Origin of the sequence: Stutzerimonas azotifigens, assembly GCF_013522725.1 — a bacterium.
Classification (GTDB): Bacteria; Pseudomonadota; Gammaproteobacteria; order Pseudomonadales; family Pseudomonadaceae; genus Stutzerimonas; species Stutzerimonas azotifigens_A.
Genome location: NZ_JAAMRF010000006.1, coordinates 169,013 through 226,019 on the forward strand (window position 1 = coordinate 169,013; position 57,007 = coordinate 226,019).

55 protein-coding genes and 2 tRNA genes (1 of these 57 only partly in view) are annotated in these 57,007 nt (G+C 61.4%); 19 read left to right on the forward strand and 38 right to left on the reverse strand.

The window, feature by feature from the left end; translation table 11 throughout:
- From pxpB to G7026_RS13210, 4 genes are all read left to right on the forward strand, one after another.
- Positions 1-167: the final stretch of a 5-oxoprolinase subunit PxpB gene (gene pxpB, locus G7026_RS13195; protein ID WP_181071377.1), read on the forward strand. 538 nt of this gene lie to the left of the window's left edge; the window shows 167 of its 705 coding nt (coding positions 539-705); its start codon lies beyond the left edge, outside the window; its stop codon occupies positions 165-167.
- Positions 164-1,096 carry a 5-oxoprolinase subunit C family protein gene (locus G7026_RS13200; protein WP_181071378.1) on the forward strand — a complete coding sequence of 311 codons (933 nt, stop codon included), beginning with the start codon at positions 164-166 and terminating at the stop codon, positions 1,094-1,096. The genes pxpB and G7026_RS13200 overlap by 4 nt, the downstream gene beginning before the upstream one ends.
- A gap of 2 nt (positions 1,097-1,098) precedes the next feature.
- Positions 1,099-1,896, forward strand: a complete 798-nt coding sequence (locus G7026_RS13205) for a putative hydro-lyase (RefSeq protein WP_181071379.1) — start codon at positions 1,099-1,101, stop codon at positions 1,894-1,896.
- A 106-nt stretch (positions 1,897-2,002) separates the two neighbouring features.
- A complete protein-coding gene (locus G7026_RS13210) occupies positions 2,003-3,226 on the forward strand; it encodes an NRAMP family divalent metal transporter (protein ID WP_181071380.1) in 1,224 nt (407 codons plus the stop codon).
- Between the two features lie 38 nt (positions 3,227-3,264).
- On the opposite strand, the gene G7026_RS13215 is transcribed toward G7026_RS13210, so the two are convergent.
- Positions 3,265-3,807 carry a YaeQ family protein gene (locus tag G7026_RS13215; RefSeq protein WP_181071381.1) on the reverse strand — a complete coding sequence of 181 codons (543 nt, stop codon included), beginning with the start codon at positions 3,805-3,807 and terminating at the stop codon, positions 3,265-3,267.
- Positions 3,808-3,967: 160 nt separating this feature from the next.
- On the opposite strand from G7026_RS13215, the gene G7026_RS13220 reads away from it, so the two are divergent.
- Entirely contained in the window at positions 3,968-4,186 is a 219-nt protein-coding gene (locus G7026_RS13220) for a bacterioferritin-associated ferredoxin (protein ID WP_181071382.1), read from the forward strand.
- A gap of 199 nt (positions 4,187-4,385) precedes the next feature.
- Positions 4,386-4,856 (forward strand): bacterioferritin, encoded by a 471-nt coding sequence (gene bfr, locus G7026_RS13225; protein WP_181071383.1) that lies wholly within the window; start codon positions 4,386-4,388, stop codon positions 4,854-4,856.
- A gap of 66 nt (positions 4,857-4,922) precedes the next feature.
- Here the strand turns inward: bfr and grxD are convergent, their stop codons facing one another.
- A complete protein-coding gene (grxD, locus tag G7026_RS13230) occupies positions 4,923-5,249 on the reverse strand; it encodes a Grx4 family monothiol glutaredoxin (protein ID WP_181071384.1) in 327 nt (108 codons plus the stop codon).
- Positions 5,250-5,567: 318 nt separating this feature from the next.
- On the opposite strand from grxD, the gene argF reads away from it, so the two are divergent.
- Positions 5,568-6,488, forward strand: a complete 921-nt coding sequence (gene argF / locus G7026_RS13235) for an ornithine carbamoyltransferase (protein ID WP_181071385.1) — start codon at positions 5,568-5,570, stop codon at positions 6,486-6,488.
- On the forward strand, positions 6,485-7,591 hold the full coding sequence (locus tag G7026_RS13240; RefSeq protein WP_181071386.1) for an ABC transporter ATP-binding protein: 1,107 nt from the start codon (positions 6,485-6,487) through the stop codon (positions 7,589-7,591). Before argF ends, G7026_RS13240 begins: the two co-directional genes overlap by 4 nt.
- A 3-nt stretch (positions 7,592-7,594) precedes the next feature.
- Here the strand turns inward: G7026_RS13240 and tadA are convergent, their stop codons facing one another.
- The 4 genes from tadA to G7026_RS13260 form a co-directional block, all read right to left on the reverse strand.
- Complete coding sequence (gene tadA / locus G7026_RS13245) at positions 7,595-8,080, reverse strand: tRNA adenosine(34) deaminase TadA (protein WP_181071387.1); 486 nt, start codon at positions 8,078-8,080, stop codon at positions 7,595-7,597.
- Between the two features lie 36 nt (positions 8,081-8,116).
- Positions 8,117-9,484 carry a multicopper oxidase family protein gene (locus G7026_RS22835; RefSeq protein WP_181071388.1) on the reverse strand — a complete coding sequence of 456 codons (1,368 nt, stop codon included), beginning with the start codon at positions 9,482-9,484 and terminating at the stop codon, positions 8,117-8,119.
- A 193-nt stretch (positions 9,485-9,677) separates the two neighbouring features.
- A complete protein-coding gene (gene betT, locus G7026_RS13255; RefSeq protein WP_181071389.1) occupies positions 9,678-11,645 on the reverse strand; it encodes a choline BCCT transporter BetT in 1,968 nt (655 codons plus the stop codon).
- Between the two features lie 877 nt (positions 11,646-12,522).
- Positions 12,523-12,933: a GlcG/HbpS family heme-binding protein gene (locus tag G7026_RS13260; protein ID WP_181071390.1), complete on the reverse strand. Its 411-nt coding sequence runs from the start codon at positions 12,931-12,933 to the stop codon at positions 12,523-12,525.
- A 155-nt stretch (positions 12,934-13,088) separates the two neighbouring features.
- On the opposite strand from G7026_RS13260, the gene G7026_RS13265 reads away from it, so the two are divergent.
- A complete protein-coding gene (locus G7026_RS13265) occupies positions 13,089-13,775 on the forward strand; it encodes a GntR family transcriptional regulator (protein WP_181071391.1) in 687 nt (228 codons plus the stop codon).
- Here G7026_RS13265 and G7026_RS13270 read toward each other — a convergent pair.
- The 6 genes from G7026_RS13270 to guaB all read right to left on the reverse strand — a co-directional run bounded on the left by G7026_RS13270 (position 13,768) and on the right by guaB (position 21,197).
- The gene (locus tag G7026_RS13270; protein WP_181071392.1) at positions 13,768-14,220 is read right to left on the reverse strand and encodes a type II 3-dehydroquinate dehydratase; all 453 of its coding nucleotides are present in this window, start codon (positions 14,218-14,220) and stop codon (positions 13,768-13,770) included. The genes G7026_RS13265 and G7026_RS13270 overlap by 8 nt on opposite strands.
- Positions 14,221-14,223: 3 nt before the next feature.
- Positions 14,224-15,522, reverse strand: a complete 1,299-nt coding sequence (locus tag G7026_RS13275) for a TRAP transporter large permease (protein ID WP_181071393.1) — start codon at positions 15,520-15,522, stop codon at positions 14,224-14,226.
- Between the two features lie 20 nt (positions 15,523-15,542).
- The gene (locus G7026_RS13280; protein WP_219858422.1) at positions 15,543-16,088 is read right to left on the reverse strand and encodes a TRAP transporter small permease; all 546 of its coding nucleotides are present in this window, start codon (positions 16,086-16,088) and stop codon (positions 15,543-15,545) included.
- A 38-nt stretch (positions 16,089-16,126) separates the two neighbouring features.
- Complete coding sequence (locus G7026_RS13285; RefSeq protein WP_219858423.1) at positions 16,127-17,140, reverse strand: sialic acid TRAP transporter substrate-binding protein SiaP; 1,014 nt, start codon at positions 17,138-17,140, stop codon at positions 16,127-16,129.
- Positions 17,141-18,029: 889 nt separating this feature from the next.
- Positions 18,030-19,610 (reverse strand): glutamine-hydrolyzing GMP synthase, encoded by a 1,581-nt coding sequence (gene guaA / locus G7026_RS13290; protein WP_181071394.1) that lies wholly within the window; start codon positions 19,608-19,610, stop codon positions 18,030-18,032.
- Between the two features lie 117 nt (positions 19,611-19,727).
- The gene (gene guaB, locus G7026_RS13295; protein WP_181071395.1) at positions 19,728-21,197 is read right to left on the reverse strand and encodes an IMP dehydrogenase; all 1,470 of its coding nucleotides are present in this window, start codon (positions 21,195-21,197) and stop codon (positions 19,728-19,730) included.
- A gap of 286 nt (positions 21,198-21,483) precedes the next feature.
- On the opposite strand from guaB, the gene xseA reads away from it, so the two are divergent.
- The 7 genes from xseA to G7026_RS13330 all read left to right on the forward strand — a co-directional run bounded on the left by xseA (position 21,484) and on the right by G7026_RS13330 (position 31,105).
- Positions 21,484-22,860 (forward strand): exodeoxyribonuclease VII large subunit, encoded by a 1,377-nt coding sequence (xseA, locus tag G7026_RS13300; protein ID WP_181071521.1) that lies wholly within the window; start codon positions 21,484-21,486, stop codon positions 22,858-22,860.
- Positions 22,861-22,960: 100 nt separating this feature from the next.
- The gene (locus G7026_RS13305; RefSeq protein WP_181071396.1) at positions 22,961-23,788 is read left to right on the forward strand and encodes a M23 family metallopeptidase; all 828 of its coding nucleotides are present in this window, start codon (positions 22,961-22,963) and stop codon (positions 23,786-23,788) included.
- A gap of 206 nt (positions 23,789-23,994) precedes the next feature.
- A complete protein-coding gene (locus G7026_RS13310; RefSeq protein ID WP_181071397.1) occupies positions 23,995-25,311 on the forward strand; it encodes a mechanosensitive ion channel family protein in 1,317 nt (438 codons plus the stop codon).
- A 412-nt stretch (positions 25,312-25,723) separates the two neighbouring features.
- A complete protein-coding gene (leuA, locus tag G7026_RS13315; protein WP_181071398.1) occupies positions 25,724-27,394 on the forward strand; it encodes a 2-isopropylmalate synthase in 1,671 nt (556 codons plus the stop codon).
- Between the two features lie 309 nt (positions 27,395-27,703).
- A complete protein-coding gene (locus G7026_RS13320) occupies positions 27,704-28,747 on the forward strand; it encodes a methyl-accepting chemotaxis protein (protein WP_181071399.1) in 1,044 nt (347 codons plus the stop codon).
- A gap of 199 nt (positions 28,748-28,946) precedes the next feature.
- Positions 28,947-29,750: a methyltransferase domain-containing protein gene (locus G7026_RS13325; protein ID WP_181071400.1), complete on the forward strand. Its 804-nt coding sequence runs from the start codon at positions 28,947-28,949 to the stop codon at positions 29,748-29,750.
- Positions 29,751-29,752: 2 nt separating this feature from the next.
- A complete protein-coding gene (locus tag G7026_RS13330) occupies positions 29,753-31,105 on the forward strand; it encodes an APC family permease (RefSeq protein WP_181071401.1) in 1,353 nt (450 codons plus the stop codon).
- A gap of 3 nt (positions 31,106-31,108) precedes the next feature.
- Here the strand turns inward: G7026_RS13330 and G7026_RS13335 are convergent, their stop codons facing one another.
- The 21 genes from G7026_RS13335 to trmJ form a co-directional block, all read right to left on the reverse strand.
- A complete protein-coding gene (locus tag G7026_RS13335) occupies positions 31,109-31,894 on the reverse strand; it encodes an amidohydrolase (RefSeq protein WP_181071402.1) in 786 nt (261 codons plus the stop codon).
- The gene (locus G7026_RS13340) at positions 31,891-33,039 is read right to left on the reverse strand and encodes a pyridoxal phosphate-dependent aminotransferase (RefSeq protein ID WP_181071403.1); all 1,149 of its coding nucleotides are present in this window, start codon (positions 33,037-33,039) and stop codon (positions 31,891-31,893) included. Before G7026_RS13340 ends, G7026_RS13335 begins: the two co-directional genes overlap by 4 nt.
- Before the next feature lie 97 nt (positions 33,040-33,136).
- The gene (gene der / locus G7026_RS13345) at positions 33,137-34,618 is read right to left on the reverse strand and encodes a ribosome biogenesis GTPase Der (RefSeq protein WP_181071404.1); all 1,482 of its coding nucleotides are present in this window, start codon (positions 34,616-34,618) and stop codon (positions 33,137-33,139) included.
- 93 nt (positions 34,619-34,711) lie between these two features.
- On the reverse strand, positions 34,712-35,857 hold the full coding sequence (bamB, locus tag G7026_RS13350) for an outer membrane protein assembly factor BamB (protein ID WP_181071405.1): 1,146 nt from the start codon (positions 35,855-35,857) through the stop codon (positions 34,712-34,714).
- Between the two features lie 4 nt (positions 35,858-35,861).
- Entirely contained in the window at positions 35,862-36,503 is a 642-nt protein-coding gene (locus G7026_RS13355) for a YfgM family protein (RefSeq protein WP_181071406.1), read from the reverse strand.
- Positions 36,500-37,819 (reverse strand): histidine--tRNA ligase, encoded by a 1,320-nt coding sequence (gene hisS, locus G7026_RS13360; RefSeq protein ID WP_181071407.1) that lies wholly within the window; start codon positions 37,817-37,819, stop codon positions 36,500-36,502. Before hisS ends, G7026_RS13355 begins: the two co-directional genes overlap by 4 nt.
- A 14-nt stretch (positions 37,820-37,833) precedes the next feature.
- A complete protein-coding gene (gene ispG, locus G7026_RS13365) occupies positions 37,834-38,946 on the reverse strand; it encodes a flavodoxin-dependent (E)-4-hydroxy-3-methylbut-2-enyl-diphosphate synthase (protein ID WP_181071522.1) in 1,113 nt (370 codons plus the stop codon).
- A gap of 2 nt (positions 38,947-38,948) precedes the next feature.
- Positions 38,949-39,995, reverse strand: coding sequence for a RodZ domain-containing protein (locus tag G7026_RS13370; protein ID WP_181071408.1), 1,047 nt, complete (start codon positions 39,993-39,995; stop codon positions 38,949-38,951).
- Positions 39,992-40,750, reverse strand: coding sequence for a type IV pilus biogenesis/stability protein PilW (pilW, locus tag G7026_RS13375; RefSeq protein ID WP_181071409.1), 759 nt, complete (start codon positions 40,748-40,750; stop codon positions 39,992-39,994). Before pilW ends, G7026_RS13370 begins: the two co-directional genes overlap by 4 nt.
- Before the next feature lie 11 nt (positions 40,751-40,761).
- Positions 40,762-41,910, reverse strand: coding sequence for a 23S rRNA (adenine(2503)-C(2))-methyltransferase RlmN (rlmN, locus tag G7026_RS13380; RefSeq protein WP_181071410.1), 1,149 nt, complete (start codon positions 41,908-41,910; stop codon positions 40,762-40,764).
- Between the two features lie 21 nt (positions 41,911-41,931).
- Complete coding sequence (ndk, locus tag G7026_RS13385; protein WP_181071411.1) at positions 41,932-42,363, reverse strand: nucleoside-diphosphate kinase; 432 nt, start codon at positions 42,361-42,363, stop codon at positions 41,932-41,934.
- A 234-nt stretch (positions 42,364-42,597) separates the two neighbouring features.
- On the reverse strand, positions 42,598-42,798 hold the full coding sequence (gene iscX, locus G7026_RS13390; protein WP_181071412.1) for a Fe-S cluster assembly protein IscX: 201 nt from the start codon (positions 42,796-42,798) through the stop codon (positions 42,598-42,600).
- Between the two features lie 11 nt (positions 42,799-42,809).
- Positions 42,810-43,148 carry an ISC system 2Fe-2S type ferredoxin gene (gene fdx / locus G7026_RS13395; protein WP_181071413.1) on the reverse strand — a complete coding sequence of 113 codons (339 nt, stop codon included), beginning with the start codon at positions 43,146-43,148 and terminating at the stop codon, positions 42,810-42,812.
- A 6-nt stretch (positions 43,149-43,154) separates the two neighbouring features.
- Positions 43,155-45,017, reverse strand: a complete 1,863-nt coding sequence (hscA, locus tag G7026_RS13400) for a Fe-S protein assembly chaperone HscA (RefSeq protein ID WP_181071414.1) — start codon at positions 45,015-45,017, stop codon at positions 43,155-43,157.
- Positions 45,018-45,057: 40 nt separating this feature from the next.
- Positions 45,058-45,579: a co-chaperone HscB gene (hscB, locus tag G7026_RS13405; protein ID WP_181071415.1), complete on the reverse strand. Its 522-nt coding sequence runs from the start codon at positions 45,577-45,579 to the stop codon at positions 45,058-45,060.
- A gap of 7 nt (positions 45,580-45,586) precedes the next feature.
- On the reverse strand, positions 45,587-45,910 hold the full coding sequence (gene iscA / locus G7026_RS13410; RefSeq protein WP_181071416.1) for an iron-sulfur cluster assembly protein IscA: 324 nt from the start codon (positions 45,908-45,910) through the stop codon (positions 45,587-45,589).
- A gap of 11 nt (positions 45,911-45,921) precedes the next feature.
- Entirely contained in the window at positions 45,922-46,308 is a 387-nt protein-coding gene (gene iscU / locus G7026_RS13415) for a Fe-S cluster assembly scaffold IscU (RefSeq protein WP_008568055.1), read from the reverse strand.
- Between the two features lie 45 nt (positions 46,309-46,353).
- Positions 46,354-47,568: an IscS subfamily cysteine desulfurase gene (locus G7026_RS13420; RefSeq protein ID WP_181071417.1), complete on the reverse strand. Its 1,215-nt coding sequence runs from the start codon at positions 47,566-47,568 to the stop codon at positions 46,354-46,356.
- Positions 47,569-47,598: 30 nt separating this feature from the next.
- A complete protein-coding gene (iscR, locus tag G7026_RS13425) occupies positions 47,599-48,090 on the reverse strand; it encodes a Fe-S cluster assembly transcriptional regulator IscR (protein ID WP_181071523.1) in 492 nt (163 codons plus the stop codon).
- Positions 48,091-48,224: 134 nt separating this feature from the next.
- Complete coding sequence (gene cysE, locus G7026_RS13430; protein WP_181071418.1) at positions 48,225-49,001, reverse strand: serine O-acetyltransferase; 777 nt, start codon at positions 48,999-49,001, stop codon at positions 48,225-48,227.
- Positions 49,001-49,774: a tRNA (cytosine(32)/uridine(32)-2'-O)-methyltransferase TrmJ gene (trmJ, locus tag G7026_RS13435; RefSeq protein WP_181071419.1), complete on the reverse strand. Its 774-nt coding sequence runs from the start codon at positions 49,772-49,774 to the stop codon at positions 49,001-49,003. Before trmJ ends, cysE begins: the two co-directional genes overlap by 1 nt.
- 153 nt (positions 49,775-49,927) lie before the next feature.
- On the opposite strand from trmJ, the gene suhB reads away from it, so the two are divergent.
- The gene (gene suhB, locus G7026_RS13440) at positions 49,928-50,743 is read left to right on the forward strand and encodes a type III secretion system regulator SuhB (RefSeq protein WP_181071420.1); all 816 of its coding nucleotides are present in this window, start codon (positions 49,928-49,930) and stop codon (positions 50,741-50,743) included.
- Between the two features lie 122 nt (positions 50,744-50,865).
- On the opposite strand, the gene G7026_RS13445 is transcribed toward suhB, so the two are convergent.
- The 3 genes from G7026_RS13445 to G7026_RS13455 form a co-directional block, all read right to left on the reverse strand.
- Positions 50,866-51,615: an FKBP-type peptidyl-prolyl cis-trans isomerase gene (locus tag G7026_RS13445; RefSeq protein ID WP_258190268.1), complete on the reverse strand. Its 750-nt coding sequence runs from the start codon at positions 51,613-51,615 to the stop codon at positions 50,866-50,868.
- A gap of 266 nt (positions 51,616-51,881) precedes the next feature.
- Positions 51,882-51,958 (reverse strand) — tRNA-Asp (locus tag G7026_RS13450).
- A 14-nt stretch (positions 51,959-51,972) separates the two neighbouring features.
- A tRNA-Val gene (locus G7026_RS13455) sits at positions 51,973-52,048 on the reverse strand.
- Between the two features lie 215 nt (positions 52,049-52,263).
- Between G7026_RS13455 and rdgC the strand changes: the two genes are divergently transcribed.
- Both rdgC and G7026_RS13465 read left to right on the forward strand, forming a co-directional pair.
- Positions 52,264-53,184 (forward strand): recombination-associated protein RdgC, encoded by a 921-nt coding sequence (rdgC, locus tag G7026_RS13460; RefSeq protein ID WP_181071421.1) that lies wholly within the window; start codon positions 52,264-52,266, stop codon positions 53,182-53,184.
- 64 nt (positions 53,185-53,248) lie between these two features.
- Positions 53,249-54,187: a bile acid:sodium symporter family protein gene (locus tag G7026_RS13465; protein WP_181071422.1), complete on the forward strand. Its 939-nt coding sequence runs from the start codon at positions 53,249-53,251 to the stop codon at positions 54,185-54,187.
- 12 nt (positions 54,188-54,199) lie between these two features.
- Here the strand turns inward: G7026_RS13465 and malK are convergent, their stop codons facing one another.
- Together malK and G7026_RS13475 are read right to left on the reverse strand one after the other, a co-directional pair.
- Positions 54,200-55,315, reverse strand: coding sequence for a maltose/maltodextrin ABC transporter ATP-binding protein MalK (gene malK, locus G7026_RS13470; protein ID WP_181071423.1), 1,116 nt, complete (start codon positions 55,313-55,315; stop codon positions 54,200-54,202).
- A 58-nt stretch (positions 55,316-55,373) separates the two neighbouring features.
- A complete protein-coding gene (locus tag G7026_RS13475; RefSeq protein WP_181071424.1) occupies positions 55,374-56,993 on the reverse strand; it encodes an alpha-glucosidase in 1,620 nt (539 codons plus the stop codon).
- Positions 56,994-57,007 lie beyond the last annotated feature (14 nt).

Consider the following 57,007-nt stretch of genomic DNA (forward strand, 5'->3'; position numbering starts at 1 on the left):
CGGGCGGCTGGAACCTCATCGGCCGCAGCCCCACCCGGTTGTTCGATCGTGAGCTCGACGGCTACAGCCTCTGGCAACCGGGCGACCGGGTGCGCTTCATCCCCATCGACCGCGCCGAGTTCATCCGCCTGGGCGGCGACGACACGCCCTTCGAGGTCACCCCATGAGCCTGCTTATCGAACGTGCCGGCGCCATGGCCAGCCTGCAGGACGGCGGCCGCAGCGGCGTGCGCCACCTGGGAGTGACCCAGGGCGGCGCGGCCGACTGGGTTTCCCAGGCATGGGCCAACTGGCTGCTTGGCAACTCGCTGCAGGCCGCGACGATCGAAATCACCCTGGGCAACTTCAGCGTTCGTGCCGAAACCGATAGCTGTCTGGCGGTCTGCGGCGCCGACCTCAAGGCGACCCTGGACGATCAGCCGATCGTCCCGGGGCGCAGCTTCGCCATCCGCAAGGGCCAGCTGCTGAGCTTCGCCCAGCCTCGCGAAGGCGTTCGCGCCTATCTCGCCGCGCCCGGCGGCTTTCTGGCCACACCCGTGCTGGGCAGCTGCGCCACCGTTCGCCGTGAGCAGCTCGGCGGCCTGCACGGCGACGGCCGCCCCCTCGATACCGGTGATCGTCTGCGCTGGAGCGGCGCGCCCGCGGCGCCGCGCGAACTGCCGCCAGGGCAGCCCCGCTCGCTGTCTCCGAGTGGCCCGCTGGCAGTGGTGCTGGGCGCACAGATCGGCGACTTCAGCGGGCAGAGCCTGTTCGACGCCTTCAACAGCGACTGGACCGTGGACCAGCGCGCCGACCGCATGGGCGTTCGCCTGCTCGGCCCGGTGCTGCGCAGCGCGCGGGAGTCGATGATTTCCGAAGGCGTTCCGCTGGGTGCCATCCAGGTGCCGCCCGACGGTCAGCCCATCGTGCTGCTCAACGACCGCCAGACCATCGGCGGCTACCCGCGCCTCGGCGCCCTCACACCTTTAGCCGTCGCCCAGCTGGCCCAGTGCATGCCCGGCACCGTGCTGCGGCTGAAGCCGGTCGCCCTGGAAAGCGCACAACGCGAGCAGCGTCGGCTGCTGGCCACCTGGCAACGGACCACAGCGGAGCGATGAGCATGGACCTGACACCCTACCGAGACCTGTCCCCTGCCGCGCTGCGCGAGCGGATTCGCCATGGCGAACTCGACGGCCCGACCGCCGGCCTGGCCAACGGTTACGCCCAGGCCAACCTGATGATCGTGCGGCGCGAACTGGCCTACGACTTCCTGCTGTTCTGCCAGCGCAACCCCAAACCCTGCCCCCTGCTGGACGTAACCGACCCGGGCAACTTCGAACCACGGCGCGCCGCGCCAGGCGCCGATATCCGCACGGACTTTCCGCGCTATCGCATCTACCGCAACGGCGAACTCGAACAGGAAGTGCAGGACATCACGCCGTTCTGGGAAGACGACATGGTGGCCTTTCTCATCGGCTGCAGCTTCAGCTTCGAAGGCGCGCTGCTGGCCAACGGCGTGCCGGTCAGGCATATCGAGGATGGCCACAACGTCCCGATGTACCGCACCAACATCGCCTGTCAGCCCGCCGGCAGTCTGAGCGGGCCGATGGTGGTGAGCATGAGGCCGATGCCTGCCGACAAGGTGGTACGAGCCGTGCAAGTGACCTCACGCTTCCCCTCGGTGCATGGCGCGCCAGTGCATATCGGCGACCCTGGGCAGTTGGGCATCGTCGATCTGGCAAAACCCGATTTCGGCGAACCGTCCCACCTACGCGAGGGCGAAGTCCCGGTGTTCTGGGCCTGCGGCGTGACCCCTCAGGCCGTCGCGATGCAGGCCAGACCCGAGCTGGTCATCACCCATGCGCCGGGGCACATGTTCATCACCGATCTACGAGACGAACAGCTGGGCGTGATCTGACCCGGCACGGTTTTACGCGTTATCCAACAAGAACGTTTTGCCGGGCATCCACTGTCCGGCTGCATTTCCCTACCTGCCCCAACGCCAAGAAAAAAGAAGGTATCCAATGCAACCCACACACACCGCAAGCGCCTCACCGGCGTCGCAGCGCAATGTCCTGCGCGGCGCCATATTCATCATGGCGACGTCCTCGATCGGACCCGCCTTTCTGACCCAGACGTCATTGTTCACCGAGAAGTATCTGGCCAGCTTCGCCTTCGCCATCGTCATCTCGCTGCTCATCGACATCGGCGCCCAGCTCAACATCTGGCGCGTCATCACCGTGGCCAACCTGCGCGGCCAGGATGTCGCCAATCGGGTGCTACCGGGGGTCGGTCACTTGATCTCGGCGTTCATCGTGCTCGGCGGCATCGCCTTCAACATCGGCAACATCGGGGGGGCGGGCCTGGCGATGAACGTGATCTTCGGCGTGCCGCCGGTGATCGGCTCGCTGATCGCTGCCGTGCTGATCATCGGCATCTTCCTGCTGCGCAATGCCAAGGGCGTGATGGACTCGGTGATGCAACTGCTCGGCCTGATCATGCTGTGCATGATCGGCTACGCCATGCTGCAGTCGAGCCCGCCGGTGATGGAAGCGCTGAGCCGAAGCTTCAACCCCGACGATCCGCTGATTCTCCTGCTGCCCATCGTGACCCTGGTCGGCGGTACCGTAGGCGGCTACATCTCCTTTTCCGGCGGACACCGCCTGGTAGAAGCAGGCATCACTGGCGTCGAGAACGTTGGCGCGGTGACCCGCGCGGCGGTCACGGGCATCGCCACCACGGGCGTGGTGCGCATCTGTCTGTTCCTCGCCGCGCTCGGCGTGGTCAGCCAGGGCCTGGCGCTCGATGCGGGCAATCCAGCGGCCTCGGTGTTCTCCCACTCGATGGGAACGATCGGCTACAAGATGTTTGGCATCGTGCTGCTGGCGGCGTCGGTGTCGTCGGTGATCGGCGCCGCCTATACCAGCGTGACCTTCATGTACTCGCTGCACGAGAGCATCCAGCGCAACAACCAGCGCATGGTGATCGCCTTCATTGCCTGCTCGACGCTGATCTACAGCCTGGTCGGCCAACCGGTGAAGGTGCTGGTCGTTGCCGGCACCCTGAACGCACTGGTGCTGCCATTGGCGCTGGCATGCATCCTCTGGGCGTCCAAAAAGCCGAGCATCGTCGGTAACGAGTACCGCCATCCGACCTGGATGCTGGTGTTCGGGCTGCTGGCCATGGTGGCCACGGCGGTGGGCGTGGTGATGTCGTTCAACGCCTTCGTGCAGTTCTGGCAGTCCTGACGGAGAGCGCCGCGCCCTCCTGAACCTTCGGCGGGCGCTTAGCCGCGTTCGCCGATCAACCATTCCAACGGCACTTCGTGCTGGCCGCGCTCATCGGTGATGAAGAGTGCGCCGTCACTGATCATCACGCTCCAGCTGACCGACCGTGGCAGATCCTGGGCCACGGTTTCCAGCGCTTCCTGCTGCACCGCCACCACATTGATCTTCTTCAGGCTGCGCACGCTGTCGAGCACCTTGGTCTGCCAGACCCGCAGATTGCCATAGGCCACCAGACTGAAGCGTTCGGCGCGCCGCGAGCACCAGGTGATCCGCTCGGCATCCGGCTGCCCGACCTCGATCCAGTGCAGCACGCGGTCATCGAGGCTCTTCTCCCACAGCGCCGGCTCGTCGACATCCGACAGACCCCGGCCGAAAGCCAACTGCTCGTCATACCAGAGGACATAAGCGATCAACCGCGCCACCAAGCGCTCCTCAGTCTCCGAGGGATGCCGGGCAACGGTGAAACGCAGGTCCTGGTAGACGTTGCGGTCCATGTCGGCGAGGTTGATTTCGACTTTGTAAGGCGTGGCTTGCAGGGCCATGGCGGGCATCCCGGCGAACGAAAGGCGCAGAGTCTACAGAAATATCGCTGTGCCGGAGCGACCTTAAGGGAAGCTCAGGAACACGACGAATAGACTTTTGACAATCATTCTCATTCTGATTAGTATCCCTCGCATCCAGCAAACGTAGCGAGAGCCCTGAATGTACGTCTGTCTTTGCCAAGGTGTCACCGACCGCCAGATCAGGGAAGCGATCTATGAAGGATGTTGCAGCTATAAAGAGGTTCGCGCAGCGACTGGCGTAGCCTCTCAATGTGGAAAGTGCGCATGCGTCGCCAAGGAAGTCGTTCGCTCTACCTTGAACGCGACCCAGGCCGCAAACGCAGCCCTCGGCTATACCGCGACATTCGTTCCCGCCTAGATAACGATTTTTCAAGGAACCGGACCCTGGCGTCCGGTTTTTTTATGCCGTCAATTCAAGGGCTTAGCTTGCAAGTGCAGAGGCGAAACGTTCGTATTCGGTTTTAACTGCTTTAAATTCAATGACTTAGGTTTGACAGACGTTAGCGGTATGGCCAGACTTCGCGCATGAACCCACCCATATACACAGGGGCCCGAACATGAAAGGCGACAAGTTGGTTATCCAGCATCTCAACAAGATCCTCGGCAACGAGCTGGTCGCGATCAACCAGTACTTCCTGCATGCGCGCATGTATGAAGACTGGGGACTCACCAAACTCGGCAAGCACGAATACGACGAATCCATCGACGAGATGAAGCATGCCGACAAGCTGATCAAGCGCATCCTCTTCTTGGAAGGACTGCCCAACCTGCAGGAACTCGGCAAGCTGCTGATCGGCGAGAATACCCGCGAAATGCTCGAGTGCGACCTGCAGCTGGAACAGAAAGGCATCCCCGACCTGAAAGTGGCCATCGCCTACTGCGAAAGCGTTGGCGATTACGGCAGCCGCGAACTGCTCGAGGACATCCTCGAGTCCGAGGAAGAGCACATCGACTGGCTGGAAACCCAGCTGGGACTGATCGACAAAGTGGGCCTGGAGAACTACCTGCAGTCGCAGATGGATGCCTGACATCCGCATCCGGGACACGCAAATGAAAAAGCCCCGCTTCTGCGGGGCTTTTTTATGGATCCTCGATCAGGCGTCGGCTTTGTTGATGGCGGCCTTGATCAAGGGTTGCAGCTCACCCTTTTCGAACATCTCGGTCAGGATGTCGCTGCCGCCGACCAGCTCACCGTCGACCCACAGTTGCGGGAAGGTCGGCCAGTTGGCGTACTTGGGCAGGTTCGCGCGGATTTCAGGGTTCTGCAGAATGTCGACATAGGCGAACTTCTCTCCGCAGCCCATCACCACCTGGGAAGCACGTGCGGAGAAACCGCACTGCGGGGCGTTCGGAGAACCTTTCATGTACAGCAGCACCGGGTTGTTGGCGATCTGCTCTTTGATGGTTTCGATGATATCCATGGGGCACCTCGGCTAGATACGGTTGCCGGCCATTGTACCGAAAGCGCCCGCAAAAGCCGAGTCAGAGGGTCGGCCATTACCGCGACGCATGGACGCCCAGCCGCCTGTTTCCAAACCGCTCACGCCCCGTTAGAGCGCCCGAACGCCCGTCACTCGTGGGTCTCCGGGCCAATTTGCGCCGCTTGCGTGTTTACCGATAACATCTCGGGCTTTCCCCGCTTAGTCGCTGACCCGCGCGGCCCTTCTGTCGCCGGTCTCGCCCGTTTTCCCGGAAAAAAATCCACGGGCCCGCGACCGATGGCAACAAAGGTAGTTGATATGAGCGCAAGGCACTTTCTTTCACTGATGGACTGCACGCCGCAGGAGTTGTCCAGCCTGGTTCGTCGCGGCATCGAGCTGAAGGAGCTGCGTGAGCGCGGCGTGTTGTTCGAACCCTTGAAAAATCGCGTGCTGGGGATGATCTTCGAGAAAGCCTCGACCCGCACCCGCCTGTCGTTCGAGGCCGGCATGATCCAGCTCGGCGGCCAGGCCATCTTCCTCTCGCCGCGCGACACCCAGCTTGGCCGAGGCGAGCCGATCAGCGATTCGGCGATCGTCATGTCGCGCATGCTCGACGCGGTGATGATCCGTACCTTTGCCCACAGCAACCTGACCGAGTTCGCCGCCCACTCCCGCATTTCGGTGATCAACGGGTTGTCCGACGATCTGCATCCCTGCCAGCTGATGGCCGATATGCAGACCTTCCATGAGCACCGCGGCAGCATCGCCGGCAAGACGGTGACCTGGATCGGCGACGGCAACAACATGTGCAACTCCTATATAGAAGCGGCCATGCAGTTCGACTTCCAGCTGCGCATCGCCTGCCCGGAAGGATACGAGCCCGACGCAGCTCTGCTCGCCGCGGCCGGCGAGCGTGTAACGCTGCTGCGCGACCCGCGCGAAGCGGTTGCCGGCGCTCACTTGGTGAGCACCGATGTCTGGGCATCGATGGGCCAGGAGGAAGAAGCCCAGGCGCGCCTGACATTGTTCCGTCCGTACCAGGTCACCCCGGCGCTGCTCGACCTTGCGGCCGAGGACGTGCTGTTCATGCATTGCCTGCCCGCCCACCGCGGCGAAGAGGTCAGCCACGATCTGCTGGAAGACCCTCGTTCGGTCGCCTGGGACCAGGCTGAGAACCGTTTGCACGTTCAGAAGGCGCTGCTCGAATTTCTGGTCGAACCGGCCTATCACCACGCATGAATGCGCAGCCGCTCCTCACCCTCCGCCAACTCGCCTGCGGTTACGGCGGCCAGCGGGTCGTGGAGCATCTGAATCTCCATCTGGAGCGTGGCGACATCGGTTGCCTGCTGGGCCCTTCGGGATGCGGCAAGACCACGACCCTGCGGGCCATCGCAGGGTTCGAGCCGGTCCATGAAGGTGAAATACAGCTCGCCGACCGGATCATCTCGCGCAGCGGCTTCACCCTGGCACCGGAGCGGCGGCGCATTGGCATGGTTTTCCAGGACTATGCCCTGTTTCCCCATCTCACCGTCGCCGACAACGTCGCGTTCGGCATTCGCAAGCACGCACACGTGCAACGTATCGTGGCCGAGCTGCTGGAACTGGTGCACCTTGCTCCATTGAGCAAGCGTTATCCCCACGAACTCTCCGGCGGGCAACAGCAGCGCGTGGCACTCGCCCGGGCGCTGGCCCCAGAACCGGACTTGCTGCTGCTCGACGAGCCCTTCTCCAACCTTGATGGAGAACTACGCCGGCGCCTCAGCCACGAAGTCCGGGATATCCTCAAGTTCCGAGGCACCAGCGCCATTCTCGTGACCCACGACCAGGAAGAGGCTTTTTCCGTGAGCGACCAGGTCGGGGTATTCCGCGACGGGCGACTCGAGCAGTGGGATACGCCCTACAACCTCTACCACGAACCGCTGACCCCTTTCGTCGCGAGCTTTGTCGGCCAGGGTTATTTCATTCGCGGCCAGTTGATAGCTCCGCAGAAGGTGCAGACCGAGCTCGGCGTAATTCAGGGCAATCGCGCCTTCAACTGGCCGACCGGCAGCTCGGTGGACGTCCTGCTGCGCCCTGACGACATCGTCTACGCGCCGGAAAGTGCTCTGAAGGCGACTATCGTCGGTAAAACCTTCCTGGGCGCCTCCACCCTATACCGTCTCCAGCTGCCCACCGGTAATCAGCTGGAGGGCATCTTCCCCAGTCATGCCGACTACCGAACCGGGGAGCAGGTGGGTATTCGCGTAGCCGCTGATCACCTAGTGGTATTTCCGGCGCTGGGCAGCGTGGCCGCCCATGAAACTTTGCCGGAAGCAGGCGTACGCCGCTTCAGCAGCATCTGACCGCTAACCCTTCTCCAGCCGCCGCTGGCGGAAGAACTCGCTAAGCAAGGCACCACAGGCCTCCCCCAACACCCCGCCTTCAACCATTACCTGGTGATTGAGATGGGTCTGCTCGAAGAAGCGGCCTCGGCTGATCGCCGCGCCGGCCTTCGGCTCGGCCGCGCCGAACACCACCCGCCCGATACGCGCATGCACGATCAGCCCGGCGCACATGCTGCAGGGTTCCAGGGTCACGTACAGCGTGCTACCGGGAAGCCGATAGTTTTGCGCCGATTCGGCGGCGGCACGAATCGCGACCATCTCGGCGTGAGCGCTGGGGTCGTGCCGCAGAATCGGACAGTTGAAACCTCGCCCGATGATGACGCCATCGCGGACGACCACCGCTCCCACCGGCACCTCGCCGAACGACGCCCCCTCGGCGGCAAGCGCCATGGCTTCACGCATGAAGTCTTCGTCGCGGCTTCGGTCGATGATCTGGAGTTTCTTCATGATGCGTTTCAGTCAAATAGTGAAGAGCGGCGGCGTTCAGGCCACTTCGATGGCGGCCATCAGGCCGGTTTCCATATGGTCGATGACGTGACAATGCAGCATCCAGACACCGGGGTTGTCCGCCACCAGCGCCACCCTGGCCGTCTCGTTCTTGCCGAGCAGGAAGGTGTCGGTGAAATAGGGCTCGATCCGGCGCCTATTGGAACCGATCACCTTGAAGCTCATGCCGTGCAGATGGATGGGATGCTGGTACTGGCTCAGGTTGCGAAATTCGAGAATGTAATGCCCGTTCTTTTTCAGGCTCGCGATAGGCCGGTCGGCGCAGGTCTTGTCGTTGATGTCCCAGGCCTCGCCGTTGATCTGCCAGAACTGATACGCCCCGCCTTGATCGACATTCGTCGACAGCGCACCTGACCATTCGAAATTGAAGCGCAGCGTTTCGGCACGCTGCAGGTCGGGCTCGGAAATCGGATTGGCCGGCAGCGCTGCGGGCCAGTCATCCCGAGCCTCGTCGTTGGCGATCGAGCGGAGCGAGGCCAGGCGCATAGGGCCGTTGCGCAGCGATAGCTGCTGCCCGGCCGGCGGCACCCTGAGCGCCAGATCCAGGCGCATGCCTGGGCCAAGCCAGTACTCCTTACCCAACGGACGAGGTGCAATCGGATTGCCATCCAGCGCATAGATCCGCGCGTCGCCGCCTGGCAGGTTGAGCCGGTAGGTCATGGTGTTGTCGACGTTGATCAACCGCAGACGAACCACCTGCCCTGCCGGCAGCTCGATATCCGGCAGATGGCGGCCGTTGATGCTCGACAGCAGGCCCAGGGTGCCCACGCGAGCGGCTTCGCGCGCAATGCTGAAGTCGGTGAAAGCGCCCTGCTTGTCCACGTGCCAGTTCTTCAGGCACAGCGTGCGTTCGTGGCGAAAGCCGCTGCCGTCGCGCTCCTCGACGATCAGCGGGCCGACAAGCCCTCGGCCGAGCTGCTCGGCGCTAGTGGTATGGGGGTGATACCAGAAGCTGCCGGCGTCATGGACCTGGAAGCGATAATCGAAATGCTCACCGGGCAGCACAGGCAACTGCGAGACGTAAGGCACCCCGTCCATCTCCAGCGGCAAACGGATGCCGTGCCAATGGATGGTGGTCGGCTCAGGCAGCCGGTTGATGAACCGCACCCGCAGCCAGTCGCCCTGGCGCACTCTCAATTCGAGACCCGGGGCCTGGCCTCCATAGGCCCAGGCGGGGGTGACGTGACCAGGCACCAATTCCACGTCCAGCGGCGCGGCGATCAGCTCGTAATCGTGGGTAACGCTCGAGTCGGTACGACCCAGCCAGTAGCGCGCGCCGCCGGCAAGACCGACCACACCGAGCCCTGCCAGGCCGGCGAGTAACTGTCTACGGGAGAAATTCATGGGTCAGCTCCTGGGATGGCTTCACTGTCCCATCAGGCGTGTGCGCCGCTCTCTCTGCCGGAGAACTGGCCGCAGCGTTTTCGAAGCCGAGGATTTTCCCATGTCGAGCCTTACTTGTGGAGCGCTGCGGCAAATCGACCTGCCGCAGGCGCCATTACGCCGCTGCGGCAGATTTCATGTTGGGCCCTGAAGCTCAGCGCACCATGTGCAGGTAATGGCGATGACGCTCGTACTGGTCGAGTATGTCGCCGATTACGCCGTCACGGCTCCAGCCCATGATGTCGTAGTCCTGCCCGCCCTCGCGCAGGTACACCTCGGCCCTGAAGTACTTGCGCTCGTCCTGGTCGGCTTCTTCGGTATCGCGCATCACGAAACTTGGCTGCACGAAGGCACGCGGGCGCACCTCGTAGAGGAAATCCAGATGATCGCCGTGGGCGACCTCCAGAGTCGCGCGCCCGTCCTCGCCATCGCTCAAGCTCACCTCGAAGCCCTGCTTGCGCAGCTCTTCGGCGACCGCCTCGAAGGCAGGCTTTACGACCTCGCCAATGAAGCGGGTGACGTGAGCGCGACGCGGCATCATCACCATGCTGCGCAGACGCCGCTGCCAGCCCTCGGCGCTACGCCCTTCTGGCCGCGACAAGGCGATGGACTGGTAGCGAATCCCGCGCTTGGTGGCGTCGAGCTTGAGCGCCTTGAACAGCCCCCAGATCGAGATCAGCAGGATCACCGAGAATGGCAACGCGCTGGCAATGGTCGCGGTCTGCAGAGCGGTCAGCCCATCGGCGAGCAGCAGCGCGATGGCCACTACGCCCATCAACGACGACCAGAAAATCCGCTGCCATACCGGCGTGTGGCTCTGCCCGCCCGAAGCCAGCAGATCGACCACCAGCGCGCCGGAGTCGGCGGACGTCACGAAGAACACCACCACCATGGCGATGGCGACCATCGAGATCAAACCGCTCAGGGGGAACTGCTCGAGAAATGCGAACAACGCCAGCGAGCTGTCCTGATCGACGGTTTCGGCGAGGCTTTGCAGCCCTTCGACCAGAATCAGGTGCAACGCCGTATCGCCGAAAACGGTCATCCACAGCAGTGTGAACCCGGCGGGCACGAGCAGCACGCCGCTGATGAATTCGCGAATGGTGCGACCGCGGGAGATTCGCGCGATGAACATGCCCACGAATGGCGACCAGGCGATCCACCAACCCCAGTAGAACAACGTCCAGCCACCGATCCAGTCGGTCGGCTCGTAGGCATAGAGGTTGAACGTCTTGTTGACAATCTCCGACAGGTAGGCACCGGTGTTCTGCACGTAAGCCTGCAACAGGAACACGGTCGGGCCCAGCACCAGCACGAACACCAGCAGGATCAACGCGAGGATCAGGTTGCCTTCCGACAGTAGGCGGATGCCCTTGTCCAGCCCGCTCGCCACCGAGATGGTCGCCAACAGGCAGGTCACGACGATCAATCCGACCTGCACCGTAACGCTCACCGGCAAGCCGAACAGGTGGTTCAGTCCGCTGTTGATCTGCGAGACCCCGAGGCCCAGCGACGTCGCGACGCCCAGCACGGTACCGATGATCGCGAAGATATCCACTGCGTGGCCGATGGGGCCGTGGATACGATCGCCGATCAGCGGGTAGAGCGCAGAGCGCAGCGTCAGCGGCAACCCGTGGCGATAACTGAAGAACGCCAGCACCAGCGCCACGATGGCGTAGATCGACCAGGCATGCAGGCCCCAATGGAAGAAGGTGATCTTCATCGCCTCCCTGGCCGCCGCCACGGTTTCCGGAGCACCCACCGGAGGCGAGACGAAATGCATGACCGGCTCGGCCACGCCGAAGAACATCAGCCCGATCCCCATTCCCGCCGAAAACAGCATGGCGAACCAGGTGTAGTTGCGGTAATCCGGCTCGCTGTGATCCGGCCCGAGCTTGATGTCGCCGTAGCGGCTGACGGCGAGAAACACCACCGACACCAGAATGATCGCCACGGTGAGGATGTAGAACCAGCTGACGTTGGCGATGATCCAGGCCTGGATCACACCGAAAACGCCCTGGGCCATTTCCGGCGCGATCACGGCGAACAGCACCAGCGCGAGAATCAGCGCCCCCGAGGTGTAGAAGACTGGTGGATTGATGGTACGAGGCGATGGCGCCATACGAGAAGGCTCCTCTGCAGAAGTTCGAGCGGGGTATGAAAACCCTCGGGAATCTCTAGTCCGACCGCCTTCCGGGCTGAGGATTCAGCCACAAGCGCGATCGGCCAGAGCCGGCAATCCACGGATGCTGGGCATCGGGACCAGAGACGTCGGGCATGCTCAGGCGCACGAACGACGGGGCTGACGAGTCAGCCGAAGGCACCGCCGCAGCGATGCCGAAGAGGACAACGGCCCTCAAGCAGGCAGGTCGTACCTAGGTACGACGCAGTGAAAGGATCGGGATCACTCCCGCTCGACCATCAATAGGTCACGTAAGCCCGCCTGGTTAAAGGGTTGGCTGTGATCGACATGGCCTTACCGTCAGAACGCACACCTTTCGCTGGCGCGAGAGATGGAGCGATTTGCGGGGGCAGCGACGCTGGCGACCCGCCATCGATCGCGTCTAATCATACCGTCCGAGGTGCCTCTTCGCTTACCTATCTGACGACGAGAGAACTAGACATGCAGGTGGTGGTAGTGCCAAAACCGTGTTCGTAAGCCACCGTTTGAAGATGGGTTGCCGCTGAACTACTTGGTGTGGTCTGACGGTAACTCCAGCACGACGCGATGAGCGCTTTGTTTTGTTTAAGTTTGGCATTTTGCTTGTCAGAGTTCGCCTGCGCGTTCTGATAAGCCTAGTCCAGAGCTACACGCGGACGGAATCTCCTCGGTGAGGCCTTGATGTTCGACAGTTTGCCGATGTTCGCCCCTCCTTTCCCCCCGCCCTCCATCTATATATATGGCGAACCGAAGTAACAGTACCGAAACGCATACCGCCTCCCGATTACCAGACCACAACCTCGACCAATTCTTTTCTTTCCAAACATGGCACTAATCATTAGCGCAGAAAAACGCTAACAACACGCTCGACAAGCGAAGTTTCGATCTCTTCGATCGCACCGCTCACGCCAACCGCACCTAAGACTGTCCCATCTCGGCCAAACAGTGTAACCCCCCCACCAAGCGGCACTACGTGAGGCAAACAATTTAGCGGAACCCCTTCCCGAACCCGAATGGCGAACTGAGACGTATCTCGTCGATACAACGCAGCACAACGCGCCTTAGCCAACGCCGCGTCGAGCGCAGCAGGAAAGGCTCCGTCCATCCGCACATGTAAAACCGTTAATCCGGAGGCATCCACAACGGCGCAGGCCACCTCAAGTATTTGCTCAGACGCAGCTATTATAATTTTTTGAGCAAGCTTCTCGGCAAGCTCAAGAGTCATGCAATCATATTCAAGCCTTTTCACGCACCCTCCGTACATAGCGATTAGACAATATTCAGCACCCAAGCCGTCGGAACTCCCCCCTGACGGTTATCTTTCTTTAAATAAAGCCCGTGTGTTATCATTTTTGGGCTATACGACCATCTAAACCAAGTATATGCGTGAGACAGCAGAACCCTATGAAGCGAAAATCAATTTTCGAAAGTCACGAAAACGAAACAGCCGGCGAAATTGCTTTTAGAAAAATACGCTCTGATATTATTCGCGGAAAACTTAGGCCGGGGCAAAAGCTGCGTCTCGACCAGCTAAAATCTCAGTATGGCGTCGCAATTTCCACGTTACGTGAGATATTGAGTCGCCTTACCGCCGAGGAGTTTGTTGTCGCCGAAGGACAACGAGGCTTTGAAGTTTCCAGTGTATCTGCGTCCGGCTTAAAAGATATCGCAGCATTGCGACTGCTACTTGAAACCCAAGCACTGCGGCAATCCATCGCTAGCGGCGATCTCCAATGGGAAGCCCGTGTGGTTTCATCTCATTACATACTTCAGTCTATTGAGTCAAAATTGGTAGAAGGAGACCTTACCCAGGTCGAGCAGTGGGTACAGCAGGACTGGGAGTTTCACCATGCAACCATCTCAGCTTGTGAGTCACCTGCAATGATGGCTGCGCACTCGACCACTTTTGACCGCTATATCCGCTACCACATGTTAGCTCTATCGTTTCGCGGTGAAGCTGCCGCAAAAGAGCACTCCCAACTGAAGGAATTGGTGCTTTCTCGTAAGACAGAAGCAGCAGTAACCTTGCTAACCAGTCACGTGCAGAGCGGCTTGAATCATGTTCTATCCACAGGCAGGATTCCTAACTGATTTTATTTTGTTCTTTTTCGACAAGCCTACAAAGCGCCTGTACGGCAATGGGATAGCCCATAGCGCCCAGCCCGGCAATTACCGACGTGACGACTCCGGACATGAGCGACTTATGGTAAATCGGCTCTCGCCTATGGATATTGGAAATATGGAGCTCGATGCTAGGTCTAGGGAACATTTTAAGTGAATCCATCAATGCCATTGACGTAAACGTATATGCGGCGGGATTTATTATGATGCCGGCTGCAACGTCGGTTGCCTCGTGCACCCACTCTATCAGCTGGGTCTCCGAGTTGGTTTGACGGAAAACGATAGGAAACTTACCCGCAGCTTCGTTACACATGCTTTCTATGTCAGCTAAAGTCGTAGTGCCGTAAATCTCAGGCTCACGCTTTCCCAAACGATTGAGGTTTGGACCGTTTAAAATGTAAATGGCGTTTGACATGAATCAACCTTTATATCCGAATGTTCTTGGAAGCCAAAGTACAATCTCAGGCACCAGCGTAAACAACAGCAGCGCTGCGAGCATCACAATCAAAAGTGGAAATATCTCAGAAACAATCTCTTTCAATGGCCGCTTTGAAATATTGGACATCACGAAAAGCAATAGCCCATAGGGTGGCGTGATCAAGCCAATCATAATATTGACGACACAAATTACGCCAAAGTGAACCAAGTCAATACCGAGACTTTGCGCCGCCGGAATAAGCACGGGAACAATCACCAAAAGTATGGTCGTCCCTTCGAGCAAACAGCCTAAAACCAGAAGCAAGGCGGTGACAGTCAGCAAAAAACCAGTTGGAGAAAGATCGAAGCCCGCCAGCCACAAGCTAAGTGCTGAGGGCAGGTCTTCAACGGTTACAACATAGTTAAAGACAAGCGCTCCCGCGATCAGCATACCTATCGAAGCGGTCGTTCGTGCGCTGGACAGCAGCGAATCATAAAAGGCGCGAAAGGTGACACTACGGTATAACAGCACCGAAATCAGCAAAGCATATAGCGCAGCCACCGCGGCGGCCTCAGTAGGTGTCGTTGCTCCACCATAGATCCCCCCTAGAAGCACAACAGGCATTAGCAATGCAGGTGCCGCTTGAAAAGCAATCTTCGGGATTTTCTTGAGGGGCACAGGCTCTTCCAGAGGGAAATTTCGCCTCCGGGCTGCGGTTAAAATATAGATAGCTTGGAACAGGCCCATTATCAGACCTGGGATAACACCAGCCAGAAACAGATACCCGATCGACGTATCCGAGACCAATGCGTAAACAAGCATTGGTATCGAAGGAGGAATAATTGGACCAATGACCGCCGAAGCGGCACTTAAAGCTGCTGCGAAAGATGCCGGATATTTATTGTTCTCGGTCATCATGCGCTGCATCATTTTTCCCGTGCCAGCGGCATCGGCTAACGCTGAGCCGGACATCCCTGCGAAAACTATGCTCTGTGCGACATTCACCAACGCCAAGCCACCTGGAAACCGACCGACTATTGCGTTGCAAAAACCCAGCAACCGAAGAGTCATGCTTCCCGAATTCATGAGCTCTGCCGCCAGTATAAAAAGAGGAACCGCTAGCAATATGTAACTTGAAAACATTCCGTTAAGTAATTGCTCAGCCGCTGTCCCCATATCCAATCCAGACACCATTAGATATAGTATCGACGACGCAATCATTGCATGCCCTATAGGAAGCCCTAGCAGACTTAGGAATACAATGGACAATATACACAGCGTGAAAGGCTCGACGCTCATTACTACGCTCCTAGTTATTCTTATTCGATATCGCTTGGTACGCCTACTTCGCGCACGCTCCGCCCACGAACCGCTGCGAAAAATATCCACACATAGCGGCCGACTACGGAAACCGCAAAAATGATGTAGATGAAATACAAGAAATCATAGCGTATATTTAGGTAGGAGCTTTTTTGTACTTTCATGAACATGACGTAGTCCCATGACGCCGGCAGAGATATTCCATATATCAAAATCAAGGCTAAAGCGGACACCGCCGTCATCACAAGTCGGGCTCGCCTGCCCACCATTCCGTAAACTATGTCGAAACGAATTTCTTCTTCTTCCCGCAGCACGAAGGATGCCCCCCACAGGACAACCCATAGCCACATGACTATCGTAAGCTCGGAAGCAGTCCCTATCGGGAAGTTTAGCAAGTAACGGAACACAACTTGAACGATGAAAGAGATAAACATCACGGCAAGCATAAACGCTGAAATGTTTTCTGCGCGTCGACATAACCAACTGCCGGCCTTTCTTATTTTAAACATTGGCAACTCCTTTTTAAGGCGTGGCACCGCCTGCATCTACCACACCTTAAACGCCCACTTGAAAGCCAGAAGAGTTACATCGCGCTTACTTGCTCCAGCATCCCCTTTGGCCAATTCTTGGAGAGATCCGAGTTTTGGTACATTTTCTGCGCGTAGGCTCGAAATGCCTCGACATTAGGTTCGTAAACTTTAACGCCCTTCTCCTTGAAAAAACTCACCAGCTCCTTTTCATTTGCCAAGTGCTGCTCTTGGCTCCAGTCGATAGCTTCATTGGCGGCGCGCTGGAACCTTTCTTGCTGCTCGCTTGACATTTCATCCCAGACACTTTTACCAACAACAAGAAGATCGTAACCTACCAAATGGGACGTCAAAACGATCTGATCGAGAACCTCATAAAACTTCATGTTCTTCACGTTAGGCAACGGGTTATCTTGGCCGTCAATGGCTCCGGTTTGCAGGCCGGTATAAACTTCCGCGTAAGCCATGGGGGTCGGGTTCGCGCCCAATGCTCTACCCAAGAACTGCCAAGCGTCACCAGCAGCCATGCGTAGCTTAATATTTTTCATATCTTCGGGGGTTTCAATCTTACCCGAACTCCGCAAACCAACTTGACGCGTGCCGAAGTAAGTAGGCCCCAGAATATGGATGCCTAACTTATCTTCAGCCAGACTTTTCATCTGCCGACCTGCATCGCTGTCGAAGAAGGAACGCATATGGGCTGCGTCGCGGAACAAATAGGCGGAGCTTAGAATGGAAAACTCTGGAATCTGCGTTGCTATATCTTGAGGCGCAATATTGCCCATCTCAAGATTCCCGCGCTGAATTGCCATTATCTCTGTAGTTTGCTTAAAGAGATTGCCGCCATAGTAAAGTTTCACATTGAAATCTTCACTAACAGACTCAGCAAATTTCCGCATCATATCGGCGCGAATATCCTGCTCAGAGAATACAGCTGAAAACTTTAGAGCTTTCTTTTCGTCCTGAGCGAAAGCTGAACCGAATGTGAACAAAGCGATGCTCGCTGTGATCAAGGCCAGCGTTTTGCTTTTGGCGAAGCACATCTTCGGGCGGGAAATGGATTCAGACATGGTATAGCTCCTCTTATTTTTATATCGGATGAAGCGGTGAATGTCCTACATTCCTTAGAATATATGCCTTTTCGCTGCTGCGCAAATCGATCCTGGCCGGTCATTTTGATGGGCTAATCAATAGCCAAGGGCCGTACGACGCCAAATAAAGACTCTTGCCAAGGCGCGGATGTCTAAGTGGTCGCCTAGCATGAGGCGCTGCTTTTGGTGGTGCAGAGAGCCACGCCAGATATCAAGGCCGCGCTAGTAGGGCTGGCCAGGTAGCACGGTTCAACGATTTTTCGGCCGCAAGGGCAGGCAGGACGTGACCGTGACCCTGTCCGTGGTGGCAATGGACGGGTAAAGGAGGACTCTGTACGTAACGTATCGCGTGATGGGCGACCATCCGCTTGGCATTCCAGCAGCTTTTCGCGAGTCATGGCCAGCGAAATACCTGCTGGCCCATACCGCCCGATGGTCAGCGTTTCCCAACATCCATTGAGACGGTAATCGTAGCGAAGGGTGACGGTACCGCCTGGCGATACCGTCACGCGGTCGGAAGCCGTGCAGGCTTGGCCTTGGGCCTGAGATGCGTAGTGCGGTGTCGGTCAGCATCGAGGCCCTTCTTCTGTCATGACGGCTTTTACCGTCAAGGCCAGAAAGCCTGTCGATGCCGGGAAAGCCGCATAAAAATACGCTTTCCCGAGGAGACATTTACCGTCGAAGACCGGCTCGGTCTCGATCGTAAACGGGAGGGTCAATCTGCTCTCCGGTTCGTACCGCCACTTCTACCGCCACCCTGTTCTGCTGGCTGGCGATGGTCACCGATAGCTGCCGTTACGTATCCATTGCGAATCAATACGTTAAAGCTATTTATCGATAACTGGCGGTAGCCCCGAAGGACCTGATTTCACTCCCACTCGATGGTGGCCGGCGGCTTGCTCGACACATCGTAGGTGACGCGCGAGATGCCTTCGATCTCATTGATGATACGGTTGGAGACCTTCTCCAGCAGCTCGTACGGCAGGTGCGCCCAACGTGCAGTCATGAAGTCGATGGTTTCCACGGCGCGCAGGGCGACGACCCAGGCGTAGCGGCGGCCATCGCCCACTACACCGACGGATTTCACCGGCTGGAAAACGACGAACGCCTGGCTGACCTTGTGGTACCAGTCGGCCTTGCGCAGCTCGCTGATGAAGATGTCATCGGCGCGACGCAACAGATCCGCGTACTCCTTCTTCACCTCGCCGAGGATACGAACTCCCAGGCCCGGCCCCGGGAAGGGATGGCGGTAGACCATATCGTAGGGCAGGCCCAGCTCGAGGCCGATCTTGCGTACCTCGTCCTTGAACAGCTCGCGCAACGGTTCGACCAGCTTGAGGTTCATCTCCTCGGGCAGACCACCAACGTTATGGTGAGACTTGATCACGTGCGCCTTGCCGCTCTTGGCACCGGCCGACTCGATGACGTCGGGGTAGATGGTGCCCTGGGCCAGGTACTTGATGTTGTGCAGCTTGCTCGCCTCGGCGTCGAACACGTCGATGAAGGTGCGTCCGATGATCTTGCGCTTCTTCTCAGGGTCGGCTTCGCCCTCGAGGTTGCCCAGGAACTGGGCCTCGGCATCGGCACGGATCACCTTGACACCCATGTTCTCGGCGAACATGGCCATGACCTGGTCGCCCTCATGCAGACGCAGCAGGCCGTTGTCGACGAAGACGCAGGTCAGCTGATCACCGATGGCCTTGTGCAGCAGCGCGGCGACCACTGACGAATCCACCCCACCGGAAAGCCCCAGCAGTACGTTATCGCTGCCGACCTGCTCGCGCACCTGGCGCACGGCGTCGTCGACGATGTTGGACGGCGTCCACAACGCTTCGCAACCGCAGATCTCGAGGATGAAGCGCGACAGAATGCGCCCGCCCTGGCGCGTATGGGTCACTTCCGGGTGGAACTGCACGCCATAGTAGCCGCGCTCGTCATCACCCATCGCGGCGATCGGGCAGCTCGGGGTGCTGGCCAGGATATGGAAACCCGCCGGAATCTCGGTGACCTTGTCGCCGTGGCTCATCCACACGTCGAGGCCGAACATGCCGTCGTCGTCCATGTGGTCTTCGATGCCGTCGAACAACCGCGACTTGCCGACCAGATCGACGCGGGCGTAGCCGAATTCACGCACGTCCGAACCCTGCACGCGACCGCCGAGCTGCTCGGAAATGGTCTGCATGCCGTAGCAGATGCCGAACAGAGGCACCTTGAGATCGAACACCGCCTGTGGCGCGCGCGGGCTGTTGGCCGCATGGACCGACTCCGGGCCGCCGGCGAGGATGATCCCGCGCGGGTTGAAATCGCGGATGTCCTCGTCGCTCATGTCGAACGGATGCAATTCACAGTACACGCCGATTTCGCGCACGCGACGGGCGATCAGCTGGGTGTACTGGGAACCGAAATCCAGAATCAGGATGCGGTGCGCGTGAATGTCTTGATTAGACATGGAGACTTCCCTTCGGAAAGAGCGTGAAGCCGAAAGCCGGAAGCTGGAAGTGAAAGCCTGAAGTCTCGACTTCCAGCCCTCAGCTTCCAGCTCCCGGCGCCTGTTTAGCGGAGCGGATCAGCCCACTCGATAGTTCGGAGCTTCCTTGGTGATCTGCACATCATGGACGTGAGACTCGGCCATGCCGGCACCGGTGATGCGGACGAACTGCGGGCGGGTGCGCATGTCGTCGATGGTGGCGCTGCCGGTGTAGCCCATCGAGGCACGCAGGCCGCCCATCAGCTGGTGAATGATCGCCGACAGCGCGCCCTTGTAAGGCACGCGCCCTTCGATGCCCTCGGGCACCAGCTTCTCGGCACCGGCGGAAGAATCCTGGAAATAACGGTCGGAAGAGCCCTGCGCCTGGGACATCGCGCCGAGCGAGCCCATGCCGCGGTAGGCCTTGTAGGAGCGGCCCTGGAACAGCTCGACCTCGCCCGGCGCTTCTTCGGTACCCGCGAACATCGAGCCCATCATCACGGCGTTGGCGCCGGCAACGATGGCCTTGGACAGGTCACCGGAGAAACGGATGCCGCCGTCGGCGATCATCGGCACCCCGGTACCTTCCAGCGCGGCGGAGACGTTGGCGATGGCGGAGATCTGCGGTACGCCGACACCGGCGACGATGCGGGTGGTGCAGATCGAGCCCGGACCGATGCCGACTTTCACCGCGTCGGCGCCGGCCTTGACCAAGTCCAGCGCGGCTTCGGCCGTGGCAATGTTGCCGCCGATGACCTGTACCTGCGGAAAATTATCCTTGACCCAGCGAACGCGGTCGATGACGCCTTTTGAGTGGCCATGGGCAGTGTCTACGACGATCACGTCAACCCCGGCGGCGGCCAGGGCCGCGACGCGCTCTTCGGTATCCGCGCCCGTACCGACCGCAGCGCCGACGCGCAGGCGACCCTGCTCGTCCTTGGAGGCCAGCGGATAGGTCTTGGCTTTTTCGATGTCGCGGAAGGTGACCAGCCCGCGCAGGTGGAAGCTGCCGTCGACCACCAGCATCTTCTCGATGCGGTGCTCGTAGAGCTTGGCCTTGATCTGCTCGAGCCCGGTGCCCTCCTCGACGGTGATGAGTTCTTCGCGTGGCGTCATGATGGCCGCCACGGAGTCGCCGGCGTTCGGCGTAAAGCGCAGGTCACGGCCGGTGACAATGCCGACCAGTTCCTTGCCGGACACCACGGGGAAGCCCGAGAAGCCCAGCTCGCGCGCCTTGCGCAAGAGGTCGCTGATCTTGGTTTCCGGGGTCACGGTGACCGGATCATGAACGATGGCGGTCTCGTGGCGCTTGACCTTGCGCACTTCGGCAGCCTGCTGCTCGACGTTCATGTTCTTGTGGATGATGCCGATGCCACCCTCCTGCGCCATGGCGATGGCCAGACGCGCTTCGGTGACGGTGTCCATGGCTGCGGAGACCAGCGGGATATTGAGCTCGATGCCACGGGTCAGGCGGGTCTTGAGGCTGACGTCCTTCGGCAGAACCTCGGAATATCCCGGGATCAGGAGAACATCGTCAAAAGTCAGGGCTTCTTGGCTGATACGCAGCATGGCGGGGGCTCCCAGGCGGGAAAAAGGAAGCGCGGCATTATACCGAGCAGGGCCCTCGGCCTCAATGCAGTTTTCCCACCGCCGGCATCGATATGACGCCCTCGCCACGCACCCCTCGATTGGCCGCTTGGAGGAGCGCCAACGCACTCAGGCGGACGCTTTACGAAATACGCTCTCCATCTACGGGCGCGACCGTCATGACGACACCGAGAGGTGAGAATTCGGCCGGGTCGATTCTTCTGCGGGACGCTGCGCGGCGCCTGTGGTTTCCCTTATCATGCCGCCCATGCTCAACGATCCCTTCCAGCGCCTGAACCTCGACCGCGAGGTCCTCACCGTCAGCCAGCTCAACGGGCGCGCCCGCGTGCTGCTCGAGGACGTATTCGCCCAGGTCTGGGTCGAGGGCGAACTGTCCAACCTGGCCAAGCCGGCGTCTGGGCACGTGTATTTCACCCTCAAGGACGGCCAGGCGCAGGTTCGCTGTGCGCTGTTTCGCCAGAACGCCTTGCGGGTACGCCAGGCCTTGCGCGACGGCCTTGCGGTGCGGGTACGCGGCAAGGTCTCGCTGTTCGAAGGGCGCGGCGACTATCAGCTGATTCTCGACAGCGTCGAGCCAGCCGGTGACGGTGCGTTGCGTCTGGCATTCGAGGCGCTCAAGACCAAGCTCGACGCCGAGGGGCTTTTCGCCTCTGACCGCAAGGTGCCCCTACCCGCTCATCCGCAGCGCATCGGCATCGTCAGCTCGCCCACCGGCGCCGTGATACGCGACATCATCTCGGTGTTTCGTCGGAGAGCACCTCAGGTAGCGCTCACCTTGATTCCTACCGCGGTGCAGGGGCGCGACGCCACGGCACAGATCGTTCGTGCGCTCGCCCTGGCCGATGCGCAGGGTTTCGACGCGCTGATACTCGCCCGCGGAGGCGGATCGCTGGAAGATCTCTGGTGTTTCAACGAGGAAGCGGTCGCGCGTGCGGTCGATGCCTGCGTGACGCCGATCGTCAGTGCCGTCGGCCACGAGACTGATGTATCTATCGCCGATTTCGTCGCCGACGTGCGCGCCCCCACGCCTTCGGCCGCCGCTGAACTGCTCGCGCCACACAGCGCCGATCTGCGCCAGCGCCTGGAAGGCCTGCGTCAGCGTTTGCTGCTGCGCATGCGCGATCGGCTACAACGCGACATGGCGTGCCTGGAAAGCCTGACGCGTCGCCTGCGCCATCCCGGCGAACGCCTGCTGCAACAGTCCCAGCGCGTCGACGACCTCGAACAACGCCTGGCGCGTGCCATCGACCGCAGGCTGTGCACCGGCCATGAGCGCCTCGCACGCCTCGATACCCGCCTGGCCGCGCAACATCCGGGGCGTACGCTACACCTGCTGCGCCAGCGCCTGGATCACCTCTCGACCCGGCTGCCACGGGCCATGAACGACTCGATCAGGAGTCGCCGCCAGCAGCTCGCGGGGCTGGGTCAGACGCTCAACGTGGTCAGCCCGCTGGCCACGCTCGGGCGCGGCTACAGCATCCTGCTCGATGAGCAAGGCCACGCCATCCGCTGTGCCAGCCAGACCCAACCGGGCCAGCGCCTCCAGGCCAGACTGGGCGAGGGCCAGCTCGAGGTCCGCGTCGAGGACAACCACCTCGAACCGGTCACGCTGCCACTGCTTTGAACCGAGCGAGACGCTGCAAAGAACCACACTATGACGCCATGCGCTTCCCCGTCGGGGCTGATTGCGCGAGGATAGCCGTCCACCCACCGCGGATGATCCCATGCTGCGCGCCCTGACCCTCTCGCTTGCCCTGCTCCTTGCCCTGCCCGCCCACGCCGAAGGCTTCATCACCCGTCTGCTGAACAAACCCTTTCCCGGCGGCGTTGCGGTAATCGATCTCGGCGATGCCATGAGCAGCGTGCCTTCGGTCTATTACGACGGCCGCCCGGTGCTGGTGATCAAGGAAGAAGGCAAACGCTGGATCGCCATCGTCGGACTGCCGCTCGCGGCCAAGCCGGGCGAGCATTTCGTCGACACACCTGAGGGGCGCCAGGCATTCCAGGTCGGCAGTCGCGACTATCACGAGCAACACATCACCCTCAAGGATCAGCGCAAGGTCACGCCGAATCCGGACGACCTCAAGCGCATCGAGCGGGAACTGGCCGAGCAGACCCGCGCCTATCGCCAGTTCAGCAAGACGCAGCCGAGCAATCTGCTGTTCGACAAGCCGGTGAACGGCCCGCTGACCAGCCCCTTTGGCCTGCGTCGATTCTTCAACGGCGAAGAGCGCAACCCTCACTCCGGCCTGGATTTCGCCGCGAAGACCGGCACCCCGATCAAGGCCCCTGCCAACGGCAAGGTGATCCTGGTGGGTGACTACTTCTTCAATGGCAAGACCGTCTTTCTCGACCATGGCCAGGGGCTGATCAGCATGTTCTGCCACCTCTCGGCGATCGACGTGAAGGTCGGCGACAGCGTCGCGCGCGGCGGCGTGGTCGGCAAGGTAGGCGCCACCGGACGCGCTACCGGCCCGCACCTGCACTGGAACGTCAGCCTCAACGACGCGCGGGTCGACCCGTCGATCTTCATCGGCAAGTTCGAGCGCTAAGAGATCGTCGGGACGGCATGTCTCGGGTCACGGGCGGCCATTCGAGCCGTATGACCTAGCGGCGCCGACTCGATCCATCGGCGCCAGGCATGCGCCACCGGGTATCCGTCTTTGAAAGGATGAAAGCGCCCCTCTACCATGGGTTCGCATCACCAGCCCGCCATATCGCAATCATCCTGGGCGCAGCCGGCCGCCCCTGATCCAACATGGAGAACCTCGTGCAGGAACAAGTGACTATCTGGTTAGAGTGGCTCAGAGCCCATCCTGAACTTCAGACCCTGGTGGCCAGCGCCGCGCTGATCGCGACCGCATGGCTGGCCAATTGGGTCGTAAAGCGGATTCTGGTGCGCGGGCTGTACCGGATCCTCCGCCATACGCGTGAGACGGGCCTGCAGGACCTGGGCATCATCCACCGCCTGTCAAACATCGTTCCGGCGTTGGTGCTATCGGTCGGTGTGACCGCCGTGCCAGGCCTGCCCGATGCTGCTGTGACCGTCGTACGCAACGTCTGTGGCGGCTTCATCGTCCTGACCATTGCCCTCGCACTCGGGGCGCTGCTGGACATCATCAACCTGGTTTACCAGCGTCGCGCAGACGCCCACCTGCATCCGATCAAGGGCTACCTGCAAGTCATCAAGATCGTGCTGTATGCGATTGCGACCATTCTCATCATCGCCACGCTGATAGATCGATCGCCGCTGATCCTGCTGTCCGGACTGGGTGCGATGGCAGCCGTCCTGATGCTGATCTTTCAGGACACCATCCTTTCCCTGGTCGCCAGCGTGCAGATCTCGTCCAACGACATCATTCGCGTCGGCGACTGGATCGAGATGCCGCAACTGAACGCCGACGGCGACGTCATCGACATCGCGCTGCACACGGTAAAGGTGCAGAACTGGGACAAGACCATCACGAGCATTCCGACCAAGCGATTCATCAGCGACTCGTTCAAGAACTGGCGCGGGATGCAGCAAAGCGGCGGTCGCCGCATCAAGCGCAGCCTGTATCTCGATCAGCAGAGCGTGCATTTCCTGAGTAGCGAGGAATGCGAACGTCTCCATCGCTTCAACCTGCTGGATGAATACCTGACCGAGAAGACCCAGGAAATCCAGGCATGGAATGCGCAGCTGGCCGAGCGTGGCGAGGAACCGGTAAACACTCGGCGGATTACCAATATCGGCAGCTTCCGCGCTTACGTTCAGCGCTATCTGCACAGTCACGGCGGTATCCATCAGAACATGACCCTGATGGTGCGCCAGCTCAGTCCCACGGCCGATGGCCTACCACTCGAAATATACTGTTTCACCAACACGGTGGAATGGTTGAGCTACGAAAGCATCCAGTCGGACATATTCGACCACCTGCTGGCGATTCTTCCCGAATTCGGCTTGCGCGTATTCCAGCACCCAAGCGGCGCCGATATGCGAGAGGGGTATGGCTCGGCCAGCATGCTGCTAAGGCACCCAGAGGGCGGCGTGGCCCAACGGGACGACGCACACCGAACCCAGGGAGCGGCGCCCTAACCGTACAGACACCTCGTTCGCGCCGAACCTAGAGGATTGCGCTTCGCTCACGACCCTTCGGCGGCTTGAGCGCCGCCTGCTGCCCCTGAGTCTCGCACTCGGACCGCCCGGCATAGCGCCGTCCGCTTGCAGGGCGCCCCGAGCGACGCTTTCACTGATTGCGATCCCTGTCCGCTCCGCTCGCGCCCGGGGCGGAACCAACCATCAAGGGGTGCGCAAGGAATCTCGGACTTTGGGCGCATTCTGATTATTTAATTTTAAAAATCATCGCATAAAGCAATAAAACACTAATTTTCTAGCCCCACTTGCAACCAGAAACCAGCAACCACTAAATTTGAACCATAGGCATTCAGCCATCCGTATTTTCTACCCCGTGCCAGACAAACACGGGAGCCCGCTCAAGGACAACGCCATGACCATGCTCAAAGATCCCTCGCAGAAGTATCGGGCCTTTCCGGTCATCAATCTGCCGGACCGGACCTGGCCATCGAAGACGATCACCCAGGCCCCGATCTGGCTGAGCTCCGACCTTCGCGATGGCAACCAGTCACTGATCGAGCCGATGGATGCGGCCAAGAAGATGCGCTTCTTCAAGACGCTGGTTCAGGTAGGCGTCAAGGAAATCGAAGTGGGTTTCCCCTCCGCATCGCAAACGGACTTCGACTTCGTCCGCGAACTTATCGAAGGCGGCCACATCCCGGACGACGTCACTATCCAGGTGCTCACCCAGGCGCGCGACGATCTGATCAGCCGAACCTTCGAGTCGCTCAAGGGCGCCAAGCAGGCCATCGTTCACTACTACAACGCCACCGCACCGAGCTTTCGCCGCATCGTATTCAATCAGGACAAGGCCGGCGTGGTACAGATCGCGGTCAAGGCGGCCCGGACCATCAGCCGCCTGGCCGCACAGGCTCCGGAAACCAACTGGCGCTTCGAATATTCGCCCGAGGTATTTAGCTCCACCGAGACCGATTTCGCCGTCGAGGTCTGCAACTCGGTCATCGAGGTATTCCAGCCGACACCAGCCCAGAAGCTGATCCTGAACCTGCCCGCCACCATCGAAGCGGCCACGCCGAACGTTTATGCCGACCAGATAGAATATTTCGGTCGTCACATCGATAGACGCGACAGCGTGATCATCAGCCTGCACACGCACAACGACCGTGGTACAGGCGTCGCGGCTAGCGAGCTCGGCCTGATGGCCGGGGCCGACCGCGTCGAAGGCTGCCTTTTCGGCAATGGCGAGCGGACCGGCAACGTCGATCTGGTCACCCTTGCGCTGAATCTCTACACCCAGGGTGTCGACCCGGAACTGGACTTCTCCGATATCGACGCGGTGCGCAAGGTGGTCGAGGAGTGCAATCAACTGCCCGTCCACCCTCGCCATCCCTACGTTGGGGACCTGGTCCATACGGCTTTCTCCGGTTCGCACCAGGATGCGATTCGCAAGGGCTTTGCCCAGCAAAAGGACGGCGAGATCTGGGAAGTACCCTATCTACCGATCGATCCGGCCGACATCGGCCGCGACTACGAGGCGGTGATTCGCGTCAATAGCCAATCCGGCAAGGGCGGCATCGCCTTCCTTCTCGAACAGGAATATGGCATCAGCCTGCCGCGCCGCATGCAGATCGAATTCAGCCAGGTCGTGCAGAAGGAAACCGATCGGCTGGGCCTGGAAATGACCGCCGAGCAGATCTACAGCCTGCTCGAGCGCGAATACCTGCAGGCCCACGTGCCATACACCCTCAAGGGACATCGCCTGCAAGAGGAAAACGGCACCAGCGCAGTCGACGTCGAGGTGCTCAGCGCCGGCGAGACGCAGCATTGGCGCGGCATCGGCAAAGGCCCGCTGGAAGCCTTGGTGGCGGGGCTGCCGGCTGCGGTCGAGATCATGGACTACTCCGAGCACGCCATCGGCGCCGGCGCCCATGCCAAGGCGGCGGCCTATATCGAAATCCGCCTGGACGGCCAGCGCCCGCTGCATGGCGTGGGTATCGACGAGAACATCACCACGGCGAGCTTTCGCGCCCTGTTCAGCGCGCTCAACCGCGCTCTGCGCGAGGCCGACGCCAAGGCCGCCTGATCCTGGCAAACGGACAGGGGCCCGCCCCTGTCCGGCCCGCTCGGTCACACCGGGCTGCGCCCGCAAGCAGCCGTCACGCCCGCCGATTCTGAGACACCCATCACACAGCTGCGAACGCGCCGCGATGTCGGCCGGCAACGCCGCTCGCTACACTCGCCCAAGCGAACGCGCAGCCGCGACGAACGCCGTATCGATCCGCCGTCCAGTCCGGCCGATCCGTACATAATCAGGGCCGCTCAGCGTACCCATTTCCCTTTTGCTCGACCCTGCCTCTACTTGCCCCCCTCCTTGCCTCAAGGTCCAAACGCAATGATAGAGCCCGAACGCATCGTCGAATTGTCCAGAGACGTAGAAGCCCTGGCATCGCGCGGTATTGCCGACATTCAGAAGATCACCCGCGAGACCAAACTGCTGGCCATCAATGCCTTGATCGAGGCGGCGCACGCAGGCGAATCGGGACGCGGTTTTTCGGTCGTCGCGGAAGAGGTCAAATCGATTTCAGAGCGGGTGATGGGCATTGCCGATGGGCTCTCGGCCAACCTGCGCTCGGCCGTCAGCGAGCTGTCGCAGGTTGGCCAGAGCATGTGCTTCGATGTACGCGGCCAGCGCCTGGCCGACCTTGCGCTGCACATGATCGAAATCATCGACCGCAACCTCTACGAACGTTCCTGTGACGTGCGCTGGTGGGCTACCGACGCTTCGCTGATTTCGGCGCTCGAAAGCCTCGACCCGGTAGCCTGCGCAGAAGCGGGACGGCGCCTCGGCGTCATCCTCGACAGCTACACCGTCTATATGGACATCTGGGTGGCTGACCGCCAGGGCAAGGTCATTGCGTGCGGAAGGCCCAAGGCGCACCCCCAGGCTCTTGGCGCACGGGTTGCTGGCTCCCCCTGGTTTCGCGAGGCGCTGCGCCACCAGAGCGGCGACCAGTACCATTGCTCGCCGGTGATGCGCGAGCCGCTGCTCGGCGACGCCGTCACCTGCGCGTTCAGTGCCGCGGTGCGGGCCAGTGGCAAGAGCAACGGCGAGATCCTCGGCGTGATCGGCGTCTTCTTCGACTGGCAGAACCAGGCCAATGCCGTGATCAAGGGCGTTCGCCTGAGCGATGAGGAACGCCCCCGTAGCCGCTGCATGTTGATCGATGCCGATCACCGCCTCATCGCCAGCTCCGATCCCAAGGCAACCCTGGGCGAGCCGGTCCGCATCGAGGTTGCCCACGAGCAGGCCAGTGGCTACCGCAAGGTGACCGAGCAACAGATCCAGGCCTACGCCCTTACGCCAGGGTTCGAAACCTATCCAGGCATGGGCTGGTACGGCGTGATCGAACAGGCGCTCCCTGAAGAAAGGCGTTAAACGGCGTCGTGCTTTTACATGGCGTTACAAGGTAGCCGGTCGCCATCGACGCCCGCCATCCGGGCCTTGCCGGGTAAGCACCGAACGCCGCTGGAAAATTTTCCAAGGCGTTCTCAGAACCTTGAAGCCAGACATGGGTCGGGACATTAGCGCCCCGTCCAACCGTACGGGGCCCGAACTTGCCAAGGGAGTAACACCCATGCCGCTCGCGTCCGTTCGCCGTCCCGTCTTTCTGACCGCCCTGCCCTTGCTTTTGCTCACCACGCTGCTTCCCGCCCATGCCCAGAACGCTCCGCAGCTGGATGTCCCCTACGTGCCGACGCCCGATCATGTCGTGGCGCGAATGCTGGAAATGGCGGACGTGAACTCGGACGACACTGTCATCGATCTCGGCTCGGGCGACGGCCGCATCGCCATCGCGGCGGTACGCGACCGCGGCGCTCGCTCGGCCCTGGGTATCGACCTGGACCCCGAGCGCATCCGCGAAGCCGAGGCCAACGCCGAGTCGGCCGGCGTATCCGACAAGGTCACCTTCGAACAGGGCGACCTGTTCAAGAAGGACATCTCAGACGCCACGGTACTGACCATGTACCTCTTGCCGCGGGTCAACCTGCGCCTGCGTCCGGTCATTCTCGATACGCTCAAGCCGGGCACACGGGTGGTGTCGCATGCCTTCAGCATGGACGAGTGGCAGGCCGATCGTAGCGACTACATCGGTGGCAGCTACGTCTACCTCTGGATAGTGCCAGCCAAGGTCGATGGCCGCTGGGAAGTCAATGACGGCGATGGCAACTTCACCGTTGACCTACAGCAGCAATTCCAGCAGGTCGAAGGCACCGCCCAGTCCGGCGGCCTGCAGAACGCCGTGATCGGCAGCCTGGAGGGCGAAGTGTTGCGCTTCAACGTGGGCGGCAAGCTCTACATGGGCAAGGTCGAGGGTGATCGCATCACCGCACTCTCTGGGGAAGGGGCCGTATCCAACTGGAGCGCGCGCCGGACTTGAGCATGAGTCCTCAAGCCCAGCCCCTGCACAGTGGTGGGCTTTCCGTCCTGGACGGCGTCGCCGTGCTGGTGGGCGTCGTCGTGGGCGTCGGCATTTTCGGCTTCCCGCCACTGGTTGCCCAGCACGCCGACAGCACGACGATGTACATCGGCTTCTGGCTGGCTGGCGGTGTGCTCATGCTGGTCGGCGCGCTCTGCTATGCCGAACTCGGCTCGAGTTTTCCGGACGAAGGCGGCGAATACCACTACCTGTGCAAGGCTTGGGGGCGTCAGCTGGGGCTGATGTTCGCCTGGGCCCGCGGCACCGTCATTCAAACGGGCGCCATCGCCGCGGTGGCGTTCATCTATGGCGACTACGCGCAGCGCCTGATACCGCTCGGCGATTATGGCGGTGCCCTGCACGCGGCGCTCTCGGTGTTGCTGCTGACCACGCTCAACGTCCTCGGCACGCGCGAATCCAAACGTATCCAGGTCGTCTTGAGTGGCCTGACCGTGCTGGCCCTGACAAGCGTGATGCTGGCTGGGCTGCTCTCTTCGGCCCAGGCCGAGCCGGTGGTTGCCGCTCAGCCGACCGGCGGCGGAACCAGCATCGGCATGCTGGGCATGGGCATGGTGTTCGTGCTGCTGACCTATGGCGGCTGGAACGAGGCGGCCTATCTGTCGGGCGAACTACGCGACCCGGGCCGTAACATGAGCCGGGTACTGCTGTTGGGCACCCTGGTGGTGACCACGCTCTACCTTTTGGCCAATGTCGCCTTCCTGCAGATCTTCGGTCTGCAGGCGCTGAGCCAGTCGAATGCCATCGGTGCCGACCTGATGGCCCTGGTGGCCGGAAACTGGGCGGCCCTGGCGCTGAGCCTGCTGATCTGCTTCACCGCCCTGAGTACCATCAACGCGACCATCCTAACCGGGGCTCGCGTGTATTACGCACTGGGGCGCGACGTTCCCCAGCTGAGCATGCTCGGCGCATGGAACGAGCGCGGCTCGACGCCGGTACGCGCGCTGCTGGTCCAGGGCGCCATCACGCTGCTGCTGATCCTGTTCGGAGCCCTGAGCCAGAGCGGCGTGGAGGCGATGGTCGCCTACACCGCGCCGGTGTTCTGGTTCTTCATGTGCATGACGGCGCTTTCGCTGTTGCGTCTGCGCAAGCTGCAGCCGCATGTGCCGCGCCCCTTCCGCGTGCCGCTGTACCCGCTGCTGCCGCTGATCTTCGCCTGCAGCTGCCTGGGGCTGTTCATCTCGAGCACGCTGTATGCGGGGCTGGGCGCCTTGCTCGGGCTACTGGTGCTGGTGCTCGGCCTGCCACTGCTGTTGCTGAGCCGTCCGGCTCTGGTAGCGGAAACCCTCGAGAGTTGAGCCCTACAGGCTCAGCTCGAAGTCGTCGGCATCCTGATGCGCAGGGAAGCGCTCACGGTGCGCCGCAAGTTCGGCCGCCGACAACCTGACCCGGAAAACACCCTCGTCGGCGTGCGCTTCGAGCAGCGGTTCGCCATGGAAATCCAGGACCTGGCTGTCGCCGCTGTAGGCGTGCCCCTTGCCGTCCTCGCCGATCCGATTGACCGCGACCACATAGCAGAGGTTTTCGATCGCCCGGGCCGGTAGCAGGCGGTTCCAGTGCAGGCGCCGTGCCGCCGGCCAGTTGGCCGTGTACAACAGCAGATCAGTGCCCCTTGCATCGCGACTCCAGACCGGAAAACGCAGGTCGTAGCAGATCAACGGCCGCACCCGCCAACCCTTGAGCTCGAACACCGCCTGGCGGCTGCCCGCACTGTAGTGCTTGTGCTCACCGGCCATCCGGAACAGGTGACGCTTGTCGTAGTGCAGCAGTTGGCCGTCGGGCCGCGCCCACAGCAGGCGATTGCGATAAAAACCAGCCTCATCGCGGACGATCAAGCTGCCACAGACGACGGCCTCCAGCGCCGCCGCCTGCTCGCGCAACCACTGCGCGCTAGGACCATCCTCCGCCTCCGCCAGATGCTCGGAATGCATCGAGAAACCGGTGGTGAACATTTCCGGCAGCACCACCAAATCGGCGCCACGCGCCTGTTGCAGCAACTGCTGGAAATGGTCGCGGTTGGCGGCGGCGTCCTGCCAGACGAGGCTCGTCTGGATCAGCGCGATATCGAGATCATGGTGCGTAGTCATAAGACGGCTAACCTCTCGGCGGCCTGGCGCAACGTGTCTTCTCGCTTGGCGAAGCAGAACCGCACCAGCTTCAGATCTTCAGGAGGGCTCTGGTAGAACACCGAGATAGGGATAGTCGCCACACCATGTTCGCGGGTCATCCACTGCGCCATCGCGACATCGTCCAGATCCGGCCTGATCGCAGAATAGTCGGCCAACTGGAAATAGGTGCCGGCCGCGCGGGTGAAGGCGAAGCGCGACTTGGCCAGCAGATCGCAGAACAGATCGCGCTTGGCCTGATAGAACGCTGGCAGCGCATCCACATGCTCGGGATGCTCGGCCATGAAGTCGGCAAGCGCATACTGCAGCGGCGTCACGCCGCAGAAACTGACGTATTGGTGAACCTTGCGCAGCTCGGCGGTCAAGGCCGGCGGTGCGATTACATAGCCGGTCTTCCAGCCCGTCACGTGATAAGTCTTGCCGAACGAGCTCACCACGAAGGCGCGCTGATAAAGCTCCTCGTGGCCAAGTACGCTGGCATGGCTGACGCCGTCGAACACCAGGTGCTCGTAGACCTCGTCGCTGAGCAGGTAGATGTCCCGACCACGAATCAGCTCGGCCAGGCGTTCCAGCTCGGCGCGGCCGATCAGCGTGCCGCTCGGGTTGTGCGGGCTGTTGAGAATGATCATCCGCGTGCGCGGCGACAGCGCATCGGTCAGCTGTTGCCAGTCGATGGCGAATGACGGAGGTGTCAGAGCGACGTGCACGCAGCGTCCTCCGGCCAACTCGGTGGCCGGCTCGTAGCTGTCATAGCAGGGGTCGAAGACGATGACTTCGTCACCCGGGCGAATCACCGCATGGATGGCGCAGAAGATCGCCTGGGTGGCGCCGGGCGTGACGGTCACCTCGTCACCCGCGCTGACCGCGCGGCCATGGAGCCTGGCGACCTTGCTCGCGATCTGCTCGCGCAGCGCCGGCAGGCCCGGCATCGGCGCGTACTGGTTGTGGCCGTTCATGACATGGCGTGCCACGGCTTCGCGCAATGCGTCCGGCCCATCGAAGTCGGGAAAACCCTGGGACAGATTCAGCGCCCCGGTCTGCGCCGCGAGCTGGGACATGGTCGTGAAGATGGTGGTGCCGACGTTCGGCAATTTGCTCTGGATCATCGAGATACCCGGCTGAGTCCACATCAGGCGGAAAACGCAAGCGGTTTCCACCGAGCACCGGCGAGCGCCTGCGATGGCGTCCGCCAGTCATTGGGGGCTAACGTTTCTTGTCGCGGCGCTTCTTATCGGCCTTCTTGTGGTGCGACATGAGGCGGCGCTTCTTGTTCACCTGACGGTCGGTCAGAGTGTTCTTCTTGCCCTCGAAGGGGTTCTCGCCGCCCTTGTACTCGATGCGGATCGGCGTACCGACTAGCTTGAGCACCCGCCGGTAAGTATTTTCCAGGTAGCGGGAATAAGACTTGGGCACCGCATCCACTTGGTTGCCGTGGATGACGATCAGCGGCGGGTTGGCACCGCCCAGATGCGCATAGCGGAGCTTGATTCGACGACCGTTGACCAACGGCGGCTGGTGTTCCTGAACCGCGTCCTCGAGGATCTGCGTGAGACGGCTGGTCGGCCAGCGGGTGATCGCCGACTTGAACGATGCCTGCACCGACTTGTACAGGTGCCCGACCCCGGTACCGTGCTTGGCGGAGATGAAGTGGATATCGGCGAAATCGACGAAGAATAGCCGGCGCTCCAGCTCGGTCTTAACGTAGTCGCGCTCGCCCGGCTCCATGCCATCCCACTTGTTCAGCGCGATGACCAGCGCTCGCCCGGTTTCCAGCACGAACCCGAGCAGGTTCAGGTCATGCTCCACTACCCCTTCCCGTGCATCCATCACGAAGATCACCACGTTGGCGTCCTGGATCGCCTGCAGCGTCTTGACCACCGAGAACTTTTCCACCGCCTCGAAGATCTTGCCGCGGCGGCGTACGCCTGCGGTATCGATCAGCGTGTACTTCTCTTCGTCGCGCTCGAAGGGGATGTAGATACTGTCGCGCGTGGTTCCCGCCTGGTCATAAACGATCACCCGCTCCTCGCCGAGCATGCGGTTGACCAGGGTCGACTTGCCGACGTTGGGCCGGCCGATGATGGCGATCTTGATCCCGTCCTTTTCGCTCGGCCCGGGAATCCGCGAAAGCTCCTGGCCTTCGGCGACCACCTCTTCGCCCGCCTCTTCGGCGTCCGGTTGCGGCTCTTGGTCTTTAGGGAAGATGCCCAGCGCCGCTTCCAGCATGTGGCTGATGCCACGACCGTGGGCCGCGGCAATCGGCAGTGCATCGCCAAGGCCCAACGGACTGAACTCGGCACGCGCAATATCCGGATCGACGCTATCGACCTTGTTGGCGACCAGAAAGCTGCGCTTGTTCCGCTTGCGCAGATGCTCGGCGATCATCTGGTCGGCGGCCGTCAGGCCAGCGCGCGAATCGACCATGAACAAGACCGCATCAGCCTCCTCGATCGCCTGCAGCGACTGCTCGGCCATCTTCGCGTCGATGCCTTCCTCGTCTCCGGAAATACCGCCGGTATCGATGACGATGTAAGTGCGACCCTGCCACTTGGCCTCGCCATACTGGCGATCGCGGGTCAACCCAGCGTATTCGGCGACGATGGCATCGCGGCTTTTGGTCAGCCGGTTGAACAGGGTGGACTTGCCGACGTTCGGCCGACCCACCAGGGCGATAACGGGAACCATGCGGCTCTCCAACTCGATAATTCAGAAAACACAACGGCCGCTGCAAGGCAGCGGCCGGCTATTGAACCCTGACGCGGCAGCTACTGGCGCCGATCAGTCACTCTGGCGGATGGTCAGCGCTACCAGCTTGCCATCGTTGCCATAGGCATACAGCCAGTCGCCGGAAACCACCGGACGCACCCGCACGCCGGCACTCTCGATCCGGGTACGTGCGACGAAACGGCCATCGACCTGACTCAGGAAGTGCAGATAGCCTTCAAAATCGCCGACCACCACATAGCTCGACAGCACTTCGGGTGCCGAAAGCTGACGGCGCGCCAGCTGGTCATTGCTCCACAGGGCGGTAGTCGAGCGCTCATCGATGCTTTCGACGGTGCCATTGGCCAGGCTCAGGTACACGCTGCCGTAACCGAGCGCTACACCACCGGAACTCGACGCCTCGCGCTGCCACAGTATACGGCCGCTTTCCAGCTCCAACGCAGCGACACGCCCTTGATAGCTGACCACGTAAAGCGTGCCGCCGGAGAGCAGCAGACCGCCGTCGATATCGACCACGCGCTCGAGCTCGGAACGCCCCTGGGGCACGGCCACCCGCTGTTCCCAGACCGGTAGGCCACCGCGGGTATCCAGCGCGACGACACGGCCACTGGAAAGACCCGCGATCGCCAGCTGGTTGGTGAGCACCGGTGCTCCGGTGCCACGCAGCGTAAGCACTGCGGGAGAACTTTCGTAGGCCCAGCGCTGGGTCCCGGTATCCATTTCCAGCGCGACCAGGCGGTCGTCCTGGGTCTGGGCGACGACGATGTCGCCGTTGATTGCCGGTGCGGCGAGCACTTCGCTGCCGACCTGGCTACGCCAGCGCTCTTCACCACTGGCAGCGTCCAGCGCAATGACCTCACCCTTGAGGGTACCGATCAGGATCAGGCCATAACCGGCACCTACCCCGCCGGCGACCGGCTCATCCAGATCCTTGCGCCACTCCACCTTGCCGGTGAAGCGATCCATCGACATCACCCGTCCGCGAACATCGCTGGCGAAGATCTGGTCGCCATACACGACCGGGACAAGCAGGTTGTAGGTCTTGCCCTGCCCCTTGCCGATCGAGCGGCTCCACTCCTGATCGAGCCGGATCTCGGCATCGAACTTCTGCAGCTCGGCCGGTTCGGGCTCCTTGCTGCTACTGCTGCAACCGGCAGCCAGCACGACAAGGGACAACAGCGCGGCAATCTTCCAACGCATCACGTCACGCCTCCCCTTTGGCCAGATCATCGAGTTTCAATTGCAGACCGCCAACGGCGGCATCCTGCGACAGGGACTGCTTGGCCTTGCTATAGGCGGCAAACGCATCATCGGTGCGACCCAGCTGCACCAGCAGGTCGCCGCGCAGCTCCTCGCGGCTCGCCGCAAAGGCTTTCTCGGCTTCGCCGTCGAGCAGCTTCAAGGCTTCATCGGCCTTGTCCTGGGCGGACAGAACTCGCGCCAGACGCTGACGGGCCAGCTCTTCGATGGTCTTGTCGACCGGCTTGTCCAGCACCGCACGCAACTCGCTGGCCGCGTCATCGAGCTGACCTGCCTCAACTGCGACCTTGGCCATGAAAAGGCTGCCGTACTGGGCGTAGTGAGTCCCGGCGTAGTTGTTCTTCAGTTCGGTGCCCAGCCGCGCCACTTCGGCAGCATCGACGCTGCCCGTATTGAGCGAGGCATCGAGCAGTTGCTGATAAAGCGCTGACGCGCCCTGGGCCTTGTTGACCTGATGGTTCTGCCAGGCTTGCCAGCCAAAAACCAGAGCCAGAGCCAGCACGGCGCCAATCAGCAATGGCATCCCGTTACGCCGCCACCAATCTTTCATTTGCGCGATTTGTTCGTCTTCAGTACCCGAGGTCACACCGACACTCCTTTTGTTCGCTTAGTCTCAGCCTGCTCGAAGCAGACAGCCAGACGCTCGGGCAGAGCATCCCAGGCAATGTTTTCCTGCTCGCTATCGTCGCGCAGCGGCTTGCAACCTACCACGCGACCCGCCAGCTCGTCCTCTCCCAGAATCAGGGCGAAGCGCGCGCCGCTCTTGTCCGCCTTCTTGAATTGGCTTTTGAAGCTGCCTCCGCCGGCATTGACCAACAAGCGCAGCCCCGGCAGCGCGTCTCGCAACCGCTCGGCCAACGCCACGGCAGCGAGTTCCGCCGCTTCGCCGAATGCGCAGACATAGACGTGAGCCGGACGCGCCAGGTGCTCGGGTACGAGCGCCAGGGTTTCCAGCAGCAGCACCAGCCGCTCGACGCCCATCGCAAAGCCGACGCCCGGCGTGGGCTTGCCACCGAACTGAGTGATCAGACCGTCATAGCGACCACCGGCGCAGACCGTACCCTGAGCACCCAGGCGATCGGTGACCCACTCGAAAACCGTTCTGCCGTAGTAATCCAGCCCGCGCACCAGCTTGGGGTTGATTTCATAGGCGATGCCGACAGCGTCCAGGCGCGCCTTGAGCCCTTCAAAATGCGCCCGTGATTCCTCGTCTAGATAATCGTGCAAGGTCGGCGCATCGGCCAGCAGGGCCTGCGTCTGTGCATTCTTGCTGTCGAGGATACGCAGCGGATTAGTGGTCAGGCGGCGCTGGCTGTCTTCGTCGAGCTGATCGAAGCGCTGCTGAAGATAGGCCACCAAGGCGTCCCGATAGGTCGCCCGGGCTTCGCTGGAACCCAGACTGTTGAGCTGCAAGGTAACGGCATCGGCCATACCCAGCTGCTTCCACAGACGGGCCGTAAGGATGATCAGCTCGGCATCGACATCGGGTCCGGGCTGGTTGAACACCTCTACGCCGATCTGATGGAACTGGCGATAGCGCCCCTTCTGCGGTTTCTCGTAGCGAAACATCGGGCCGGTGTACCAAAGCTTCTGCACCTGTCCGCCACCCGTCATGCCGTGTTCGAGCACGGCCCGAACGCAGCCGGCGGTGCCTTCAGGGCGCAGGGTGAGCGATTCCTCGTTGCGGTCGAGGAAAGTGTACATTTCCTTGTCGACCACGTCGGTGCCCTCGCCAATGCCACGGGCGAACAATTCGGTCAACTCGAGAATAGGCAGGCGGATTTCGCTGTAGCCGTAGGCGTCTAGCAATTCGGCGAAAGTGCTTTCCAGATAGCGCCAAACGGGCGTCTGTCCGGGCAGGATGTCGTTCATGCCACGGATGGCTTGCAGGGACTTGCTCAAGTATTTTCCTTAGGTCAGCTGCGCAGGATCAGCGCCGCATCGGCTTCGAGCTTTTCGGCGGCCTTGCGCCGAATCAGCTGCTCCAGCTCATCGACCAGATTGTCGTTGGTAAGCTTCTGGGCTGGCTTGCCGTCGATATAGATCAGGTTGTTCGGCGTTCCGCCGGTCAGGCCGACATGCGCCTCCTTCGCTTCACCAGGGCCGTTGACCACGCAGCCGATCACCGCTACGTCCAGCGGTACCAGCAAATCATCGAGCCGGCCTTCCAGCTCGTTCATGGTCTTGACCACATCAAAGTTCTGTCGCGAGCAACTCGGGCACGCAATGAAGTTAATGCCCCGCGAACGCAGGTGCAGCGACTTGAGAATATCGAACCCGACTTTGATCTCTTCCACCGGGTCGGCAGCGAGCGAGATGCGAATGGTGTCGCCGATACCTTCAGCCAGCAGCATGCCGAGGCCGACCGAGGACTTCACGGTACCCGAGCGCAGCCCGCCAGCTTCGGTAATGCCCAGGTGCAGCGGTTGCTCGATCTGCCTGGCCAGCAGTCGATAGGCTTCTACCGCCATGAACACGTCAGAGGCCTTCACGCTGACCTTGAAGTCAGGGAAATTCAGGCGATCCAGATGCTCGACATGGCGCAACGCCGACTCGACCAGCGCTTCGGGTGTGGGCTCACCGTACTTCTTCTGCAGGTCCTTTTCCAGCGAGCCGGCATTGACGCCGATCCGAATCGGAATACCGCGATCACGTGCGGCCTCGACCACAGCCTTGACGCGATCTTCACGCCCGATGTTGCCCGGGTTGATGCGCAGGCAATCGACGCCAAGCTCGGCGACACGCAGGGCGATCTGGTAATCGAAGTGGATGTCGGCCACCAGCGGCAGTTCGGCACGCTGCTTGATCCGGCCAAAGGCTTCGGCAGCATCCATGTCGGGCACCGACACCCGCACGATGTCCGCGCCGGCGTCCTGCAGGCGCTTGATCTGCGCGACGGTAGCGTCGACATCGCAGGTATCGGTGTTGGTCATGCTCTGCACGGCAATAGGTGCGTCCCCACCTACGGGCACGGAGCCTACCCAGATCTTGCGCGACAGGCGTCGTTTGATACGAGACTCGGAATGCATGCTCATTGTCCGACCTTAAAGCGTGCCGTTTCGCCACGCAGGTGAGGCGCTAGGCTTACGGATTCGCCGTTGTAACTAACTTGCGCTCCGCGGGCGTATCCCAGGTGGATGTCCAGCGGCGCACGACCGGTGACGGTACGCGTGGTCCCGGCGCGGATCAGCGCACTGACCAGCACGCGGCCATCGGCATCGATGACTCGCGTCCAGCAATCGGCCGTGAACGACAGCTCCAGCTGCCCTTCTCCGGTGGCCACGGCCGCAGGAGCCTGGGCCGTTGCAGAAGGCGTTTCGGGAGTTTCGAGAGCCGCGTCTGAAGCAGCCGGCTCGCTTTCCGGTGGCGCTGACGCTGGCGCGGCTGTGTCTTGCTGCTCCTGACTCGCCGGTGCAGCGGTGATATCGGCTTCGGGAACAGTCGCTTCGGCCGCCTCGCTGCCTTGACTGAGCTCCAGCGGCGCCTCGCCTTCGGCGTCGGGCTGCTGGCCAACCAGCGACGGCAAAGATATGTCCTCGCTCTGGCGCCCCGCCTCGACCGCTTGGTCTTCAGGCTCGTCGAAAACATGTATTTGCGTCGTGCCGTCGGCACCTTCCACTTCGATGTGCTCGAGCGATGAGCTTGCCGGCGAGCCGGTATTTCGAGAAGACTGGTCCTGCCACCATATGAACCCGGCGCCAATCAACACCAGCAGCAGCACGAAGCTGAAGAAACGCAGCACGTTATGAGACAACCTGACCGGCTCTTCGATGCGGCCAAGCGCGTGGACACTGCTGCCGCTCGCATCGGTGCCGGTGTAGCGATCGAACTCGCCGACCAGTTGCGTCTGATCGAGCCCGACCAGCTTGGCATAGGCTCGCACGTAGCCGCGCGCGAAGGTATGGCCCGGTGCCTGAGAGAAATCGCCCGCTTCGATCTGGCCGATCAGCCGTTCCGAAAGATTGAGCTGCGAGGCCACCGCCGCAACGGACCAGCCCTTGGCTTCCCGCGCGTGGCGCAGCGTTTCGCCCGGATTGCCGGAGGTCGGCACAACAGCTTCGGGTTGTGAAACTTTCATCGTTGCTCCGAAAGATATTGCTGATACTCCGGCGAGCCCGGATACAGGCGCCGCAGCTGGAGTGCCAGCGTCGCTGCGCGATCACGGTCATCGTGGATGTTCGCCAGTCGAATACCCAACAGCAGGCTGCGCGCGTTCTGCTCGGCCAACCGGCTGTAGCGTTCATAGTAGCCCCGTGCGGGCACGTAGTTCTTCGACTGGTAAGACAGCATCGCCATCTCCAGCAGTGCGCGGGGCTGGCGCGCATTGAGCCGCAGAGCACGTTCGAAGTATGCCTCAGCCTCCTGCGGCTGTTTCAGCTGGAGCGCCGTCAGCCCCATGTTCTCGAACACGCGGGAACGCTCGGTGTACAGATTATCCGCGGACGCCTGGGTGAAGCGCTGCATGGCCTCCTCGTAACGTCCGCGCTCGAAAAGAAAGCTGCCGTAGTTGTTGAGGATGCGAGGATCGCTGCGAATCGACAGCGCCTCACGGTAATGCTTGTCGGCTAGCTCGTATTCCATCTCGGTCTGGAATACCAGGGCCAGTGCGGTATGCGCATCCGCGCTGCGCGAATCGAGATCCAGCGCCTGCCTCAGCGGAACCTTGGCGCGCGACGTATCGCCCTGTTGCAGATAGCCGATGCCCAACTGGATGTAGGCATCACGCGCCTCGTCTCGCCCGGCGGCGGTTTTCATCGGATCGACGTTGCCCGTGGACACGCAACCGTGGAGCAGACCGGCAAGCAGAAGCAGCAGCGCAATGCGCGAAAACATGGATTTCCCCCTCAGGAACGGTTCGTAGCGAGATGCGCCGCACCCGGCTCGCTCTGCAGCTCACGTACAGCGATGTAGCGCTCGCTTCGACGTGTACGGTCCATCACTTGACCGACCAGCTGACCGCAGGCGGCATCAATATCTTCGCCGCGGGTGGTACGCACCGTCACATTGTGCCCGGCTTTATGCAGGATGTCCTGAAAACGGCGAATGGCATTGTTGCTGGGCCGCTCATATCCCGAATGGGGGAAGGGATTGAACGGGATCAGATTGATCTTGCAGGGGATGTCCGCCAGCAGCTCGATCATCTGCGAGGCGTGCTCGGGCTGGTCGTTGACGCCTTTGAGCAGGGTGTACTCGATGGTCAGCACCCGCTTTTCGCCGAGCCTCGAAATGTAACGCTGGCAGGCTGCCAGCAACATTTCGAGTGGATATTTCTTGTTGATCGGGACCAGGGTGTTGCGCAGTTCGTCGTTAGGCGCGTGCAGCGACAACGCCAGCGACACGTCGATGACTTTGGCCAGCTCGTCGATCATCGGTACAACGCCGGAGGTCGAAAGCGTCACCTTGCGCTTGGAAATGCCGTAGCCCAAGTCGTCCATCATGATCTGCATGGCCGCCACGACATTGTCGAAATTCAGCAGCGGCTCGCCCATGCCCATCATCACCACATTGGTGATGGCGCGGTCGATCTTGGCTGGTACGGAGCCGAACGACTTGTTGGCAATCCATACCTGGCCGATGACTTCTGCGGCAGTGAGGTTGCTGTTGAAACCCTGCTTGCCGGTGGAGCAGAAACTGCAATCCAGCGCACAGCCGGCCTGGGACGACACGCACAGCGTGCCGCGACCACCCTGCGGGATATAAACGGTCTCGACGCAACTGCCCGAAGCCACGCGAACCACCCATTTGCGGGTGCCGTCGCTCGAGATGTCCTCGCTGACGATCTCGGGGCCGCGGATTTCGGCGCGGGCCTTGAGCTTTTCGCGCAAGGCCTTGCCGACGTTGGTCATGGCGTCGAAATCATCGACGCCAAAGTGGTGAATCCACTTCATGATCTGACCGGCACGGAAGCGTTTCTCGCCCATGGACTCGAAGAAGCTTTCCAACTGCGGCTGGGTCAGACCCAGCAGATTGACTTTACCGGTCGATTCACTCATGAATTCACCCTCGCTCGGAGATCAGCGAATGCGGGCACACACTTCGGTGGCGGCGAAAAAGTAGGAGATTTCGCGCGCTGCGGAGGCTTCGGAATCCGAGCCATGCACGGCGTTCTCGTCGATCGAGACGGCGAAATCGGCGCGGATGGTACCGGCGTCGGCTTTCTTCGGATCGGTAGCGCCCATCAGCTCGCGGTTCTTGGCGATGGCGCCCTCACCTTCGAGGACCTGAACGACCACAGGGCCGGAGGTCATGAAGGAAACCAGATCCTTGAAGAACGGACGCTCTTTGTGCTCGGCGTAGAAACCACCGGCTTCACGCTCGGACAGCTGAACCATCTTGGCAGCCACGACACGAAGGCCAGCTTTCTCGAAACGCGTGACGATCTCACCGACCACGTTCTTCGAAACGGCGTCAGGCTTGATGATGGAAAGGGTACGTTCGACAGCCATGAAAAAGCTCCAGAATACTGATTATTAAAGCGGAAAATTAAACCCGCGGATTATACGCGGGTTCAGGTTAAATGCGAGGCCGCGCACCTTAGATGAATGCGCATACCCTGGTCCATTCGCGGCGAAGACCGCTTGCCGAACTCCAACCCTTCGGTCATGGGGTCGGCTTCGGCCCACCTCTGCGGTTACGGCGCCGCCTGTCGGTAGGCTGTTCGAGGGGTCGCAAATCAGAGATCAGCCGGCTTCTTCGATCCATGCAGCCTGAATCGCTTCGAGCACCTTTTCACCGCCTCGCTGCGGCGAATCGGAAAACTCCGGCAAGCTGGTTACCCAGCGATGCAACTCGACGAAATTGACGTAATGCGGATCGATATCCGGTTTCTGCTCGGCGAGCTGGATGGCGATTTCCTGTACGTCCGCCCACATGAGAGTCATGTCCTTGCTCCTCAATGCCCTTCGGAAACCTGGTTGATGGTGTAGCGAGGAATCTCGACCACCAGATCCTCATCGGCAACCACCGCCTGGCAGGAAAGGCGCGAACTCGGCTCCAACCCCCAGGCCTTGTCGAGCATGTCGTCCTCGAGTTCGTCGGACGCCTCAAGCGAGGCGAAGCCTTCACGAATCACGACGTGACAGGTCGTGCAGGCACAGGACTTCTCGCAAGCATGTTCGATATCGATGCCATTGCGCAACGCCGCGTCCAGCACGGTTTCGCCGGCTTGTGCCTCGACTACCGCGCCATCAGGGCAGTGCTCGGCGTGGGGAAGAAAAATGATCTGGGGCATCAGGGGTCAATCCTCGAGTTCGTTCAGCCGCCGTCCGGCCAGGGCAGCCTTGACGGTGGTATCCATGCGCCGTGCGGCGAAAGCGTCGGTGATCTGGCTCAGCCGCCTGGTCTGATGCTCGAGCGCATCGACATCCGAGCTGTCCAGCAGCACACGCAGCTGCTCGAGCTGCTCGTCGATGGCCACACGCTCTTCCGTGTCGAGCAGCCGCTCGCCATCGGCCTGCAGCGCGGCATCGACCGCCTCCACCAGGCGCCGGGCATCGACCTGCTGCTCGCGCAGGGTGCGCGCGGCCATATCCTCGTCAGCCTTGTGGAACGAGTCTTCGAGCATCTTCGCGATTTCACCATCCGTCAGGCCGTAGGAAGGCTTGACCTGGATGCTCGCCTCCACGCCGGAAGCGAGCTCGCGCGCCGATACGCTGAGCAAGCCATCGGCATCAACCTGGAAGGTCACCCGGATCTTCGCCGCACCCGCCACCATCGGCGGAATGCCGCGCAGCTCGAAACGCGCCAGCGAACGGCAGTCAGTGATCAGCTCGCGCTCGCCCTGCAGCACGTGGATCATCATGGCCGTCTGGCCATCCTTGTAGGTGGTGAAATCCTGGGCGCGGGCCACCGGAATGGTGGTGTTGCGCGGGATGATCTTTTCCATCAACCCGCCCATGGTTTCCAGTCCGAGCGAGAGCGGAATGACGTCCAACAGCAGCAACTCGTCGCCACCACGATTGTTGCCCGCCAGAGTTTCAGCCTGGATAGCCGCACCAATGGCCACCACTTCGTCCGGGTCGATATTGGTCAGCGGCTCGCGGCCGAAGAGTTCGCCGACCTGCTCGCGCACCCGCGGCACGCGAGTCGAGCCACCGACCATCACCACCGCACCAATTTCGTCGAGCTCGATACCCGAGTCGCGCACCACACGGCGACAGGACTTCAGACTGCGGGCGATCAGCGGATCGATCAGAGCGTTGAACGCTTCACGGCTAAGCAGGCCCTGCCAGCCGGCATAAGCGACTTCCACTTGTCCGACCTGGCTCAACTGCTCCTTGGCATCACAGGCAACCTTGAGCAACGCACGTTGGGCACCTGGATCGAGGTCTGCCGAGACACCGGCTTGCTGGAGAATCCACGCCGCCAGCGCATGATCGAAGTCATCGCCACCGAGAGCGGTGTCACCGCCCGTCGCCAGCACTTCGAATACGCCCTTGGACAGCCGCAGAATCGAGATATCGAAGGTTCCACCGCCCAGGTCGTAGATCGCGACGAGCCCTTCGGCCTGCTGATCGAGCCCATAGGCGACAGCGGCCGCGGTCGGCTCGTTGAGTAGACGCAGCACATTCAACCCCGCCAATCGAGCGGCATCCTTGGTGGCCTGGCGCTGCGCATCATCGAAGTACGCCGGAACCGTGATCACGGCCCCTACCAGATCGCCACCCAAAGCCGCTTCGGCACGCTCGCGCAAGCTGCGCAGGATTTCGGCAGAAACTTCCACCGGGCTTTTGGCGCCCTGCACGGTTTCGATGAAGGGCATCTGGGACTGCCCCTCGCTGAAGCGATAAGGAAGCTGCTCGCCGAGCTGGGTGACATCACCTATACCGCGCCCCATCAGTCGCTTGACCGACAGGATGGTATTGAGCGGATCACTGGAGGCGGCCAGCTTGGCTTGACGACCGACCTCGACCGCTCCAGGCAGGTAGCGGACGGCGGACGGCAGAATGACCTCGCCATCCGCATCGGGCAGCGGCGCGGTGACACCGCTGCGCAGAGCAGCGACGAGGGAATTGGTGGTGCCCAGGTCGATGCCAACGGCCAGGCGACGCTGGTGTGGCTGGGGGCTTTGCCCGGGTTCGGCTATCTGGAGTAAGGCCATGTCTGTCTAATATCGGGCGCGCGCCTGAGCGCAGCGCGAGTTAATCGTCGAGGCGCTCTTCCAACTGGCGCACTTCATGGGACAGCTTGTCGAGGAACTGCATGCGCCGTACCAGGCGCTCGGCCTCGTCATGCACCTGCTCGTCCTGCCAGCACCGGGAGAAGGCTTCGTTGAGCTGCTGCTGCGCACGCTTGAGGCGTGACTTGAAAGCGGCAACACCCTCGAGATCGGCGCTGTCGTGCAGATCTTCGAGCTCCTCGCGCCACTGCATCTGCTGCATCAGGAATTCGGGATCCTGAACGGTCGCCTCGAGCGGCACCTCATGGCCGCGCAGCGTCAGGAGATAACGTGCCCGACGAGTCGGACTGCGCAACACCTGATAAGCCTCATTGAGGTTGGCCGACTGTTCGATCGCCCGGCGCTGCTCGCGCTCGTCGGCATCGGCGAAGCGATCCGGATGGACCGCGCGTGCCAGCTCGCGATAGCGCGCCGAAAGATTGTCCAGGTCCAGCTCGAAAGCGGGCTGTAAATCGAACAGCGCAAAGTGACAGGGATTACCCACAGCAACCTCAGATATTGAAGCTTTCGCCGCAACCGCATTCGCCGCGCACGTTCGGGTTATTGAACTTGAAGCCTTCGTTCAAGCCCTCGCGCACAAAATCGAGTTCGGTACCGTCGAGGTAGACCAGGCTCTTGGGATCAATGATGACCTTCACGCCATGGTTCTCGAATACCTTGTCCTCGGCGGCCGTCTCGTCGACGAACTCGAGCACATAGGCCAGCCCCGAACAACCCGTGGTGCGCACACCCAGGCGGATGCCCTCGCCTCGCCCGCGCCCGTCAAGGGAGCGGCGAATGTGCTGAGCCGCGGCGGGCGTCATGGTGATAGCCATCGAGACCTCCTTCAGAGCAACCCTTTCTTCTCGCGGTAATCGCGAACCGCTGCCTTGATCGCGTCTTCAGCCAGAACCGAGCAGTGGATCTTCACCGGCGGCAGCGCCAGCTCTTCGGCCAGTTGGGTGTTCTTGATGGTTTCGGCCTCTTCCAGCGTCTTGCCCTTCATCCACTCGGTGGCCAGGGAGCTGGAGGCGATCGCCGAACCGCAGCCGTAGGTCTTGAACTTGGCGTCTTCGATGATGCCCTGCTCGTTGACCTTGATCTGCAAACGCATCACGTCGCCACACGCGGGCGCGCCGACCATGCCGGTGCCAATGCTCGGATCCTCGGCGTCGAACTTGCCGACGTTGCGCGGGTTTTCGTAGTGGTCGATGACCTTTTCACTATATGCCATGGTGCAATCCTCTTTGATTCAGGCGATGCGGCTTCGCGACAGGACTCAGTGGGCTTGCCACTCGACCTTGGAAATGTCGACGCCGTCTTTGAACATGTCCCACAGGGGCGAAAGCGCACGCAGCTTGTTCACCGCTTCGCTGATTTTCTGCGCTGCGTAATCAACCTCTTCCTCGGTGGTGAAACGACCGAAGGTAAAGCGGATCGAGCTATGCGCTAACTCGTCGTTACGACCCAATGCACGCAGCACGTAGGACGGCTCCAGCGAGGCTGAGGTACAGGCCGAACCGGACGAAACCGCCAGATCCTTGAGCGCCATGATCAGCGACTCGCCTTCAACGTAGTTGAAGCTCAGGTTCAGGTTGTGCGGCACACGAGCGGTCATGCTGCCGTTGACGTACAACTCTTCCAGATGCTCGACCTGCTTGAAGAAGCGGTCACGCAGTGCGCGGATACGCTCGTTTTCCTGGGTCATTTCCAGCTTGGCGAGGCGGAAGGCCTCGCCCATGCCGACCAGCTGATGAGTTGCCAGGGTGCCGGAACGCATGCCCCGCTCGTGTCCGCCGCCATGCATCTGCGCCTCGATGCGCACGCGCGGCTTGCGTCGAACGTAGAGCGCGCCTACGCCTTTGGGGCCATAGGTCTTGTGGGCAGAAAAGGACATCAGGTCGACCTTGAGCTTTTCCAGGTCGATCTCGACCTTGCCGGTCGACTGCGCGGCATCGACATGGAACAGCACGCCCTTCGAACGCGTCAGTTCGCCGATCGCGGCAATGTCGTTGATGGTGCCGATCTCGTTGTTGACGTGCATCACCGAGACCAGAATGGTGTCTTCGCGCAGCGCCGCCTCGACCATGGCCGGGGTGACGATACCGTCTTCGCCGGGCTCCAGATAGGTGACCTCGAAGCCTTCACGCTCCAACTGACGAGCCGTATCCAGAACCGCCTTGTGCTCGATCTTGGTGGTGACGATGTGCTTGCCCTTGGAGGCGTAAAAATGCGCGACACCCTTGATCGCCAGGTTGTCGGACTCGGTGGCACCGGAAGTCCAGACAATTTCGCGCGGGTCGGCATTGACCAAGTCGGCCACCTGCCGACGCGCGTTCTCCGCAGCTTCTTCAGCGCGCCAGCCGAAGGCATGGGAACGCGAGGCCGGGTTGCCGAAATTGCCTTCATGGGTAAGGCATTCGATCATTTTTTCGGCGACGCGCGGATCTACCGGTGTGGTAGCGGAATAATCGAGATAAATCGGTAATTTCATCAGGTATCTCCTATCAGGCGGTCGCCCGTCTCACTCGATGGCGGACGTTTCGATCTTATCCAGTTGCGGTGCGTGGCCGTTCGCGCGGCGCAAGTCCTGGCGCATTGCAACCTCCTGCACCTCACGGCGCTGCACGAGGTCGGCCAGACTGATGCCGCTGAGAAACTCGTGGATCTGCTGGCTCAGATCGCACCACAAATGATGGGTCAGGCAGGTATCGCCGGAATGACAGTCGCCGAGCCCCTGACAACGGGTGGCATCGACGGATTCGTTGACTGCATCAATCACTTCCGCCACTTGGATGCCGGCCATTGCGCGGGACAGTTGATAGCCGCCGCCCGGCCCTCTCACACTGGTGACCAGGCTGCCACGGCGCAACTTGGCGAATAGCTGTTCGAGGTATGACAGGGAAATACCCTGCCGCTCGGAGATGTCGGCCAGCGAAACCGGCCCATGCTGCGCATGCAGCGCCAGATCCAGCATCGCAGTGACGGCGTAGCGGCCTTTAGTAGTCAATCGCATCGGTTTGCACCAAAGCATTACGGTTTGGCGCAATTATGCTATTTCCGAGTATTTATATCAACTATAAGACCTATTGAAATACTCGGTCTTTACGGACCAACGCAACGACCGCGGCGCCAGCCGGCCATGATACATCAAGGTTTGCCGTCTGATCCCTGATCCTTCACTTCGGCGAAGTCTTCTTCGCGCAAGGTCGGCAGCTCGTTGGCACAATAGTCGCTACCGAGGGCCTTCAGCGCACCGCACATGCCTTCGAGCCGCTCTTCAACCGCCTGGACATGGTCAAGCAACTGGCCGATCGCCCGCGCCACGGGGTCGGGCATATCCTGACTGACCCCGTAGGCGTCGAAACCGATCTTCTCGGCAATCGCCTTGCGACGGGCCTCCTGCTCATCGTCGGATTTGACGATGATGCGCCCCGGGATACCCACAGCCGTTGCACCTGCTGGCACCGCCTTGGTGACCACCGCATTGGATCCGATCTTCGCCCCGGCGCCCACGGTGAAAGGACCGAGCACCTTGGCACCTGCACCAACCACCACACCGTCTTCCAGCGTGGGATGACGCTTGCCCTTGTTCCAGCTCGTCCCGCCAAGGGTGACACCCTGGTAGATGGTCACGTCATTGCCGATCTCGGCCGTCTCGCCAATGACGATGCCCAGCCCGTGATCGATGAAGAACCGCCGACCGATGCGAGCCCCTGGATGGATCTCGATACCGGTCAGCCAGCGCCCCAGATTGGAGAACATCCGCCCCAGCCACTTGAAGTCGTTGCCCCACAACCAATGGGCCAGGCGGTGAATCCAGATCGCATGCAACCCCGGATAGCAGGTCAGCACCTCAAAGGCATTACGCGCCGCGGGATCACGATGGAATACGCTCTGGATGTCTTCGCGCATGCGTTCGAACATCAGTCTTTTCTCCGCTTGTGGGGTTCGCCGCGGGCGGCTTTCTGCGTCTCGGTAAGAATGCCCCGCAGGATGTTCATTTCCAGCTTGGTGATGCCGCTGCGACCATAAAGGCGACGCAACCGCGGCATCAGGTGACGAGGCTTCTCCGGATCGAGAAAGCCGATCTCCACCAAGGTCTGCTCCAGATGCCCGTAATAGAGTTCGAGCTCATCACTGGTCACCAGCTTGGTGTCGAGAATCGCCGTCGTCTCCAGCTTTTCCATCTTGGTCGGCTGCCCCTGGGCCGCCAACCACGCCATACGCACCTCATAGGCAAGCACCTGGACGGCGGCCGCGAGATTGAGCGAGGCGAAATCAGGGTCCGACGGAATGTGCACATGGTACTGGCAGCGCTGCAGCTCCTCATTGGTCAGCCCGGCGTACTCACGACCGAACACCAGTGCCACCTCGCCACCCGCCGCAACCTGATCGAGACAGAGCGACGCGCATTCGCGCGGATCGACCAGCGGCCAGGGTATCCGGCGATCCCGGGCGCTGGTACCCAGCGCGACGGTGCAGCCCACCAACGCCTCCTCCAGGGTACCGACCACCTGAGCGGCATCCAGAATATCGGTCGCACCCGAGGCGCGGGCGATCGCGTCCGAGCTGGGGAAATCCACCGGATCGACCAGGACCAGCTTGCTCAGCCCCATGTTTTTCATGGCGCGGGCGGCGCCACCGATATTGCCCGGGTGACTGGTGTTGACCAGTACCACGCGTATATTCCCAAGCAAGTGCAAAGTCTCGAAGCAAAAAAGAAACGAAAGCTTACAGGAACGCCTGCGGCCTGCGCCACGAACCCGACTTCGCTGCCACAGCCACGCTTCATGAATCAACGCTTTCTGCTAGAATTGCCGGCTTTCTTTAACGACCAGGTAAACACATCCATGCAGCCCATGCTGAATATCGCGCTGCGCGCCGCCCGCGGCGCTGGCGAACTGATTCTTCGTTCCATCGAGCGCCTGGACGTGATCTCGGTCAACGAGAAAGAAGCGAAGGACTACGTCACCGAAATAGACCGCGCCGCGGAGCAGAGCATCGTCAACGCACTGCGCAAGGCCTACCCGAATCACGGCATCCTTGGCGAAGAAAGCGGCTTGAGCGAAGGCAGCGGCGAAGGCACTGACTACCTCTGGATCATCGACCCGCTCGACGGTACCACCAACTTCGTACGAGGCGTGCCGCACTTTGCCGTCAGCATTGCCTGCAAGTATCGCGGACGCCTGGAGCATGGCGTGGTGCTGGATCCGATTCGCCAGGAAGAATTCACCGCCAGCCGCGGCCGTGGCGCAGCCCTCAATGGCCGCCGTCTGCGCGTGAGCAGCCGCAAGAGCCTCGAAGGCGCCCTGCTCGGCACTGGCTTCCCGTTCCGCGACGGACAGCTGGACAACCTCGACAGCTACCTGAACATGTTCCGCAGCCTGGTAGGCCAGACTGCTGGCCTGCGCCGCGCCGGTGCGGCGAGCCTGGACCTGGCCTATGTCGCCGCAGGTCGCTACGACGCATTCTGGGAGTTCGGCCTGTCGGAATGGGACATGGCGGCTGGCGCCCTGCTCATCCAGGAAGCCGGCGGCCTGGTCAGCGACTTCAACGGGGGACATGACTTCCTTGAGAAAGGCCAGATCGTCGCAGGCAACACCAAGTGCTTCAAAGCCGTCCTGACTGCAATCCAGCCACACCTGACCCCATCGCTCAAGCGCTGAGGCCACGACGCACGACAGAATAAAAAGCCCCGGCATGCCGGGGCTTTTTATTGGGCGAGTGAAACGATCGGCGCAAATAAAAACGCCCCGCAAAAGCGGGGCGCCGGACGGTGCCGCAGCGATTACTGCGCGGCAGGCGCCTCTTCCTCTTCCTGGTCAGCCGGCTCGTCGCCTTCCTGACCCTTGATATCCAGCAGCTCCAGATCGAACACCAGCACCGAATTGGCCGGAATCATCGGGCTCGGGCTCTGCTCGCCGTAGGCCAGCTCACTAGGAATGTAGAGCTTGTACTTCTCGCCGACATGCATCAGTTGCAGGCCTTCGACCCAACCCGGGATCACGCCGCCAACCGGCAGATCGATCGGACTGCCGCGCTTGATCGAGGAGTCGAACACGGTGCCATCGGTCAGGCGACCTTCATAGTGCACGGTAACCACGTCGTCAGCAGTCGGCTGAGGACCCTCGGCCTTCTCCACCACTTCATACTGCAAGCCGGACTCGGTAGTGACCACGCCGTCGCGCTTGCCGTTTTCCTCGAGGAACTTACGGCCCGCCTCGACAGCCTCCTTGTTCATGGCGACCATTCGCTCTTCAGCGCGGGTCTGCAGGTAAGTGAACGCCTCCATCAACTCTTCGTCGGTGATGCGCTGATCTTTCTTGGCGATGGCGTCCTCGATGCCCTGGGCGACAGCCTTGGAATCGAGATCATCCATGCCCTCCTGCGACAGGCTCTTGCCCATGTTCAGACCGATCCCGTAGGAAGCCTTCTGCGCGGGAGTGTCCAGTTTGACACTGGTCTGGGAATCGCAGCCGGCCAGTACCAGGCCAACCAATGCGACCGCAGGCGCCAAACGATGATGTCTCAACTTCATGCTGTTTCCTTATTACGCTGGAGGGACGCGCCCTTAAAGGTTTCGAGCTTAGCAGCCGTTCCGGAACCGTGGCTACCGCACGCTGCACCAGGAAGCGTAAAGACATTGCAAAGGAAACGAAGTGCGACAGCGCGCGAAATAAACATCACGCACAGGACAAACAGCACAAAACGCACATAAGGAAGGTAGGAGGACTGAAACGAAAAAAGCGGCCATTGGCCGCTTTTTTGTACTTCCGAGCGTTCAGTGGACTCAGGAAGCTAATATGGCGCAGCGGACGGGACTCGAACCCGCGACCCCCGGCGTGACAGGCCGGTATTCTAACCGACTGAACTACCGCTGCGCGTAACCTCAAGATGGTGGGTGATGACGGGATCGAACCGCCGACCCTCTGCTTGTAAGGCAGATGCTCTCCCAGCTGAGCTAATCACCCTTCACTCTCGAAGTGGGGCGAATTCTAGAGAGGCTTCCCGACCTTGGCAACCCCCAGATGAAAAAAAATTTTGAGAAGTTCCAAAGACTTAGGAAACACGCCTTTTACTAGAGAGCGAAAGAGAGATTCATTCGGCTTTGCAGGTCATCAGGGTTGGCCTATGCCGCCCCGATAGGAATAATGCGCGCTTTGCTTTCTCCGGAGTTTCCCAAGCCATGTGGTTTCGCAACCTGCTCGTCTACCGCCTCACTCAGAATGTCCCGTTCGATGTCGAGGCACTCGAAACCGCGCTGGCAGCCAAGCCCGCCCGCCCCTGCGCCAGTCAGGAACTGAGCACCTATGGTTTCGTCGCGCCGTTCGGCAAGGGCGAAGATGCGCCGTTGGTCCATTCCAGCCAGGGTTTCCTATTGATCGCCACCCGCAAGGAAGAGCGCATCCTGCCGGGTAGCGTGGTCAAGGACGCCGTGAAGGAGAAGGTCGACGAGATCGAGGCCGAGCAGATGCGCAAGGTCTATAAGAAGGAGCGCGACCAGATCAAGGATGAAATCGTCCAGGCCTTCCTGCCCCGCGCGTTCATCCGCAAGTCGGGCACCTTTGCCGCCATCGATGCCGAGCGCGGCCTGATTCTGGTCAACTCCGCCAGCCCCAAACGCGCCGAGGATCTGCTTTCCACCCTGCGCGAGGCGATCGGCTCGCTGCCGGTGCGTCCGCTGACCGTGAAGATCGCCCCAGCCGCGACGCTGACCGACTGGGTCAAGGCGCAGAAGGCCGCCGACGACTTCTTCGTGCTCGACGAGTGCGAGTTGCGTGACACTCACGAGGATGGCGGCGTAGTGCGCTGCAAGCGCCAGGACCTGACCAGCGACGAGATCCAGCAGCATCTGGGCGCCGGCAAGCAGGTCACGCAACTGTCGCTGGGCTGGCAGGACAAGCTGTCCTTCGTCCTGGACGACAAGATGGTGATCAAGCGCCTGCGCTTCGAGGACCTGCTGCAAGACCAGGCCGAGCAGGACGGCGGCGACGACGCGCTGAGCCAGCAGGACGCCAGCTTCACCCTGATGATGATGACGTTCGGCGAATTCCTTCCGGCGCTGTTCGAAGCGCTCGGCGGTGAGGAACTGCCCCAGGGTATCTAACCGACCCAGCCTGCCGAGGTACACCCTCGGCAGGTCATGCCATACCCTTCAGAGGTAATCCGCCATGCGCGCCCTCGCCGCCCTCAGCCGGTTCGTAGGAAACACCTTCGCCCTCTGGGTGCTGCTCTTCGCGGTGCTGGCTTTCTTTCAGCCTGCGCCGTTTCTGCCGGCCACCAGTTGGATCGTCACGCTGCTCGGGCTGATCATGTTCGGCATGGGCCTGACCCTGAAGGGCAGCGACTTCGCCGAAGTCGCCCGGCGCCCGCTGTGGGTAGCGCTCGGTGTGGGCGCGCAGTTCGTGATCATGCCCCTGCTGGCCTGGCTGCTCTGCCAGCTGCTCGGCCTGCCGGCGGAGATCGCGGTCGGCGTAATCCTCGTCGGCTGCTGCCCTGGCGGCACCGCCTCCAACGTCATCACCTGGTTCTCCCGTGGCGACGTGGCGCTTTCGGTCTCGATCACCGCAGTCACTACCCTGCTCGCGCCATTGGCGACACCGGCGTTGATCTGGCTGCTGGCCTCGGCGTGGCTGCCGGTCAACTTCGCCGCGCTGTTCACTTCGATCGTCCAGATCGTGCTGCTGCCGATCGCCCTCGGTCTGATCGCTCGGCGCCTGCTCGGCGCGCGGGTTCGCCATGTGGTGGAGATCCTGCCGCTGGTCTCGGTGGTCAGCATCGTGATCATCGTCGCGGCGGTGGTGGCGGCCAGCCAGGCGAAGATCGCCGAGTCGGGGCTGCTGATCATGGCCGTGGTGATCCTGCACAACAGCCTCGGGCTCGGCATCGGCTATTTTGCCGCGCGCCTGTTTGGCCTGCCGCTCGCCCAGCGCAAGACGCTGTCGATCGAGGTCGGCATGCAGAACTCGGGGTTGGGCGCAGCACTCGCCAGCGCCCATTTCTCGCCACTGGCCGCCGTGCCAAGCGCGCTGTTCAGCGTCTGGCACAACCTCTCCGGCGCGCTCCTGGCGACCTTCTACCGCCGCCTGGACGACAAGCCGGACGCCTGATCGCCTGCCGGCTCAACCAAACAGGGCCGGCTCGCGGTAATGACGGGAGCAGGCCTGCCCCTCGGCGCGGAACAGATGACACTTTTCTGCCATCAAGCCGGCCGCATAGGGCTGACCGACCGCGACCCGGCGATTGCCATCGCAGCGCAGCGTCACCATTGCCTCCAGCCCTTCCTGGGTGAGGTAGAGCAGATTGTGGTCGCCAAGCCGCTCGGCCACCGCCACCTCTCCATGCAGAACGAATTCGGCCTGCCCCGGCTCGACGAAATGCTCGGGACGGATGCCAAGGGTAAGCCGCTCGCCTTCGCTCACCCCGCTGCCATCCACCGGCACCCTTAGGGCGCTGCCGCCCGGTAGTTCGACCTCGACCCCGCTGGCATCGGCGCACAATGCCCGTACCGGCAGGAAATTCATCTGCGGCGAGCCAATGAAGCCGGCCACGAACTGGTTCTGCGGGTAATGGTAGAGCTCCAGGGGCGGCCCGACCTGGGCGATGCGCCCGGCGTTGAGCACGACGATCTTGTCGGCCAGGGTCATGGCCTCGACCTGATCGTGGGTGACGTAGATCATCGTCGCCTTCAGCCGCTGATGCAGCCGCGAGATCTCGATGCGCATCTGCACGCGTAGATAGGCGTCCAGGTTCGACAGCGGTTCGTCGAACAGGAAGACCTTGGGCTCGCGCACCAGTGTCCGGCCGATCGCCACACGCTGGCGCTGCCCGCCGGAGAGATCCTTGGGCTTACGCGACAGCAGCGGATCGAGCTGCAGAACCTTCGCCACCGCCTCCACGCGCTGATTGATGTCGGCCTTGGCGACCTTCGCCAGCTTCAGGCCGAACGCCATGTTCTCCGCCACGTCCATGTGCGGATAGAGCGCATAGGACTGGAAAACCATGCCCACCGAACGGTCCATGGGCGGCAATTCGTTGACCCGCTCGCCATCGATCAACAGCTCGCCGTCGGTGATGTCCTCGAGCCCGGCGATCAGCCGCAGCAGGGTGGATTTCCCGCACCCGGAAGGCCCGACGAAAACGACGAACTCGCCGTCGGCGATATCAAGGTCGATACCTCGGGTAATGGGGATGTCGCCGTAGCTCTTGCAGATGTTGCGTAGCGTCAGACTGGCCATTGTTATTGTTCTCCTCTAACGACCGCCGCGAAGGGATCGCGGCGTGATCCCTACCCGCTCAGCCACGCACGCGGGCGAAACCGAATCCATGAGCGGGTATCTGTACCCCCGCGGGCTCGAACGAGGCCGTCGCCGAAGGGACGTCCAGCGCTTCGACCGGTACCGGCAGGCTGAAGTGCCGCGAAGCATCGCCAAGATTGAACAGGCACAGCCAGATTTCCTCGCCCAGGCGGCGCTCGAATATCAGCAGGGTATCGTCATGCTGCAGCACGTGCATCGCGCCCTCGATCAGCACCGGTTGGCGCTGGCGCCATTCGAGAAACCGCCGGTAGGTGTTGAGCATCGAATCGGCGTCCTGTTCCTGGGCCGCGACCGACAAGGGAAGGTGGCTCGCCCCCAGCGGCAACCAGGGCCGCTCCTGGCTGAAACCTCCGTGCTCGTCACCGTCGTGCCAGGGCATCGGCGTGCGGCAACCGTCGCGTCCCTTGAATTCCGGCCAGAAGCGAATGCCGTACGGGTCGACCAACTGTTCGTACTGCAGCTCCGCCTCGTCCAATCCGAGCTCCTCGCCCTGATAGAGGCAGACGCTGCCGCGCAGCGACAGGAGCAAGGCCATGAACATCCGCCCGCGCGCCAGATTTGGGCGTCCGCCCAGCGCCCAGCGGCTCATCACCCTCACCACATCGTGGTTGCCGATAGACCAGCACGGCCAGCCATCGCCCAGCTCCCGCTCGACGCATTCGATGGTGTGGCGCAGGAAACCCGGGCTGCACTGCTCGGTCAGCAGATCGAAGGAATAGGCCATGTGCAGCGTATCGCCGCCTCCGGTGTAGGCCGCCATCGTCTTGAGCGACTGATCGCAGCCGATCTCGGCGACAGTGGCGCAGCCTGGATAACGCTCGAGCAATTGGCGGATGCGCCGCAGAAACTGCAGGTTCTCCGGCTGGGATTTGTCGTAGAGGTGCTTCTGGAACGCGTACGGGTTGTCGGCGCGCACGCCAATGCTGCCCTCGCGGACGTCGTAATTCGGTGGGTTGTCGCGCAACTGCTGGTCATGGAAATAGAAATTGGCGGCGTCCAGGCGAAAGCCGTCCACGCCCAGCTGCAGCCAGAACTCCATGTCGTCGAGCAGTTGCTGCTGAACCGCTTCGCAGTGGAAATTGAGGTCCGGCTGGCTCGACAGGAAGTTGTGCAGGTAGTACTGCTTGCGCCGGCTGTCCCAGGACCAGGCCGGTCCACCGAAGACCGATAGCCAGTTGTTCGGCGGCGTGCCGTCATCCCTGGCCTCGGCCCAGACGTACCAGTCGGCTCTGGCGTTGTCCCGGCTCGAACGGCTTTCCTTGAACCAAGGGTGCTGGTCGGAGGAATGGTTGATCACCTGATCGATGAGAATCCGCATGCCGCGCTCGTGGGCCGCCAGCACCAGCAACTTGAAATCATCGAGGGTGCCGAACAGCGGGTCCACATCGCGGTAGTCGGAGACGTCGTAGCCGAAATCCTTCATCGGCGAGGTGAAGAACGGCGAAAGCCAGATGGCATCGACGTTCAGGCTGGCGATGTAGTCGAGCTTCTCGAGCACCCCGCACAGGTCGCCGATGCCATCGCCACTGCTGTCGAAAAAGCTGCGTGGATATACCTGATAAATGACGCCGCCGCGCCACCAGTCGTTGCGATTCATACGGACAACCTTCG

Coding starts and splice junctions, on each gene's coding strand:
- iscU (WP_008568055.1), bottom strand. CDS start 46,308: ATGGCATATAGTGAAAAGGTCATCGACCACTACGAAAACCCGCGCAAC.
- fdx (WP_181071413.1), bottom strand. CDS start 43,148: ATGCCCCAGATCATTTTTCTTCCCCACGCCGAGCACTGCCCTGATGGC.
- rdgC (WP_181071421.1), top strand. CDS start 52,264: ATGTGGTTTCGCAACCTGCTCGTCTACCGCCTCACTCAGAATGTCCCG.
- bfr (WP_181071383.1), top strand. CDS start 4,386: ATGAAAGGCGACAAGTTGGTTATCCAGCATCTCAACAAGATCCTCGGC.
- G7026_RS13205 (WP_181071379.1), top strand. CDS start 1,099: ATGGACCTGACACCCTACCGAGACCTGTCCCCTGCCGCGCTGCGCGAG.
- iscA (WP_181071416.1), bottom strand. CDS start 45,910: ATGGCTATCACCATGACGCCCGCCGCGGCTCAGCACATTCGCCGCTCC.
- G7026_RS13370 (WP_181071408.1), bottom strand. CDS start 39,995: ATGAAAGTTTCACAACCCGAAGCTGTTGTGCCGACCTCCGGCAATCCG.
- G7026_RS13210 (WP_181071380.1), top strand. CDS start 2,003: ATGCAACCCACACACACCGCAAGCGCCTCACCGGCGTCGCAGCGCAAT.
- iscX (WP_181071412.1), bottom strand. CDS start 42,798: ATGACTCTCATGTGGGCGGACGTACAGGAAATCGCCATCCAGCTCGCC.
- G7026_RS13465 (WP_181071422.1), top strand. CDS start 53,249: ATGCGCGCCCTCGCCGCCCTCAGCCGGTTCGTAGGAAACACCTTCGCC.
- guaA (WP_181071394.1), bottom strand. CDS start 19,610: ATGTCTAATCAAGACATTCACGCGCACCGCATCCTGATTCTGGATTTC.
- cysE (WP_181071418.1), bottom strand. CDS start 49,001: ATGTTCGAACGCATGCGCGAAGACATCCAGAGCGTATTCCATCGTGAT.
- tadA (WP_181071387.1), bottom strand. CDS start 8,080: ATGAAGAAACTCCAGATCATCGACCGAAGCCGCGACGAAGACTTCATG.
- G7026_RS13420 (WP_181071417.1), bottom strand. CDS start 47,568: ATGAAATTACCGATTTATCTCGATTATTCCGCTACCACACCGGTAGAT.
- G7026_RS13240 (WP_181071386.1), top strand. CDS start 6,485: ATGAATGCGCAGCCGCTCCTCACCCTCCGCCAACTCGCCTGCGGTTAC.
- der (WP_181071404.1), bottom strand. CDS start 34,618: ATGGTTCCCGTTATCGCCCTGGTGGGTCGGCCGAACGTCGGCAAGTCC.
- malK (WP_181071423.1), bottom strand. CDS start 55,315: ATGGCCAGTCTGACGCTACGCAACATCTGCAAGAGCTACGGCGACATC.
- grxD (WP_181071384.1), bottom strand. CDS start 5,249: ATGGATATCATCGAAACCATCAAAGAGCAGATCGCCAACAACCCGGTG.
- iscR (WP_181071523.1), bottom strand. CDS start 48,090: ATGCGATTGACTACTAAAGGCCGCTACGCCGTCACTGCGATGCTGGAT.
- G7026_RS13275 (WP_181071393.1), bottom strand. CDS start 15,522: ATGAGCGTCGAGCCTTTCACGCTGTGTATATTGTCCATTGTATTCCTA.
- G7026_RS13200 (WP_181071378.1), top strand. CDS start 164: ATGAGCCTGCTTATCGAACGTGCCGGCGCCATGGCCAGCCTGCAGGAC.
- G7026_RS13280 (WP_219858422.1), bottom strand. CDS start 16,088: ATGCAGGCGGTGCCACGCCTTAAAAAGGAGTTGCCAATGTTTAAAATA.
- ndk (WP_181071411.1), bottom strand. CDS start 42,363: ATGGCTGTCGAACGTACCCTTTCCATCATCAAGCCTGACGCCGTTTCG.
- G7026_RS13340 (WP_181071403.1), bottom strand. CDS start 33,039: ATGATCCAGAGCAAATTGCCGAACGTCGGCACCACCATCTTCACGACC.
- G7026_RS13220 (WP_181071382.1), top strand. CDS start 3,968: ATGTACGTCTGTCTTTGCCAAGGTGTCACCGACCGCCAGATCAGGGAA.
- G7026_RS13335 (WP_181071402.1), bottom strand. CDS start 31,894: ATGACTACGCACCATGATCTCGATATCGCGCTGATCCAGACGAGCCTC.
- G7026_RS13475 (WP_181071424.1), bottom strand. CDS start 56,993: ATGAATCGCAACGACTGGTGGCGCGGCGGCGTCATTTATCAGGTATAT.
- pilW (WP_181071409.1), bottom strand. CDS start 40,750: ATGTTTTCGCGCATTGCGCTGCTGCTTCTGCTTGCCGGTCTGCTCCAC.
- G7026_RS22835 (WP_181071388.1), bottom strand. CDS start 9,484: ATGAATTTCTCCCGTAGACAGTTACTCGCCGGCCTGGCAGGGCTCGGT.
- argF (WP_181071385.1), top strand. CDS start 5,568: ATGAGCGCAAGGCACTTTCTTTCACTGATGGACTGCACGCCGCAGGAG.
- G7026_RS13310 (WP_181071397.1), top strand. CDS start 23,995: ATGGAGAACCTCGTGCAGGAACAAGTGACTATCTGGTTAGAGTGGCTC.
- suhB (WP_181071420.1), top strand. CDS start 49,928: ATGCAGCCCATGCTGAATATCGCGCTGCGCGCCGCCCGCGGCGCTGGC.
- xseA (WP_181071521.1), top strand. CDS start 21,484: ATGCTCAACGATCCCTTCCAGCGCCTGAACCTCGACCGCGAGGTCCTC.
- guaB (WP_181071395.1), bottom strand. CDS start 21,197: ATGCTGCGTATCAGCCAAGAAGCCCTGACTTTTGACGATGTTCTCCTG.
- G7026_RS13445 (WP_258190268.1), bottom strand. CDS start 51,615: ATGAAGTTGAGACATCATCGTTTGGCGCCTGCGGTCGCATTGGTTGGC.
- G7026_RS13320 (WP_181071399.1), top strand. CDS start 27,704: ATGATAGAGCCCGAACGCATCGTCGAATTGTCCAGAGACGTAGAAGCC.
- G7026_RS13270 (WP_181071392.1), bottom strand. CDS start 14,220: ATGTCAAACGCCATTTACATTTTAAACGGTCCAAACCTCAATCGTTTG.
- G7026_RS13265 (WP_181071391.1), top strand. CDS start 13,089: ATGAAGCGAAAATCAATTTTCGAAAGTCACGAAAACGAAACAGCCGGC.
- ispG (WP_181071522.1), bottom strand. CDS start 38,946: ATGCATTCCGAGTCTCGTATCAAACGACGCCTGTCGCGCAAGATCTGG.
- bamB (WP_181071405.1), bottom strand. CDS start 35,857: ATGCGTTGGAAGATTGCCGCGCTGTTGTCCCTTGTCGTGCTGGCTGCC.
- hscA (WP_181071414.1), bottom strand. CDS start 45,017: ATGGCCTTACTCCAGATAGCCGAACCCGGGCAAAGCCCCCAGCCACAC.
- G7026_RS13215 (WP_181071381.1), bottom strand. CDS start 3,807: ATGGCCCTGCAAGCCACGCCTTACAAAGTCGAAATCAACCTCGCCGAC.
- leuA (WP_181071398.1), top strand. CDS start 25,724: ATGACCATGCTCAAAGATCCCTCGCAGAAGTATCGGGCCTTTCCGGTC.
- G7026_RS13285 (WP_219858423.1), bottom strand. CDS start 17,140: ATGTCTGAATCCATTTCCCGCCCGAAGATGTGCTTCGCCAAAAGCAAA.
- G7026_RS13330 (WP_181071401.1), top strand. CDS start 29,753: ATGAGTCCTCAAGCCCAGCCCCTGCACAGTGGTGGGCTTTCCGTCCTG.
- G7026_RS13325 (WP_181071400.1), top strand. CDS start 28,947: ATGCCGCTCGCGTCCGTTCGCCGTCCCGTCTTTCTGACCGCCCTGCCC.
- rlmN (WP_181071410.1), bottom strand. CDS start 41,910: ATGAGTGAATCGACCGGTAAAGTCAATCTGCTGGGTCTGACCCAGCCG.
- betT (WP_181071389.1), bottom strand. CDS start 11,645: ATGGCGCCATCGCCTCGTACCATCAATCCACCAGTCTTCTACACCTCG.
- G7026_RS13305 (WP_181071396.1), top strand. CDS start 22,961: ATGCTGCGCGCCCTGACCCTCTCGCTTGCCCTGCTCCTTGCCCTGCCC.